51 protein-coding genes, 5 tRNA genes and 1 pseudogene (2 of these 57 only partly in view) are annotated in these 57,671 nt (G+C 58.7%); 36 read left to right on the top strand and 21 right to left on the bottom strand.

The window, feature by feature from the left end; genetic code table 11:
- The 3 genes from ACZ5D1_RS06630 to dksA form a co-directional block, all read right to left on the bottom strand.
- Positions 1-208: the start of an EAL and HDOD domain-containing protein gene (locus ACZ5D1_RS06630; RefSeq protein ID WP_464556315.1), read on the bottom strand. The gene continues 1,088 nt to the left of window position 1, outside the view; the window shows 208 of its 1,296 coding nt (coding positions 1-208); it begins with the start codon at positions 206-208; its stop codon lies off the left edge, out of view.
- Positions 209-359: 151 nt separating this feature from the next.
- Positions 360-1,907, bottom strand: coding sequence for an NFACT RNA binding domain-containing protein (locus ACZ5D1_RS06625; protein ID WP_464556313.1), 1,548 nt, complete (start codon positions 1,905-1,907; stop codon positions 360-362).
- 27 nt (positions 1,908-1,934) lie between these two features.
- Positions 1,935-2,297: an RNA polymerase-binding protein DksA gene (dksA, locus tag ACZ5D1_RS06620; RefSeq protein WP_027181214.1), complete on the bottom strand. Its 363-nt coding sequence runs from the start codon at positions 2,295-2,297 to the stop codon at positions 1,935-1,937.
- Between the two features lie 398 nt (positions 2,298-2,695).
- On the opposite strand from dksA, the gene ACZ5D1_RS06615 reads away from it, so the two are divergent.
- From ACZ5D1_RS06615 to ACZ5D1_RS06575, 9 genes are all read left to right on the top strand, one after another.
- A tRNA-Gly gene (locus tag ACZ5D1_RS06615) sits at positions 2,696-2,770 on the top strand.
- A gap of 22 nt (positions 2,771-2,792) precedes the next feature.
- Positions 2,793-2,867, top strand: a tRNA-Cys gene (locus ACZ5D1_RS06610).
- Between the two features lie 7 nt (positions 2,868-2,874).
- Positions 2,875-2,949 (top strand) — tRNA-Gly (locus ACZ5D1_RS06605).
- A 71-nt stretch (positions 2,950-3,020) separates the two neighbouring features.
- A tRNA-Gly gene (locus tag ACZ5D1_RS06600) sits at positions 3,021-3,096 on the top strand.
- 43 nt (positions 3,097-3,139) lie between these two features.
- Positions 3,140-3,214: transfer RNA gene (locus tag ACZ5D1_RS06595), tRNA-Gly, on the top strand.
- A 523-nt stretch (positions 3,215-3,737) separates the two neighbouring features.
- Positions 3,738-5,486 carry a YcaO-like family protein gene (locus tag ACZ5D1_RS06590; RefSeq protein ID WP_464556310.1) on the top strand — a complete coding sequence of 583 codons (1,749 nt, stop codon included), beginning with the start codon at positions 3,738-3,740 and terminating at the stop codon, positions 5,484-5,486.
- A gap of 242 nt (positions 5,487-5,728) precedes the next feature.
- Positions 5,729-5,869: a hypothetical protein gene (locus ACZ5D1_RS06585; protein ID WP_011368222.1), complete on the top strand. Its 141-nt coding sequence runs from the start codon at positions 5,729-5,731 to the stop codon at positions 5,867-5,869.
- 275 nt (positions 5,870-6,144) lie between these two features.
- Complete coding sequence (locus tag ACZ5D1_RS06580; RefSeq protein ID WP_464556308.1) at positions 6,145-6,711, top strand: TetR/AcrR family transcriptional regulator; 567 nt, start codon at positions 6,145-6,147, stop codon at positions 6,709-6,711.
- Complete coding sequence (locus ACZ5D1_RS06575; protein ID WP_011368224.1) at positions 6,708-7,052, top strand: SMR family transporter; 345 nt, start codon at positions 6,708-6,710, stop codon at positions 7,050-7,052. Before ACZ5D1_RS06580 ends, ACZ5D1_RS06575 begins: the two co-directional genes overlap by 4 nt.
- On the opposite strand, the gene ACZ5D1_RS06570 is transcribed toward ACZ5D1_RS06575, so the two are convergent.
- Entirely contained in the window at positions 7,005-9,857 is a 2,853-nt protein-coding gene (locus ACZ5D1_RS06570) for a tetratricopeptide repeat protein (protein ID WP_464556306.1), read from the bottom strand. The genes ACZ5D1_RS06575 and ACZ5D1_RS06570 overlap by 48 nt on opposite strands.
- 37 nt (positions 9,858-9,894) lie before the next feature.
- Here ACZ5D1_RS06570 and ACZ5D1_RS06565 point away from each other — a divergent pair, with 37 nt between their 5' ends.
- Positions 9,895-10,257, top strand: a complete 363-nt coding sequence (locus ACZ5D1_RS06565; protein WP_011368226.1) for a molybdenum cofactor biosynthesis protein MoaE — start codon at positions 9,895-9,897, stop codon at positions 10,255-10,257.
- A gap of 96 nt (positions 10,258-10,353) precedes the next feature.
- Here ACZ5D1_RS06565 and treS read toward each other — a convergent pair whose 3' ends face one another.
- Complete coding sequence (treS, locus tag ACZ5D1_RS06560; RefSeq protein ID WP_464556304.1) at positions 10,354-13,686, bottom strand: maltose alpha-D-glucosyltransferase; 3,333 nt, start codon at positions 13,684-13,686, stop codon at positions 10,354-10,356.
- 282 nt (positions 13,687-13,968) lie between these two features.
- Between treS and ACZ5D1_RS06555 the strand changes: the two genes are divergently transcribed.
- From ACZ5D1_RS06555 to ACZ5D1_RS06475, 17 genes are all read left to right on the top strand, one after another.
- Complete coding sequence (locus ACZ5D1_RS06555; RefSeq protein WP_162147935.1) at positions 13,969-14,358, top strand: thermonuclease family protein; 390 nt, start codon at positions 13,969-13,971, stop codon at positions 14,356-14,358.
- A 116-nt stretch (positions 14,359-14,474) separates the two neighbouring features.
- A complete protein-coding gene (locus ACZ5D1_RS06550) occupies positions 14,475-15,872 on the top strand; it encodes a sigma-54-dependent transcriptional regulator (protein WP_011368229.1) in 1,398 nt (465 codons plus the stop codon).
- Positions 15,873-16,302: 430 nt separating this feature from the next.
- Complete coding sequence (locus ACZ5D1_RS06545) at positions 16,303-16,479, top strand: Flp family type IVb pilin (protein ID WP_464556301.1); 177 nt, start codon at positions 16,303-16,305, stop codon at positions 16,477-16,479.
- Between the two features lie 200 nt (positions 16,480-16,679).
- Complete coding sequence (locus ACZ5D1_RS06540; protein WP_464556299.1) at positions 16,680-17,237, top strand: A24 family peptidase; 558 nt, start codon at positions 16,680-16,682, stop codon at positions 17,235-17,237.
- Positions 17,238-17,249: 12 nt separating this feature from the next.
- Positions 17,250-18,068, top strand: coding sequence for a Flp pilus assembly protein CpaB (cpaB, locus tag ACZ5D1_RS06535; RefSeq protein ID WP_464556298.1), 819 nt, complete (start codon positions 17,250-17,252; stop codon positions 18,066-18,068).
- Complete coding sequence (locus ACZ5D1_RS06530; protein WP_011368233.1) at positions 18,065-19,513, top strand: type II and III secretion system protein family protein; 1,449 nt, start codon at positions 18,065-18,067, stop codon at positions 19,511-19,513. The genes cpaB and ACZ5D1_RS06530 overlap by 4 nt, the downstream gene beginning before the upstream one ends.
- A 15-nt stretch (positions 19,514-19,528) precedes the next feature.
- Complete coding sequence (locus ACZ5D1_RS06525) at positions 19,529-19,816, top strand: hypothetical protein (RefSeq protein ID WP_011368234.1); 288 nt, start codon at positions 19,529-19,531, stop codon at positions 19,814-19,816.
- Positions 19,817-19,828: 12 nt separating this feature from the next.
- On the top strand, positions 19,829-21,070 hold the full coding sequence (locus ACZ5D1_RS06520) for an AAA family ATPase (RefSeq protein WP_464556296.1): 1,242 nt from the start codon (positions 19,829-19,831) through the stop codon (positions 21,068-21,070).
- Between the two features lie 2 nt (positions 21,071-21,072).
- Positions 21,073-22,755: a CpaF family protein gene (locus tag ACZ5D1_RS06515; protein ID WP_464556294.1), complete on the top strand. Its 1,683-nt coding sequence runs from the start codon at positions 21,073-21,075 to the stop codon at positions 22,753-22,755.
- Positions 22,756-22,779: 24 nt separating this feature from the next.
- Entirely contained in the window at positions 22,780-22,941 is a 162-nt protein-coding gene (locus ACZ5D1_RS06510; protein ID WP_464556293.1) for a hypothetical protein, read from the top strand.
- Between the two features lie 14 nt (positions 22,942-22,955).
- Complete coding sequence (locus ACZ5D1_RS06505; protein ID WP_273237884.1) at positions 22,956-23,744, top strand: type II secretion system F family protein; 789 nt, start codon at positions 22,956-22,958, stop codon at positions 23,742-23,744.
- 9 nt (positions 23,745-23,753) lie between these two features.
- Positions 23,754-24,728 (top strand): type II secretion system F family protein, encoded by a 975-nt coding sequence (locus ACZ5D1_RS06500; RefSeq protein WP_464556291.1) that lies wholly within the window; start codon positions 23,754-23,756, stop codon positions 24,726-24,728.
- A gap of 11 nt (positions 24,729-24,739) precedes the next feature.
- Positions 24,740-26,179: an SPOR domain-containing protein gene (locus ACZ5D1_RS06495; protein WP_051363811.1), complete on the top strand. Its 1,440-nt coding sequence runs from the start codon at positions 24,740-24,742 to the stop codon at positions 26,177-26,179.
- A gap of 24 nt (positions 26,180-26,203) precedes the next feature.
- Positions 26,204-26,596, top strand: coding sequence for a TadE/TadG family type IV pilus assembly protein (locus ACZ5D1_RS06490; RefSeq protein ID WP_011368240.1), 393 nt, complete (start codon positions 26,204-26,206; stop codon positions 26,594-26,596).
- A complete protein-coding gene (locus ACZ5D1_RS06485; RefSeq protein ID WP_420538365.1) occupies positions 26,547-27,854 on the top strand; it encodes a vWA domain-containing protein in 1,308 nt (435 codons plus the stop codon). Before ACZ5D1_RS06490 ends, ACZ5D1_RS06485 begins: the two co-directional genes overlap by 50 nt.
- Positions 27,855-27,875: 21 nt before the next feature.
- Positions 27,876-28,367 carry a TadE/TadG family type IV pilus assembly protein gene (locus ACZ5D1_RS06480; RefSeq protein ID WP_011368242.1) on the top strand — a complete coding sequence of 164 codons (492 nt, stop codon included), beginning with the start codon at positions 27,876-27,878 and terminating at the stop codon, positions 28,365-28,367.
- A 110-nt stretch (positions 28,368-28,477) separates the two neighbouring features.
- Positions 28,478-30,775, top strand: coding sequence for a hybrid sensor histidine kinase/response regulator (locus tag ACZ5D1_RS06475; RefSeq protein WP_464556289.1), 2,298 nt, complete (start codon positions 28,478-28,480; stop codon positions 30,773-30,775).
- 60 nt (positions 30,776-30,835) lie between these two features.
- On the opposite strand, the gene ACZ5D1_RS06470 is transcribed toward ACZ5D1_RS06475, so the two are convergent.
- Both ACZ5D1_RS06470 and ACZ5D1_RS06465 read right to left on the bottom strand, forming a co-directional pair.
- Entirely contained in the window at positions 30,836-32,197 is a 1,362-nt protein-coding gene (locus ACZ5D1_RS06470; RefSeq protein WP_011368244.1) for a sodium-dependent transporter, read from the bottom strand.
- 151 nt (positions 32,198-32,348) lie between these two features.
- The gene (locus tag ACZ5D1_RS06465; RefSeq protein ID WP_011368245.1) at positions 32,349-33,422 is read right to left on the bottom strand and encodes a DUF814 domain-containing protein; all 1,074 of its coding nucleotides are present in this window, start codon (positions 33,420-33,422) and stop codon (positions 32,349-32,351) included.
- A gap of 162 nt (positions 33,423-33,584) precedes the next feature.
- Between ACZ5D1_RS06465 and recA the strand changes: the two genes are divergently transcribed.
- Positions 33,585-34,640, top strand: coding sequence for a recombinase RecA (gene recA, locus ACZ5D1_RS06460; RefSeq protein WP_011368246.1), 1,056 nt, complete (start codon positions 33,585-33,587; stop codon positions 34,638-34,640).
- Positions 34,641-34,782: 142 nt separating this feature from the next.
- Positions 34,783-37,425 carry an alanine--tRNA ligase gene (gene alaS, locus ACZ5D1_RS06455; RefSeq protein WP_464556287.1) on the top strand — a complete coding sequence of 881 codons (2,643 nt, stop codon included), beginning with the start codon at positions 34,783-34,785 and terminating at the stop codon, positions 37,423-37,425.
- A gap of 327 nt (positions 37,426-37,752) precedes the next feature.
- Here the strand turns inward: alaS and ACZ5D1_RS06450 are convergent, their stop codons facing one another.
- Positions 37,753-37,956, bottom strand: a complete 204-nt coding sequence (locus ACZ5D1_RS06450) for a heavy-metal-associated domain-containing protein (RefSeq protein WP_011368248.1) — start codon at positions 37,954-37,956, stop codon at positions 37,753-37,755.
- Positions 37,957-38,207: 251 nt separating this feature from the next.
- Here ACZ5D1_RS06450 and ACZ5D1_RS06445 point away from each other — a divergent pair, with 251 nt between their 5' ends.
- The 7 genes and pseudogenes from ACZ5D1_RS06445 to ACZ5D1_RS06415 all read left to right on the top strand — a co-directional run bounded on the left by ACZ5D1_RS06445 (position 38,208) and on the right by ACZ5D1_RS06415 (position 46,718).
- The gene (locus ACZ5D1_RS06445) at positions 38,208-38,498 is read left to right on the top strand and encodes a hypothetical protein (RefSeq protein ID WP_011368249.1); all 291 of its coding nucleotides are present in this window, start codon (positions 38,208-38,210) and stop codon (positions 38,496-38,498) included.
- Positions 38,499-38,590: 92 nt separating this feature from the next.
- Positions 38,591-39,985: a tRNA (N6-isopentenyl adenosine(37)-C2)-methylthiotransferase MiaB gene (gene miaB / locus ACZ5D1_RS06440; protein WP_464556286.1), complete on the top strand. Its 1,395-nt coding sequence runs from the start codon at positions 38,591-38,593 to the stop codon at positions 39,983-39,985.
- On the top strand, positions 39,979-40,530 hold the full coding sequence (locus ACZ5D1_RS06435) for a bifunctional nuclease family protein (protein ID WP_464556285.1): 552 nt from the start codon (positions 39,979-39,981) through the stop codon (positions 40,528-40,530). Before miaB ends, ACZ5D1_RS06435 begins: the two co-directional genes overlap by 7 nt.
- 45 nt (positions 40,531-40,575) lie before the next feature.
- Complete coding sequence (locus ACZ5D1_RS06430; RefSeq protein ID WP_464556283.1) at positions 40,576-41,229, top strand: histidinol phosphate phosphatase domain-containing protein; 654 nt, start codon at positions 40,576-40,578, stop codon at positions 41,227-41,229.
- 373 nt (positions 41,230-41,602) lie between these two features.
- Positions 41,603-44,714 (top strand): annotated as a pseudogene (locus ACZ5D1_RS06425) (efflux RND transporter permease subunit).
- Positions 44,715-44,839: 125 nt separating this feature from the next.
- Complete coding sequence (locus tag ACZ5D1_RS06420) at positions 44,840-45,256, top strand: hypothetical protein (RefSeq protein ID WP_011368254.1); 417 nt, start codon at positions 44,840-44,842, stop codon at positions 45,254-45,256.
- Positions 45,257-45,530: 274 nt separating this feature from the next.
- Positions 45,531-46,718, top strand: a complete 1,188-nt coding sequence (locus tag ACZ5D1_RS06415) for a response regulator (protein WP_464556282.1) — start codon at positions 45,531-45,533, stop codon at positions 46,716-46,718.
- A 99-nt stretch (positions 46,719-46,817) separates the two neighbouring features.
- On the opposite strand, the gene phoU is transcribed toward ACZ5D1_RS06415, so the two are convergent.
- The 13 genes from phoU to ACZ5D1_RS06350 form a co-directional block, all read right to left on the bottom strand.
- Positions 46,818-47,483 (bottom strand): phosphate signaling complex protein PhoU, encoded by a 666-nt coding sequence (phoU, locus tag ACZ5D1_RS06410; protein WP_027181231.1) that lies wholly within the window; start codon positions 47,481-47,483, stop codon positions 46,818-46,820.
- 12 nt (positions 47,484-47,495) lie between these two features.
- Entirely contained in the window at positions 47,496-48,257 is a 762-nt protein-coding gene (gene pstB / locus ACZ5D1_RS06405) for a phosphate ABC transporter ATP-binding protein PstB (protein ID WP_011368257.1), read from the bottom strand.
- 19 nt (positions 48,258-48,276) lie between these two features.
- The gene (locus ACZ5D1_RS06400) at positions 48,277-48,966 is read right to left on the bottom strand and encodes a response regulator (RefSeq protein WP_464556280.1); all 690 of its coding nucleotides are present in this window, start codon (positions 48,964-48,966) and stop codon (positions 48,277-48,279) included.
- Positions 48,967-49,217: 251 nt separating this feature from the next.
- Complete coding sequence (locus tag ACZ5D1_RS06395) at positions 49,218-49,823, bottom strand: 3'-5' exonuclease (RefSeq protein ID WP_011368259.1); 606 nt, start codon at positions 49,821-49,823, stop codon at positions 49,218-49,220.
- Positions 49,824-49,921: 98 nt separating this feature from the next.
- Positions 49,922-51,280 carry a 4Fe-4S binding protein gene (locus tag ACZ5D1_RS06390; protein WP_464556278.1) on the bottom strand — a complete coding sequence of 453 codons (1,359 nt, stop codon included), beginning with the start codon at positions 51,278-51,280 and terminating at the stop codon, positions 49,922-49,924.
- Positions 51,261-51,908: a 4Fe-4S binding protein gene (locus tag ACZ5D1_RS06385; RefSeq protein ID WP_464556277.1), complete on the bottom strand. Its 648-nt coding sequence runs from the start codon at positions 51,906-51,908 to the stop codon at positions 51,261-51,263. The genes ACZ5D1_RS06390 and ACZ5D1_RS06385 overlap by 20 nt, the downstream gene beginning before the upstream one ends.
- Before the next feature lie 136 nt (positions 51,909-52,044).
- Complete coding sequence (gene mnmE / locus ACZ5D1_RS06380; protein ID WP_027181233.1) at positions 52,045-53,451, bottom strand: tRNA uridine-5-carboxymethylaminomethyl(34) synthesis GTPase MnmE; 1,407 nt, start codon at positions 53,449-53,451, stop codon at positions 52,045-52,047.
- A 151-nt stretch (positions 53,452-53,602) separates the two neighbouring features.
- On the bottom strand, positions 53,603-54,916 hold the full coding sequence (locus tag ACZ5D1_RS06375) for a Jag family protein (RefSeq protein WP_464556275.1): 1,314 nt from the start codon (positions 54,914-54,916) through the stop codon (positions 53,603-53,605).
- Between the two features lie 39 nt (positions 54,917-54,955).
- Complete coding sequence (gene yidC / locus ACZ5D1_RS06370) at positions 54,956-56,566, bottom strand: membrane protein insertase YidC (protein ID WP_011368264.1); 1,611 nt, start codon at positions 56,564-56,566, stop codon at positions 54,956-54,958.
- 6 nt (positions 56,567-56,572) lie between these two features.
- On the bottom strand, positions 56,573-56,833 hold the full coding sequence (gene yidD, locus ACZ5D1_RS06365; RefSeq protein WP_011368265.1) for a membrane protein insertion efficiency factor YidD: 261 nt from the start codon (positions 56,831-56,833) through the stop codon (positions 56,573-56,575).
- Positions 56,830-57,207 carry a ribonuclease P protein component gene (gene rnpA / locus ACZ5D1_RS06360; RefSeq protein ID WP_027181235.1) on the bottom strand — a complete coding sequence of 126 codons (378 nt, stop codon included), beginning with the start codon at positions 57,205-57,207 and terminating at the stop codon, positions 56,830-56,832. The genes yidD and rnpA overlap by 4 nt, the downstream gene beginning before the upstream one ends.
- Positions 57,207-57,341, bottom strand: coding sequence for a 50S ribosomal protein L34 (rpmH, locus tag ACZ5D1_RS06355; protein WP_081428123.1), 135 nt, complete (start codon positions 57,339-57,341; stop codon positions 57,207-57,209). Before rpmH ends, rnpA begins: the two co-directional genes overlap by 1 nt.
- A gap of 323 nt (positions 57,342-57,664) precedes the next feature.
- On the bottom strand, positions 57,665-57,671 hold the final stretch of the coding sequence (locus ACZ5D1_RS06350; protein WP_148204146.1) for a FlgO family outer membrane protein. It continues 773 nt past the right edge of the window; the window shows 7 of its 780 coding nt (coding positions 774-780); its start codon lies beyond the right edge, outside the window — the gene reads right to left on this strand; the stop codon is at positions 57,665-57,667.

Genomic DNA, 57,671 nt, shown 5'->3' with positions numbered 1-57,671 from the left:
CCACATACGCATCCTCCGCCGGTCTGCAGACATTTTCGGGACACACCCGCGAAAGCAGTTCATACCCCCATATGCCGCCCTGAGCCGTAAAAACAGGCTGCCGCGCCACCCATACGGGTACCCCCGAAACCGTGGTGATGACGCCGTCATCCTGCACCACAGCCCCCTGCGACTTTGAAAGCAGGCTGCGCAAATGCTTCAGCAACATGACCCTCTCCGGAAAAACAGAATATCAGCGGAACACCGGCATGCCTGAACAGCCGTGTCTCCGGCGGCACAGTGGCCAGATGAGGTATTACTATAACAGGCAGGCAGAAAAAAGACAGTATAATGAGGACCGGATACGCAGCGGCTCTTCGTCAGATACGCAGCGACTCTTCAAGAGACGAATCAGGAGCAACCACAAGGCTGCGCAGCACAGCATCAACCCTTACGGCACCGGCCGCAGCCCCTTTGACCTTACGCACGTCGCGCAGCAGGGCGCACATTATCCTCACGGCCGCGTCGTCGCGCTGCCAGCTGCGCGCAGCAGCCAGCGAAGCGGCCTCGATCATGGTCTGCTCCGGCACATGCTGGCCGGGATGATCCAGCCGCACCACCACATGCGCTCCGGGTCCGTCCTGCGCATGAAACCACAGATCAAACGCAGACCCGCCTTTGACCACGGCATCATTTCCCGCAGCATTGCGGCCCCGCAGCATCAGAAAACCGTCGCTGCTGCGAAAACGCAGCACCGGACCGGCGCTCTTTGCGGCGGCAGGACGCCCGGTGCGAACCTTGCCGCCATGGCGCTGCACGGGGGCCTCACGGATGCCTTCGGGGCGCTCCCCCTGACGCACCCGTACAAGATCATTCTCAAGCACGGCTCTGCGCTGCGCCAGATTTTCAAGCCCGCGTTTACCCTTGGCCGCACGGCGGAACATGGCCTCCATGTTTTCGCGCACGGTAAGCAGCGGAGCCAGCGCAATTTTTACCGGTGCGCCGTCTCGCCCTTCCACACGCACATCAGCCCGCCGCTCGTCAGAAGCAAACCGGTACAGACACCGCTGCAACAACACGGCATCCTGCTGTTGCGCCACATACCCCCTCATCCGCTCTTCTTCCTGCTGCAGACGGGCAAGGGCACGCTGCACACGCTTTACCGCAGCGCCGGTTTCCTTGTCGGCATGGGCACGGCTGCGGCGGGCCATGTCGGTGTACAGCACAGCTTCCCCCGCAAGGCGCGCGCCCTCCATGGCCGATGCCGCCACAGCCTCTGTCCAGCCGCTGCATTCCTGCGGGGCAAGAGGCCACGCGCTGACCGCCACGGCAGTGTGCCGCGCATCGTAGTAGACAAAAGTATCCCCGCCTGCGGGATTTTCCAGATCAAGCATCAGCGCGTGGGCGTCGGCAGGGTCCATATGCACAAGAGTACGGCGCAGAGCCGGAGTAAGCAGCGGCACCCCCGCGGGCCTGACTCCCTGCGCCACCTGACGCAGCAGCTCCGGCCAGTGCGGCGGTGCGGGCCAGTGCACATCGTCGCCGAAGCCTGCAGGCAATGACTCGGACAGGCTCAGGCCATAATGCAGGTCGGCAATAAGCCAGCGGCAGCTGCAGCCGGCAAACTCCAGTGCAAAACGCCTGTTGATCCAGTCAGAAACAACATTGGTTATTTTTTTGTTTTTCAGATACTTGCGCAGGCGCATAGTGGCCGCAGGCGGAGAAGGCGGGTTATCCGGCCTGAGCGATGAAGGAAACAATAAAGGACAGGAGCGGCCGGAACGCAGCACAAGATTGAGCTTTGTTCCGGCCGCAAACAAGACAAGGGTATCGGTGGCATCAGCGGGGTGAAAAATTTTCTCCACCCTTGCGCCAGCCAGCAGCGGTGTCAGTTCCAGCACCAGACGGCGCAGAAAATGGGCATCCATAATGCGCCCTTCTGCAGAAAGCCGGACCTAGTCGCCCCGCAGGCTTTCGTCCTCTTCCTGCTTGCTTTTGCAGTTAATGCACAGCTTGGTCACGGGGCGGGCTTTCAGGCGGGGAACACCAATCTGTTCACCGCAGTCTTCGCACACGCCGAACGAGCCGTCTTCAATACGATCCAGCGCCTGCCGGATTTTTTTGATCAGACGGCGTTCACGGTCACGGATGCGCAGCGTAAATGCGCGGTCGGATTCCATGGTTGCCCTGTCAGCAGGGTCCGCGCACACCTCGTTATTATCAGTCAGATCTTCCAGTGTCGCGTCACCTTTCTCCTGCGCTTCTTCCAGCATGGAGTTCAAAAGATCACGGAAGTATTCAATATCTTTCTGATTCATGTAGCCCTCCTCGGCACGACGGGGAAGATAAACCACAGGCGTACAGTCCCGAATAACCTGCCTGTGATCATTACAAGCTCACTGCCATAAATCATGGGGGTCGGAAAAGTAAAGAGCCATTCACAATATTTCTCGGCCCCGCATGTGCTGCCATGCAGGCGTAATCAGCTTGCACCCGCCCTTTTAACACGACAGAGGCGCGGACAACAGTAGTGCATGTGCTTTTTTTTCCGCCTGCTACCACTGGCAGCCCGCTATAAACATAAAGAATTTACCGTAATCTCTAGAAAAAATCTAAAAAAACACTCTTTACACTTTTTTTCTACTTTTCCGCTTGACCACCCTGCGGGCTTTTGCTTATAAGGCTCTCCTCGTTGGGGCGAACAGCTCCACTAAGAGCGGGAATAACTCAGTGGTAGAGTGCAACCTTGCCAAGGTTGAAGTCGCGGGTTCAAATCCCGTTTCCCGCTCCAAACTGTTCTTTGATTTTTCTGAGGCGGCATAGCCAAGCGGTAAGGCAGAGGTCTGCAAAACCTCCATTCTCCAGTTCAAATCTGGATGCCGCCTCCAAACTCTCGCGGGAATAACTCAGTGGTAGAGTGCAACCTTGCCAAGGTTGAAGTCGCGGGTTCAAATCCCGTTTCCCGCTCCAAGAGTATACCCGCCTGCGGTGTGAAAACACCGCAGGTTTATTTCCTGCTTCCGCAGCGCGGAAGAGGCCGTGCGGGAATAACTCAGTTGGTAGAGTGTCAGCTTCCCAAGCTGAAGGTCGCGGGTTCGAGTCCCGTTTCCCGCTCCATGATCAAATGAGACCGCAGGGTCACAGCATATATATTTCCTTTGCGGGAATAACTCAGTGGTAGAGTGCAACCTTGCCAAGGTTGAAGTCGCGGGTTCAAATCCCGTTTCCCGCTCCATTTTCAAGGCCGGTATCCGTACCGGTCTTTTTTTATGCCCGCGTGCCAGTGGCCGGTACCGGCTGCCCGCACCTGACAAGTCAGAACGGATTCGCCTTTGCAGACGGACATCGCGCATGTTGCGGCCTTTCACTGCACGTAATACGGCACCATCCCGACATCTGTCCTTACCTCCGGTAAAAAGCCATCTTCACAGCTTTTACAAGACCGCCGCCCTTTCGCCCTGCGCAGTCCCGCATGTCTTTGCGCGGCATCCGCCGCTGCAGCTTCCGGCATACTCCGCGCAGCGGGCACGCTGCGAATATAAGGCGGCATCGGGTACACCGCCGCAGATACAGCCTTGCCTTTATATTTACGACATGTTCATAATACCTGCCGATACTCCCGTGACGCGGCAGAAAAAACCTATGCCTTCCGTCTACGGGCATGAAAATGCATCACGCCGTAAACCAGCGGCAGTTCAGCTGCCGGACCCGGACAGTCCGCCTGCCGCAGCTGCCTGCTACATTCAGGGTGCACCGCCATGATACAACTCTCCTCATGCCCCAAGGGCTGCTCTCAGGATCTGGATAAAGCCGTTCCCGCGGCAGAAACCGTCAGAATGGCCCGCGGCAGACTGCAAAGCCTGAAGCTTGATCTTCTGGCTGAAACGAGACGTGTAGACACCGGCAGGCTGGGTATTCCTGTTTTTTTAAGCGTGTGCGGGCATGATGCACGCACTGTAATGCCCACGCGTAAACAGATGGGTAAAGGAGCCTCGGCGTCACAGGCCGAAGCCTCGGCTCTGATGGAACTGGTGGAACGCTACAGTTATTTCCGTTTTATGCAGCAGACAGAGACGGTGTTTTCCGGCACCTGGTCAGAGGCAGAGGAGCATTTCCAGGGGCAGATTATGCCTGTGGAGCAACTGCTCCTTTCGGTTGGCGACACCTCGGACGCAGCAGCCGTACGCCCGCTGCTCGACCTTGTCCGCTGGCAGTTCTGTCCGGCTACGCAAATCAGCTCAGGGCAGCGTATCGCCCTGCCGCTGGACTGGTTCCGCACTCTGAATGAGTTCAACGGCTCTTCTGCGGGCAATACCTACGAAGAAGCGGTTCTTCAGGGGCTTTGCGAACTTGTCGAGCGGCATGTGTGCTGCATTGCCGCACGCGACAGGCAACCACAGCCCACAATCATGCCGCAGAGCACGGATGATGCCGTTTTGCTCGGCCTGCTGGACAAATTCACAGCCAACGGCATCGAGGTGCTGCTCAAAGACTTCAGCATGGGACTGCCGGTGCCCACCGTGGCCGCTCTGGCGTACGATCCCTCAACGCTCGGCACACGCTCGGAAATAGTGTTCACGGCCGGTACCGCAGCCACTCCGGCCAAGGCCGCCATCCGCGCACTGACAGAGGTGGCCCAGCTGGCAGGCGATTTTGAAACCGGTTCATGCTATGAAGCCTCCGGCCTGCCCAAGTACACCAGTGAGGCAGAAACCGGCTGGCTGAAAACAGGTCCGCAGGTGGCCTTTTCCGACCTTCCCCACATCGGCGACAACGACATATTTGCCGAGCTGACACACCTGACCGCAAAGCTCGGCATGGACGGCTTCCATGCATATTGCATAGACACAACCGCTCCGGAGCTGGACATTCCGGCAGTATACACCATTGTTCCGGGCTTCCGGTTCCGCGAGCGTGACAAAAACGCCTCTCCGGGCCTGTTCATAGGCCGTATTCTGAGCGAGCAGTACCCGCCGGAAGCCGCCGCAGACGGGCTGGAGCAGATACGCAAAGTATACGGAGACCTGCCCTGCCTGCCTTTTTATCAGGGAATCATCGCTCTGCGGCAGCAGCAGTACCGCCAAGCCGCTTCCTGCTTTGCGCAGGCTCAGCCCGTGCAGCCGGAAAAGGATTCGCAGGCCATGGCGGCCTTTTATCACGGCTACAGTCTTACGCTGGCCGATGCATGGGCAGAGGCTTTGCCCCTGCTCGACCGCGCCGTGTCACTATGCCCGCAGATGAAAGAATACATCAACCTGCGCGGAGTGGCCCGCTACCGGTTGCAGCAATACGAAGCTGCAGCGCACGATTTCCGGCACCTGCTGCAGACTCTGGACAGGGAGTCCGCCGTGGATCATGTGAATCTGGGGCTGTGCCATGAAAAGACCGGTAATACAGCCGCCGCTCTGCAGTGCTACCGCGATGCGCTTGCCATAGACCCTGCCCTGCAACGGGCCCGCCAACGCCTGCAGGCTCTGGAAAGTGCCGTATTGTCCGCGTCTGCCTGAGCGCCGCAGCTCCTGCCTGAGCGCCGCAGCCCCTGCCTGAACGCCGCAGCTCCTGCCGCTCAGTTTTGCACAGCTCTGCAGCATATTTTGCTTTACCGCGGCAATAGCCTGTGGAATAAAAAATAACACATACGCATACACACATTTCCGTGCATGGAGTATGTTGGGCGCACCGGACCGTTGCGGTCCGGGAATCCCCCCTGCGGGTCTGCAAAGAACCTTAACTATTATCGGAGAACACCATGGAAAACAGAACTCTTACTTCCGGTCCCGGCAAAGATTCCTGCAAAATGGCCACCCTGCCCCCCGCAACTCTGGCCTCCGGCCCCGGTAAAGACAGCTGCAAGATGGCCTCGCTTCCTTCGCACTCTGCCTGCGAATAATCCCCCCGCACCAATTATCAGGCGGCCTTCGGGCCGCCCTTTTTTATGCCCCTCAAAATCAACCACTGTCCGCAAAAGACCGCACTTTTCCCCCCTGTTGCGCACGGCATCTGCAACGGGTCTTTCCGTCTCCGGCACCCGTGCCTGCCTCCGGTATTGTACCGCGTCTCCCGCGGTTGTTGTGTACTGCACTTGCGCAACATGACAGCCTTACGGCGGCATGATTTGCGCGCTGCCGTTATTGACAAAAAACATACCAGATGGTATGTTTTGCCATGGCAATAGCTCACCGCAAAAAAAAAGAGCCAGAAAAAGTCCGGCGCGCACTGCTGGACTGCGCTGCCGCCATTGTTGTTTCCAAGGGATTTTCAGGACTTACAGTACAAGCTGTGGCAGATGGAGCCGGAGTGACCAAGGGCGGCTTTTTTCATCACTTTCCCAGCAAGCAGGCCCTGATGGATGAAGTATGCGCGGAACTCCTGCGCTCCATTGATGCCCTTGTGGACGAATATATGGCGCAGGAACCGCAAGGGTACGGTGCATTCACCCGCGCGTATGTACAGGCCATACTCACGCCGGCAGAAAAAAGCAGCCCGTGGGTTTCACTTTCCGTGGCGCTGGTGGCCGACCCGCAGCTGCGGTCGCTGTGGACAGGCTGGCTGCAACAGCGGCTGAACAGACACCGCCAGACAGACAACCATGCCGCGCTGGCCTTTGCCCGCTACGCGGCAGACGGCATCTGGCTGGAAGACCTGATGCTGGGCAAAAAGCGTTCAGCCGGTGAAACAGCCAGACTGCAGAAACAGCTGCTGGCGCTCATAGACAGGAAACAGGAAGCATGAATCCTACAGTAACATCATACGCGGCACTGGCTCTGGCCATCGTGGTTGAGGTCATCGCCACGTCTGTGCTGCCGCACACAAGAGAATTCACCCGCCCGTGGCCCACGCTACTGGTGGCAGTGCTGTACGCCACGGCGTTCTATCTGCTGACCATTGTCACCCGTGCCGTGCCCATAGGCATTGCCTATGCTCTCTGGAGCGGCTTCGGCATCGTACTCATTGCCGCGGTCAACTGGCTCATATTCCGGCAGCGTCTCGACACGCCTGCCATCATAGGACTGGGACTGCTCATATCAGGCATCGTGGTCATCAACGTTTTTTCTAAAACCGTCTCTCACTGACAACGCGCGCCAGACAGCCGGCCGGTGCTCCCAAAGGCACTCCGCACTGCTACACTCCATCCATCCGGCACAAGGCGTCCCCCCGGCACCGGCATCTGCTGCAGCGCACGCCAAAAACCCCCTCCGCAGACATCTGCGGAGGGGGTTCACTTGTTTTTGCGGCGCCGTGTCAGCGTTTCTTTTTTTCGCACCGCTGCTGCTTTTCTTGCCTTGTTCAAGTAACTTGTTACGTTTTTTATCAAAAACAAGAGTTGTACGCAGCGCGGCAAAGCCCAGAGCGGCAGTGCTCAGTATAAGAATAAGCCCTTTCTGTATCTGCCATTTTTCCTTAACAAGCAGACCGGTAGCCCATTCCGCCCCGGCCCTTTCGCCGTAGTAGACAGAAAGAGGCAGCCCCACCAGAACCAGCAGCAGCCCCACCAGCTCCAGCCAGAAAAATGTTTTGCCAAGGATGAGCATGAACAGAGTGGAATCGCGGACAATACGCAGAAAGCGCAGTTTGCCTTCCAGCCCCTTAAGCCGCTCTTCTTCCGTTTCTCCGACTTTCTGCGCCTTTTTAAACGTCTCGGCCACGCCGAACTGTGTCTGCAACGCCCAGTTAAGATTAGCGGCACAAAGGTTGTAATCTTTGTTAAAATCTACCAGAACACGCGGAAACGGAAACCATGCGGCCTCGTCGCGGATATAGGCCAGCCGGTCCATGTTCCGGCGGAAACGGGCTTTCAGTTCCTTCGTTTCCAGATTCACTCTGGCGTGCAGATCACGTTCCAGACGTTCGCGACCGCGTGACAGCGTGATGAAGGACACATAGTTATTCACCTCGCCCAATGCTCCCAGCTTTTCAGCACGTTCCAGAGCCGCCTTGGCAAAATCGTGTTCTTCGGGAAACCATTCATAAATTTCAGTGCGCAGGCGCTGCAAGGCGGCGGACTCGTCGCCTGCCCTGCTTTCCGCCTCCAGCCACGGTCCGTTGAGAGCCGAAAGCAACTGGATATGTCCACGCTCCAGTTCCGGATCCAGCAGCACGCGATTGAAAAAATGCGGATCGCGCTCGATGAGCGAATTCAGAAACCCCACAGCCTGCTCGGCAAAGCCCATTTTTACCTGACACACCCCCTGCCGGTAGGCGGCGTCGGTCCAGCCCGGCGTCAGCCGCACCAGCTGCCGGTACAGAGTGTTGGCATTCTGGTATCTGCCCTGCGACTCCATCAGGCGCCCCTGCAAAAACTGATGATACGCCTGCAGCAAAGGCGAGGGTGACAGTCCTTCCGCCTCCCTCCACAAACTGAGAGCCCGTGCGTGGTCTCCGCGCTCCAGCGCCACAAAGCCGTTCAGGGTGCGCACCCTGAAATCCCGCGGAGCCTTGACGGCCTGCTGACCAAGCTCTTTGTCCACCGCTATATGGTCGCCGGAAATAAACATCTCAAGCAACGACCACACAGGACTTTCATCCTTGGGAGCCAGTTCATCCAGACCGGCCGGATAATCTTTGCCGCGGGTCAGCCACATGACGCGCATCATGCGCAGCTGCATGGCGCTGTTGATGCTGAATATGGCACGGGTGAGAATGCCGGGAATGCCATCCTGCCGCAGCGCCCCCGAAAGTGCTTCCAGACCGCCTTCGGCAAGCATGGAATCGATGCTTTTGAAACCCTTGTTCATGGTTTCAAAATCCAGAAGCGCCACTTCGCGCCATATCCCCCTGTCCAGCGTTGTCAGCTGGCGCGACGGGCATTCGGTAAGCACGTGGTTTCGCAACCCGCAGTAAAAACAATGCGGGCTGTTACCAGTGACCAGCCGGTTGGAAACCTCCACCGGCAGCAGACCGGCGCCTGCATCGCCGTCTGCCGAAAGACTGACGTTGCACCAGTCGTCCATGCTGCTGTGATCAATGCTGAACCGCACGTCATGCACCACAAAGCCTTCTCCCAGCAGATAGGCGTTGCGGAAGCTCATATGCGGAAAATCAGGAACCAGCTGGTCCCAGTCAAGCCGCATTTTCTTAGGAAGATCTTCGTTTATATTCAGCCCCTTGCGGTCTGCAACAGCAACCACACAAGGCCAGTATGCTTCGGGGTCTTCCTCTTTCAGGCGGGCCACCAGCTGCAGCAGTTCCTTGCACCACGTGCGCAGCTGCCTCAGGTTGTCCACCGGAAACATCACAAAAAAATCGTGGATGATAAACTTGCACTTCAGACGCGAAAGCAGCTGTTCCAGATGGGTGAAATATTCGCGCCAACCGGCCTGAAAAGCTTTTTCCACCGGATTGCCCAACGGCTTCAGCACCACATTCCAGCCCAGTGAAGACTGATAGGGCAGGCGGGGGTCTGCCGTCATGGTAAACCATTCCGCGGCTGCCAGCCCTGTCTGGGTACGCACGCTCTCAAACCGCAGTCCCGGCGTTCCCGTGCCCATATCCTTGGCACGCGAATGCACCCATATTTCAAATTCCTGCGGTGCTATGGCATTCTGCGCACGCAGCGTCTGATCTATTGCAACCGAAAGCTCGCGCTTGTATCCAAAAAGCAGCTTGGCGGGAATAACCTGACAAAATACGGCCAATGTGTTGAACTTGGCCCATATGGCAAGGCGGGCAAGCGCCAGAAAGGCGTCGGCGGAAAAAAAGAACCACAGAGCCTGATCGCGCTCGGAGGCAAGATGCATTCCGCCGTAATCCTGCAGGGTCTGCACCACGGCGGGGTTCAGGTCGCCACGCCACGAAAGCCACAGTCCCAGCCCGTTGGAAACCATGCGGCTTTCCTTAAACTCTGGCAGATGCCCGATAAGTGAAGCTAATTGCGGCATAATACAGTACTATCCGGAAATCGAAGGAGCATGAAAAATGGATATCAACAAAGCCATCGCCGACCTGAAAAAAGAACCCGGTTTTGCCGATAACGTCGGCATGATTATGGTGCACAACGGCATTGTACGCGGCTGGTCGCGCAAAGACCACAGCAATGTGACCGCCATACGTATTACTCCCGACTATGCCCGCATGGAAGAAATCCGCGCGGAAATGGAGCAGCGTCCCGGTATTTTCCGCATACTTGCCCATGCCATCGAAGGCGAACTGAAGCCCGGTGACGACGTGCTGTATCTGGTAGTGGCCGGCGACATACGCGAAAACGTCAAAGCAGTGTTTGCCGAACTGCTGGACCGCATCAAGGCTGAAGCTGTAACCAAACAGGAAATTTTCGGCTGACAGCTATGCAGACGGCTGTCCGCGGCGTCCGGTCACAGACGCCGCGGCAGCCTTTTCCGCACTGATTTATCATGCAAGCATCATACCTTGCGCTTTTCAGCCATCTGCTCCCAGCAGGGTGATAATGGCAGCCAGCGGCAGTCCCACCATGCCTGAAGGCGCTTTCAGTTCTGCATCAAGCTCCATAAACGCTTTTTCCAGCAAAAACGCTTCCAGCAGCACCTGAACGCCTTGTTCATTTTCGGGCACCAGCCTGCTGCCGCCCACGGCTTCAAGATATGTGGTCATGAAAGCCCCTGAGGCTTCTATGCGCCACAAATCGGCCCAGGGTTCAAGAAACGCGCGGTCTTCGGGCCGGAGAACCGATTCATGCATCAGCACCGTGAGCACGGTGTAATGCACCGACCGTACCAGATCTGCCACATCGCGCAGGGGTGAACGCTTCAGCCTCCGTTCGGAAAGAGACTTGTCCGGCCTGCCCTCAAAGTTCACGATCACATACTCTCTGCCGCTGCGCAGCACATTGCCCAGATGCAGGTTGCCATGCACCCTGATTTTCAGACAATCAAGTTTGCGCGTAAGAAAACCGCGCATGCGCCGCAAAGCTTCTTCGCGCAGTTCCAGCACCCGCGCAGCATCGTCTCTGGCCGATTCCGGCAGCAAAACAAGCGAACGTTCCAGACGGGTCAGGACCTGCTTTACCCGGCTTTGCATACCCTGATACACAGACCGTTGATACAGGGTGGAAAACGGCTCCGGAGCAAAAGCAGAGTCTTCAGAGCTGAACGCCAGCGCGCGGTGCAGTTCGCCCACACGCCTGCCCAGCAGCTGCATGCCGGCAAAATCCATATCGCCCATAAGTTCACGGTATTCCTGCGGCAAAGGTCTTCCGGCGGCTTCCACGGGAGAACGGGCATACAGCCGGGGACGGATGTCCATCTCGCCCCGTGCGGCCAGCACCCTGTCAAAGAACCTGCGTACCATATCGCGGCACATTTCCTGTGCATCGCCCTGCGCCTGCACATATTCATGCAGCATGGCCACAGCCATGGACGATGTGCGCGACCGTCTGTACTCCACAACGCCCATATACGCGGGCACATGAGGATACCCCGCCTCTTCGGTAAGAAAGCGCAGCAGTTCCACATCCGGATTCACACCTTCGTCCATGCGGCGGTACACCTTGAAAAGCACACTTTCACCGCAGACAACGCTGGTGGCGTGGATATGGGGCTTCCACAGGGCAGGAGCATCTTCGGCGCAGGCCGCCCGCACTCTGCCGCGGGTACCGCCGGCGGGGGCCACTGCCAGCTCGCCGTGCCTGCCCTTCACTGTCTGCGTGCGCGAGACAAGCTGCAGCAACGCGCCGCAACGGCAGCTGGCATCAAAGGATTCCACAAGTACGGCTTCCGGCGCGTCTTCACCAAAAGTGCACATGAGATGCACAGGCGCTTCACGCACCGTCTGCCGGGCAGGTTCACCAGCCAGCAACGATACAAGCATGCCGAACCATTCCGGCTGGCGCTCCTGATACCGCGCTTCCACAATCAGCAACCAGCTGGGGGCACCCTTGCCGCCCACGGGCACCGCTTCCAGAATGACAGCCTCGCGCAGCTGCACGGCGCTTGTACCCAGCAATCCGCGACGTGTCAGATAGCCGGGCAGAACTCTGCGCTGCAGCGCCTCGCGTACTTCCACATCAAGAAAACGCGCTCCGGACACCGGCATGAGCATAGGCGGCGAAAATAATCCGGTAAGCGCTTCCGCCGCCTCCTCTCTGCGCATGTGGAAAATATAGTAGCCGTAAGGATTGAGCGTAATTGTATACGCCGGTTGCCTGACAGCGGGAAAGCGCGTGTTGCTGAAGACTTCCACCGGCCGGTAGCCTTCCCAGCCGCTTAAATCCAGCGAAGCTGCCTGTGCGTGCCGCGACAGGTTAGTCACCACCAGCACATGTTCTTCACCAGAGCTGCGCATGTAGGCAAGCACACGGGAGTTTTCCGGCCGGAGAAACGAAATGCCGCCCCGGCTGAAAGCCGTATATCTTCTGCGCATGGCGATGATGCGCTTCATCCACCACAGCAGCGAACTTTTGTTGGACTGCTGCGTTTCCACATTCACAGCCTCGTAGTGGTATTCCGGATCGATGACCACCGGCAGAAAAAGACGCTGCGGATTGGAGCGTGAAAAACCGGCGTTTCTGTCCGCACTCCATTGCATGGGGGTACGCACACCGTCGCGGTCGCCCAGATAGTAGTTGTCCCCCATGCCTATCTCGTCACCATAATAAAGCACCGGTGTCCCCGGCATGGTGAAAAGCAGCACGTTAAGCAGCTCCACCCTGCGGCGGTCGTTGCCCAGCAGCGGGGCAAGGCGGCGGCGGATGCCGAGATTTATCCGCGCACGCGGATCACGGGCATACATGCGGTACATGTAGTCGCGCTCTTCGTCCGTCACCATCTCCAGCGTCAGTTCGTCGTGGTTACGCAGAAAAATAGCCCACTGGCAACCGTCCGGCAGTTCCGGAGTCTGCTCCATTATATCAATGACCGGATGACGGTCTTCCATTTCAATGGCCATAAACATGCGCGGCATAAGCGGAAAATGAAATGCCATATGACACGAATCACCGTCGCCGAAATAACGGGCCGCGTCTTCCGGCCACTGGTTCGCCTCGGCCAGCAGCATGCGGCCCTGAAATCTGCTGTCTATGTGGCTGCGCAACGCTTTAAGAAAATCATGGGTCCGCGGCAGATTTTCGCAGTTTGTGCCTTCTTCCTCGTACAGATAGGGCACAGCATCCAGCCGCACTCCGTCCACACCCATGTCCAGCCAGAAGTCGATGACCCGGAACATGGCTTTGTGCACGGCCGGATTTTCATAATTGAGATCAGGCTGGTGATGATAGAAACGATGCCAGTAATATGCCCGTGCCACAGGGTCCCATGACCAGTTTGAAGGCTCGAAGTCTTTGAAGATGATGCGGGCGTCCTTGTACCTGTCCGAGGTATCGCTCCACACGTAAAAATCGCGCTCTTCCGAACCGGCAGGGGCCCGCCGCGCCCGCCGGAACCAGGCATGCTGGTCGGAGGTGTGGTTGAGCACCAGTTCTGTAATGACGCGCAACCCGCGGGAATGAGCCTCGCGCAGCAGCTTGCGGAAGTCAGCCATGCTGCCGTAGTCGGGGTTGATGCTCATGTAGTCGGCAATATCGTAGCCGTCATCACGCAGCGGAGAGGGGTAAAAGGGCAGCAGCCACAGCGCCGTGACCCCGAGATCCTGCAGATAGTCCAGTTTTTCAATCAGCCCCGCCATATCGCCCATGCCGTCGCCGTCGGAATCATGAAACGATTTGATGTGCAATTCGTATATGATGGCATCCCTGTACCACTGCGGATCAAGGCCCGCCGGCTCAATCATAATGCTCATGCAGCCTCCGGTATGCGCCCGGCGTCATACCGCCGGACGATGCAAAGAGTTGTTTCATCATACCTCAACCATGCGGAATCGCAACCGGCGCATACAGCGGCAGTTAACCGGCCTGTCCCGCCTGTGTGTACCGGAGCAAAACCTTGAGCAATATGCGTCCATATATTATATATAGGCATGTCTATTTCTATGCGCGTTCTGCATATTGCCGCACAGCTATGCCTGTGGTGTCTTGCCGCTGCGGCACATGCCGGCCCCCTGCAATCTCCCGCGGCGGCTGTAATGCCCTACGCGCCGGCTGCGGCACGGGTCGTCCGCGTGGTGGACGGCGATACTCTGATAGTAGACATAGACACCTATCCTCCGGTTTTCGGGCAGGCCATTCCCGTGCGGCTGGCGGGATGCGACACGCCGGAACTCAACGACCCGGACCCGCGTCTGCGGGCTCTTGCAGTGGCTGCCCGGGAATTTGTCCGGCAGGTGCTGGGCGATGCCCCAGTGGAACTGCACGACATCGGTCGGGGGAAGTATTTCCGCATCATCGCCCGTGTGCGGGTGGCAGGGCAGGACCTGAGCACGCTCCTGCTGCAGGCCGGTCTTGCCGTACCCTATGCGGGCGGCAAACGTCCGGACCACAGCGTGCTGCTTACTGCCGCAACGGCCGCCCCCTAAGCGTCTCTCCGTCACAACGACTCGTTTTTATTTGACTTTTAAAAAGAAACCATCTAATAGAACTGCACGGCGTGTCATGGTATGACCGGAGTGCAACCCCAACCCCCCCATGCGGCATGAGCGAACACATCCTGCTTATCGAAGATGACAACGCCTTTCAGGAGATGCTTTCCGAGGCGTTACGAAGCCGCGGGTACGCCGTGAGCTCGGCCTCCAGAGCGGAGGAAGGCATCAGCATGGCGCGTCAGCATGATTTCGATCTTATCCTGACCGATGTCATGCTGCCCGGCATGTCGGGTGTGGAGGCCATTCCTCAGCTGCGTGAAGCCGCCCCCGGTTCCGATATCATCGTCATGACCGCCTACTCCACCAGAGAACTGGCGCTTGAAGCCATCCGTCTGGGAGCCTACGATTTTTTTTCAAAACCATTCAGCCTGAAAGAACTGGACATCGTGGTGCGCAGGGCGCTGGAAAAACGCCGTCTGCAAAAAGAGGTGACCACTCTGCGCGAAACGCTGCGCCATGACAGCCCGGTACAACGCATCATCGGCGACAGCGCCCCCATGCGCGCCGTAAAAACGCTGGTCGAAAAAGTAGCCCCGCTCGATTCGACAGTGCTTATCACCGGCGAATCCGGCACCGGCAAAGAACTGGTCTCCGACACCCTGCGCGCGCTTTCCGGCCGGGCAGGAGCACCTTTTGTCAAGGTAAACTGCGCCGCCATTCCTGAACATCTGTTTGAAAACGAACTGTTCGGTCACGAGAAAGGTGCCTTTACCGGTGCCACATCTGCACAGCCCGGCAAATTTGAGCTGGCGCACGGCGGCACCCTGCTGCTGGACGAAATTGGCGACATGCCCGCAGCCATTCAGCCCAAACTGCTGCGGGCCGTGGAAGAAAAACAGATCGAACGGCTGGGCGGGCGCAGACCGGTTGCAGTCAACGTACGCATTATCGCCGCCACCAACCAGAACCTGCGTGAACTTGTGGCCCGCAAAGCGTTTCGCGAAGACCTGTATTACAGGCTGGGCGTAGCCGTAATCATGCTGCCTCCCCTGCGCGACCGCAAAGAAGACATACCCCGGCTGGCGGAGCATATTCTCCGCAAACTGGGGCTGACGCTGGGCATACCGGTGCACGGCATCACTGCCGCAGCCGTACAGGCGCTTATGAACCACCACTGGCCCGGCAATGTCCGGCAGCTGGCCAACCTGCTGGAAAGAGCGGCCATCAGCGCACAGGGACGCATTACAGCGCAGGACATAGCCGCTGCACTTGCCGTGCAGAACGGTACATCGCCGCAGCCCTGCACCGCACAGTCTCCGCATGACGCCCCCGCGGCAGAAGACTGCCTGCGTATGCCCCTGCGCGAAACCCTGCACCAGATGGAACGCAACCTGCTGCTGGAAGCGCTGCGCAGGGCGGAAGGCAGCCAGAAAAACGCTGCGGCCCTGCTGGGCCTTACTCCCAAAAACATGTGGGCAAAACTGCAGAAGCATCAGATACGCATCTGAGTGCCGTCGCGTATCTAATTTTTTTAGACCCGACGGAACATCTCACCCCGCCGGCAAGCTGCTGTTCATCCATCATTCCCGACGACATCCCCCGCAGGACATCAGTGCTCCTGCTCTGCGCGTACCCTGTACACGCCTTATCATCTATTTTTTTTAGACTCACTTAGACCCCGCGGCACAAGCCGTCTGCCTGTCTGCGTTCTGCCCCGACGGTCTATAAATTTTAGATACGCACTGCCGCACCCCCCTTTCTCTTCGCCGGTCATCCGATGGGGCCGGACATCTGCCAACAAACATAATGTTATTTTTTACATATAGTTATCGAAAAAAATAAACCGCGCGGCGCGGCTTGGCACAGTGGTTGCCTATAGGAATGCACAACCGCGGCTTGTCCGCAGCAAACGCTTTTCCGCAAAAAGGAGAAAGAACCATGAAAAAGATCATCATGAACCTGCTCAAGGGTGAAGAAGGCGCCACCGCTCTGGAATACGGACTTATCGCAGCCCTCATTGCCGCTGTCATCGTGGCAGCCGTCACCGCGCTGGGTACCAAGGTGAGCGACACCTTCACCTACATCGACTCCAAGATGCCCACCCCCGGTACCTAACAGGGACACAGCAGAATCATCCGCCGACAGACCCTTCAGAGACGGAGCCGGCCTGCAGCCCCCGCTTACCGACAGGCCGTCCTGCAGTATCCGCAACCTGCTCCGCTTATCCGTCCGGCACGGAAGGGATTATCCGCAGACAGCAAAAAGGGCCGGAGCGCATCTCCGGCCCTTTTAGCCACAAAACAGAGGAACACACCATGCAGACCGTCATGCCCATCCTGCTTGTCAGCATTCTGATGACAGCCGTCGTCACCGACATACGGGCCATGCGCATTCCCAACTGGCTCACTTTTCCGGCCATGTTCGCCGGACTGGCGGGGCACGGTGCCGCCGGCGGCGCTGACGGGCTGCTTTTTTCCCTTGCCGGACTGGGACTGGGCGCAGCTCTGATGCTGCTGCCTTTTCTGGCGGGTGTGATGGGCGCGGGCGATGTGAAGCTGATGGGTGCGGCGGGTGCCTTTCTGGGAGCGCAGGGAGTGTTCGGTGCGTTCATATGGACCAGCTTTGCCGGCGGCGCCTACGCTCTGGGCGTTCTGCTGTTTCACCTGCCTCAGCTCCGGGCCGTGGGCCGCGCGCTGCACACATCATTTACCACCATGCTGGTTACCGGCGAGATGGCCTACACCCCCGCAACAGGCGGAAAGGCACTGCCCCGACTGTGCTACGGCGTGGCCATAGCAGCCGGTACCGTAACCTCCATGTACTTTTCAGGCGCATTGGATGCTGTCTTTTCCGGCATCATGGCAATCCGCTGACGGAGAACCGGCATGAAAAAATCATCACTCATCCAGATTGCTGTAGCGCTGGTGCTGGCACTTGGGGCCGGAGCACTCGTCTTCCGCATGATGCAGGCCCCCGCCCGCACGGCACAGCCCCCCAAAGTCGCCAGCGTCATGCTGGCCGTGGCGGCAGCTGATATGACCAAAGGCACAAGAATACGTGCCGAACAGATCACCATGGCCGAATTTCTGCAGCAGACCGCCCCCGCGGGGGCCTTTTCCTCCGCAGATGAGCTTACGGGCAGAGTGCTCGCTTCCGCCGTGACAGCCGGCGAACCCATCACTCCCGCGCGGCTGGTGGAAGACACCGTCCGTTACGGCGGCGTCAGCACCATGATCAGCCCCGGCAAACGGGCGGTGGCGGTAAAGGGCAACAATGTTCTGGGTATGGCCGGATTCATCCGCCCCGGAAACCATGTGGACGTACTGGTGACCATAGATGACAACAGGCGCCCCCAAGACAAGGCCGTGACCAAAACCGTACTGGAGAACATCCGCGTACTGGCCACCGGCACCGAACTGGAACAGCAGGGCGACGACACCGCCACATCACCGGTGGACATCTATACGCTGGAAATGCTGCCCCGCGAGGTGGAAGTGCTCTCTCTGGCTGCTTCCCGCGGAGAGGTACACTTTTCCCTGCGCAATCCGGCAGATACTGATTCCGTCAAAACAGCCGGCACGGACGTCCCCCATGCGCTTTCCATGCTGCGTCCTGCAGCCGCGCCCGCCCGCAAAGCGCGTGCCGCCGCTTCTGTGGAAGTCATCAGCGGAACACAGCGCTCAACACTGAGGTTCAGGCAATGACTGCTTTCAACAAAGCCACAACGCTTCTGGTATGTTTCCGCCATTTTCCGGTACTGGCTGCGGTGCTGCTGAGCGCCGTATGCGCGCAGGCTGCCATAGTGCCCGCCGCAGTGCAGCTGGCCGCCGGCAAATCGGTCGTTCTTGAAACCGCATCCCCTGTCCGGCGGGTTTCAGTGGCTGCGCCGGAGGTGGCACAAGTGCTGGTGCTCTCTCCCACACAGGTCTACGTAACCGGCGTAAAGCCGGGCGGCACCACACTGACGCTGTGGAACGCTGCCGGTGCGGTGTCCCATGTATTCGACATTCAGGTTTCACCGGATATCGCCCGCCTGAAGGAAATGCTGCACAAGCTGCTGCCGTCGGAAAAAGACATAATGGTCATGACGGTAGGTGAATCCATAACTCTGGCAGGCACGGTAAGCAGCCCCGCGCATATTGCCACAGCCATGGACATGGCCCGTATGTACGCCCCCGACAAAGTGACCAACCTCATGAAAGTCGGCGGAATGCATCAGATAATGCTTGAAGTGAAAGTCGCTGAAATGCGCCGCTCCGTCATGCAGCGTCTGGGCATTGATCTGGCTGCCGCGTGGGGCAACAGTTTTGCCTTTACCATGCTCAACCAGCTGTTCACACTTGACAATCAGGACGGAACCATAGGTGTGGGCCGCACCGCCGCTGTGCTGAGCCCTAACAATACCGGCGTGTTTCAGGCACCGGTAGGCGGCATGACACTGACCGGCTTTCTGGATGTGCTCAAGGAAAACGGCCTTGTAAAAGTACTGGCCGAGCCCACGCTGGTCTGCCGGAGCGGTGAGCATGCCAGTTTTCTTGCCGGCGGCGAGATACCCATACCTGTACCGCAGGGGCTGGGCACCGTGGCCATCGAATTCAAGGAATACGGCGTAACGCTGGATTTCACGCCCACGGTACTTTCGCCGCGCCAGATAAGCCTCAAGGTTGAGCCGGAAGTCTCCGAGCTTGATTATGCCAACGTCATCCAGATCAACGGTTTCTCCATTCCCGGCATCAGCAGCAGGCGGGCCTCCACCACGGTGGAGCTGGGCGACGGTCAGAGCTTTGCCATTGCCGGTCTGCTGCGCGATGAAGTCCGCGAAACCATAAAAAAATACCCCGGACTGGGCGACATTCCCGTACTGGGAACCCTGTTCCGTTCTTCCAGCTGGCAGAAAAATGAAACCGAGCTCGTGATCATCATAACCCCGCGGCTGGCCAAACCGCTGGATATGACCGCACAGACCCTGCCCACAGACGGCTTTCGCGAACCCACGGAATATGAATTTTTCATTCAGGGAAAAATGGAAGGCGATGCTCCTGCCGCGGCCCCTGCCGCCATGCGGGGCTCCGGCGATGTTCAGTCCTCAGACGGCAATCCGCCGTCCGGCATGGAAGGCGAGTTCGGCCACGTGCTCAGACTGCGGTAACTGCGGAGAAACAACATGAGCAGATACATCATTGCCACCTTAATACTGGCAGCGCTGGCCGGATGCACCAATGCAGGCGCCCCGGGCACGCAGCGGCCCATACCCGAGTGGGTGCAACAGACCGGTTCTTCATTCCGCCAGCAGCAGCAGGCACAGCGGGCCTGCCCCGCGCCGGAAACAGGCTATGCACCGGCCGCCATGGACGGCGTGCTGGCAGAAGAAACCATCGGCCTGTACCGCACCCCCGAACAGCCCGCGCAAAAGGCGTCCGGCATCAACCTTAATCTGAACGGTCCCAAATAGCCGGAGGAAATCATGGCTTCCACCTATCCGGTCTGTCTGCTGACCAGAAACCTGCATACCGAAGAAGAGCTTTCGCGCCTCATTGCGCACCAGAAGCACTTTCATCTTGCCACTCCGGGCGTATCCGAAGACATGGGGCTGGTCATAGTGGAACTGGGCGGCACCCCGCAGGATGACTTTGACGCCATTGTGGCGCTGGCGGCCGACCCGCGTGTGGGCGAAGTGTTCATCACCGCTCCGCGCAAAGACCCCGATGTCATCATCCGCGCCATGCGCGCCGGTGTCACCGGCTTTCTGGAACAACCTTTCAGCAGCGACAACATTGCCGCGGCGCTGGAAGGATACGCCGCGCGCATGCGTGAAACCGAAACCGCACCGCAGCCTGCTGTACAGCGTCAGGGACGCATCATCCATGTGCTGGGCGCAAAAAGCGGCAGCGGTGCCACGACGGTTACGGTCAATCTGGGCGTGAACAGCGCACGGAACGGCCGCAGCACCGCGGTGATGGATATGCGCCTGCCGCAGGGCGAGGTTCCGCTTTTTCTGGACATGCAATACGCGCGCACATGGGCAGATGCGGCGCGTGAACTGCACAGACTGGATCATATGTATCTGCAGAGTCTTATGGAACGGCACGAAAGCGGGCTGGAAATACTGTCCGCGCCGGATGAAAACGATGCGCCCGAAACACTGAGCGAGCGCAGCGTAAGAAGTATTCTGCGCCTGCTGCGCACCCGCCATGACGCCGTGCTTATCGACGGCGGTCCGTATGCCGATGAACTGGCTCTCGTATCCATGCACGAAGCGGACGAGGTGCTTCTGGTTTCAGAACTGTCACTGCCGGCGCTGGCCGGAGCCCGCAGGCTGCTCAACAGCATTGCACAGACGGCTCCGGATCTGGACGGTAAAATCCGTCTGGTTATCAACAGGCATGCAGCAGGAAGCGGACTGTCGCAGGAAGAAGCCGAAACCCTGCTGGAACGCAAAGCCTGCTGCCTTATTGAAAATGACTACGAAGCGGCCGTCTCCGCGGTCAATCAGGGTGTGGCCCTGTGCGATGCGCACCCGCGTTCGCCCGCGGCAAAATCGCTGACCGCACTGGCAGACATACTCATGCCTCAGGCCTCTCCGGCTGATACCGGTTCCATGCGCCCCAGAAGCCTGCTGGCCAGATTCATGCCGCGTCGTCCTTCCCGCGTGCGGACAACACAGGACGCGCCTATGTCCGGCAACCTTCAGACCGCGGAGAGCTGACCATGAAACTGGCAGAACGACTCATGCGCTCCACCCGGCGCACGCCGGCGCCTTTGTCCGGAGTCCCCGTCCGCAGCGAAGACGACGCGCTGGAACAGGCTTTCCGCCGCAGTCCGCAACCTGCCACGCCCCGGACACCGCATACGGATTCCGCTCACGCTGAAACAACCGGAACGGTCTCTGCGCCCGCCGGAACGCATCCGCCGGACATGCGGCACGCATCCGCACCGGCACATGCACGGCAGCCGGCGGCACCGGCAGAGCACACCGGAGCTTTGCAGTCTCCGCCGGACGCAGACGTACCGGCTCCCGCCTCTTCCGGTGCTGCACGTACTGCCATGCGCCAGCAGGCTTTCCGGCCTGCGCGGTCCGGCAACAGCACTGTGTCCTGCGCCGCCCCGCAGGAAGAAGGCTATTACGAAGCCAAAGCCCGTGTGCATGCCCGCGTGCTGGAGCTTATGGACATCAGTGCGGCCGAACACCTCAATCCGGAGGTACTGGGTACTGAAATCCGCCGGCTGGTGGAAAAGGTACTGCATGAAGAATACCGGCAGATTCCGCTCAACAGTCAGGAGCGCCGACGCGTAGCCGAGGAAATACAGCATGAAATACTGGGCCTCGGCCCGTTGGAGCCTCTGCTGGCCGACCCTTCTGTTTCGGATATTCTGGTGAACAATTACCGGCAGGTATATGTGGAGCGCGGGGGCAAGCTGCACAAGGCGGGTGTACGTTTTCACGATGACGAACATCTGCGGCAGATCATCGACCGCATTGTTTCACGCATCGGGCGGCGCGTGGACGAATCATCGCCCATGGTGGACGCCCGTCTTGCTGACGGCTCACGAGTCAACGCCATAATCCCCCCGCTGGCGCTGGACGGCCCCAGCCTCTCCATACGCCGTTTTTCCAAGGACCCGCTGGAACTGGACGACCTGATACGCTTCAAGGCACTGACCCCGGAAATGGGCGAAGTGCTGCGCGGTATAGTTAAAGCCCGGCTGAACATCATTGTCTCCGGCGGCACCGGATCGGGCAAAACAACCATGCTCAACTGCCTGTCGCGCTTTGTGCCCCACGACGAACGCATTGTGACCATTGAAGACGCTGCGGAACTGCAGCTGAAACAGGAGCACGTGGTCAGGCTGGAAACAAGACCGGCAAACATAGAAGGCCACGGCGAAATAACGGCCCGTGATCTGGTGAAAAACTGCCTGCGGATGCGTCCGGACAGAATCATCGTGGGCGAAGTGCGTTCCGCCGAAGTGCTGGACATGCTGCAGGCCATGAACACCGGTCATGACGGTTCACTGACCACAATCCACGCCAACAGCCCGCGTGACTGCCTGATGCGTCTTGAAACCATGGTGGCCATGTCGGGGCTGAACATCAGCACGCTGTCCCTTAAACGCTATATCACTTCCGCCGTTGACGTCATTGTGCAGGTTTCGCGGCTTTCCGACGGTTCGCGCAAACTGACCAGTCTGACAGAAATAACCGGTATGGAAGGAGAGGCCGTGACCATGCAGGAAATATTCTCCTTCCGGCAGACCGGTGTGGGGCAGGACGGCAAGGTCACAGGCAGCTTTGCCGGTGCCGGTATCAGACCAAGATTCGCCTCGCGGCTTGCCGCGGCGGGCATTCCGCTGGACGGAGCCCTGTTTGAAAAAGGCATGGAACAGGCGTGACACCGCCTGAACAGGAGAAACCGCATGATTCTCATAGCCACGCTGCTGGCGGTAGCCGCCTGCTTTATTCTGGTGCTGGGTACCGGAAACCTGCTGTCCGCGCGCAGACACGAGGCAAAAGCGCGTGTGAGCCGCCGTCTGACAGCGCTGGCAGTCCGGCACGAAACAGCCCCCCCGCAGACATAGAACGCCGCAGAGCCATGTCGGGCATGCAGTGGCTGGACAAAGTTCTGTCAGGACGTTCTGTCATGCGCAGGCTCGATCTTATTCTCGAACAGGGCAAGACCGATATAAACGTGGGGGTCATCATTCTGGCAGCCGTCACTCTGGCAGCTGCGGGTTTCGCCTTCATACGTCTGCTCACTGACAATTTCTGGCTTTGTGCCGTCACCCCGTTTGCCGCCGGTTATCTGCCCTTTGCGTGGATTCTTTCCCGCCGCACACGACGCATGAACAGATTTCACAGGCAGCTGCCTGATGCGCTGGACCTTATTGCCCGCGCATTGAAAGCCGGCCATGCCTTTCCGCAGGGCATGCGCATGGTGGCCGATGAATTCGCCGATCCGGTAGGACCGGAATTTCAGATCACGCTTGATGAAATCAACTTCGGAGTGTCTCCGGATGCCGCGCTGCACGCCATGACCCGGCGCGTGGACTGCGCCGACCTGCGGTTCTTTGTGGTTTCTGTAAACATCCAGCGCGAAACCGGAGGCAATCTGGCGGAAATCGTTTCCGGCATCGCCCTGCTGCTGCGCGAACGCTTCAAACTGCACGGCAGAGTAAAGGTGCTTTCGGCAGAAGGCAGGCTGACCGCATGGATACTGTTTGCCCTGCCTTTCGGCATAGGGTTCATCATCCACCTGCTCAACCCCGATTTCATGAGCGCGCTGTACACCACACCGGAAGGCAACATGCTGTTGAACGGTTCGCTCTTTCTTATGACTGCGGGCGCGCTGGCGCTGAAAAAACTGACCACCATACGGGTATAGGAGGCAGCCATGAACATACAGAACATGCTTCCGCTGCTTGTGGCGGCTCTCGCTTCCGCCTCTGTCATGCTGGCCTTTTTCGGCCTGCGCGGGCTGCTGAACGGCAGACAGCGGGCAAAAAAGCTGCAGCGCCGCGTCCGGCATCACATCAGTCCGACCCGCATCTCCGGCATGCAGTCTGCGGCGGACACACAGCAGGGACGGCGGCAGCTGACCGCAAAGCTGAACGACCTCATGAGCACCATAGGTGAACGCCTTGCCCCCAGAAATGAAGAACAGATGGGACAGACCAACCTCGCCCTCGTGCGGGCAGGATACCGCAGCCGCAAAGCCCCGCTGATACTCTGGGGCGCCAAGGCGGGATGCATGCTGCTGGGACTGACATGCGGACTGCTGATACGGCTTGCCGCCGGTGAAACCATTCCCGCCGGCATGCTGGCGCTGCTCTTTATCTGCCCTGCTGTTCTGGGACTGTATCTGCCGGATGCATGGGTATCATCCAAAGTACGCACCCGCCGCCGCCAGATGGAAGACAGTCTGCCCGATGCGCTTGACCTCCTTGTGGTCTGCGTCGAAGCGGGCATGGGGCTTGATCAGGCCATAGGGCGTGTCGCCCGTGAGCTGTCGCTCTCCAGCCCTGTGCTGGGTGAAGAGCTTTCCATGCTGGTCAGTGAGCTGCGGGCCGGAAAAACCAGATCGGAATCACTGAAGAATCTGGCGCACCGCGTAGGTCTGGAAGATGTGAACAGTCTGGTTACCCTGATTATTCAGGCCGATGCATTCGGCACCAGCATCGCACACACGCTGCGCGTCTATTCCGACACCATGCGCACCACGCGCTTTCAAAGAGCCGAGGAAATCGCCGCCAAGATGCCTGTCAAACTGCTTTTCCCTCTCGTATTCTGCATACTTCCGGCTCTTTTTGTCGCCATCATGGGGCCTGCGGGCATCCGTCTGATGCAGGTCTTTTCACAAATGGAATAGGAGAGGACACCATGAACCGCCTTGCATACATATTTTCAATTGCCGCGGCTGCCATACTGCTGGGCGGCTGCGCTCAGGGAAAAGAAAACAACTCCGGCCGTTTTTCGCTCATGCAGCGTTATCACAGCGGACAGCCCCTGCTGGCAGAAGAAACCGGGCAGGACACGCGGAACAACCATGACAACAGCGCTGAAGCACGTGAGCATCTGGCACGCGGACTCCGCTTTCTGCAGCAGGAAAGAGACGAGCTGGCTTTTGAACAGTTCAGTCGCGCCGCGTCGCTTGACCCCGCGCTGACTCAGGCCCGTTATCAGCGCGGTCTGCTGCTGCACAGCCGGGGCATGCAGCAGGAAGCCATGCAGGAAATGGAAGCGGTACTGGCACTGGAGCCTGACCATGCAAAGGCGCATGAAGCCAGCGGAGCCATTTTTTTCACCGCAGGGCTGATGGAAGAAGCACTGGATATGTTCACCAAAGCGGTGAGTCTGGATGCCGGACTGGAAAACAGTCATGCGTTCATAGCCGCCATCAGAAACTACCGGGGAGAACATACACAGGCGCTGCAAGCGCTGCAGGCAGCGCTTGCGCTCTACCCCGCATCCGCCGCGCTGCACAATAACGCTGGCATGACCCTTTCCATGCTGCACCGCGATGCCGAAGCCGTCCCCCACTTCCGTCAGGCCATCAGTCTTGGCGCACCCGCGGCGAAAACGTGGAACAACATGGGACTGGCCCTGTGCAGAATGAACCGTCTGGACGAAGCGCTCATAGCATTCCGCAATGCAGGCACCGAGGCTGCCGCATACAATAACCTGGGCTACTATCTTTTTCTGCAGAACCGCCACCGCGAGGCCGTCGTGTATCTGGAAAAAGCCATGGAGCTTGAACCGCGCTACTACGCCCGTGCAGCTGAAAACCTGAAACGCGCCCGACTGGCAGCCCGTTTTGACGCGGCCCCCGCCGCTCCTGCCGCCATACGGCAGATACCGGCGCCCCCCGTCGTACAGCCCGCAGCAACACCGCATAACCGGACACAATCCACCGCGTTGCCCTTGGCTGTGCCGGCGGTTGCGGCAGATACCGCAAACATGCCCCCCGCAGCCGGTGCCGTTTCCGTCGCAGACTCTCCCGCCGCCGTTGTGACAAACGCCGCACCGCAGTCTGAGGACAAGGTATGGGCCGTGCATGAAAGTTCGTGGAAAGACGCTCACAAGGCACAACAACGTGCCGGCGAACTGCGCAGCATGGGTTTCGATGCCAGAGTGGCCACATTTGCCATCAGACAACACGGCACATGGCACAGGGTGGTGCTGGGCAGCCATCAGACCATGGAAGAAGCCGACGCCCGCTGTGCAGCGCTTGTACGGCAGGCGGCATTCGAAAACCTGCGTTCGGTACGTGTTCCTGCAACGCTGATACCTGCCGGCACCCCCGCCGCGCAGCAACTGTAGCCGGTGCCCGCACAGGAGGCCACCATGCCGATATCTTTCACACGCGATGAACGCGGCCTTGCCGCCATCGAGGTAGCCCTGCTTGTACCGGTGCTGGCAGCACTGCTGTACGTGCTCGTCGAAGGCGGCAACACCATACGCACCTATTCCGCACTTACAGAAGCCAGCCGTTCTGCGGCAAGGCATGTGGTGCTGACGGGCGAAACCGACAATCTGGACGCTTTTGTCCGTTCGCTTGTCACCTCGCTTGACCCGCAGGCCCTGAGTACAAATGTCAGCGCCGCGGAACAGGGCGCCATGGTCACCGTACAGGTGCGCTACGGGTACAAGTCTGTTTTTACCAGCAACATTATTACGGGAGAAGCCAATGAACCGCTTTACACACTTACTGCGCAGACCAGCATGCCTCTGCCGTAGACTGGGCGGGCAGCTTGCGGCAGGAGCAGAAGGAGCCTCCGCCGCGCTCATGGCTGTCCTGTTGCCGGTCATACTGGGCATCATGGGGCTGGGGCTGGATTCGGGCATGCTGTATCTTTCGCACAGCCGACTTCAGGCCGCGGTAGATGCCGCCGCTCTGGCCGGCAGTCTTCAGCTGCCCTACGACCCCGCCATGGACAAGGGACTGGTACGTGCGGCTGTGGACGAATACATGCACGCCAATTTTCCTCAGGCCGTGGTGCAGTCCGTGCTGCCCGGGGCGGAGGAACGCAGCGTCACGGTAAACGCCGAGGCAACCGTAGGCACCATATTCATGGGCGCGCTGGGCATCGGCTCTTCCACGGTGCGCGCGCAGGCTTCAGCGGGGTACAACAACCTCGAAGTCGTCTTCGTCATCGATAATTCCGGCTCCATGAAGGGTTCGCCCATCAATGAAACCAATGCCGCGGCTACCCGTCTGGTGGATCTCATCATGCCCGAAGGCATGGCCACATCGGTTAAAATCGGCCTTGTCCCCTTCCGCGGCAAAGTGCGCATTCCAGCCGATGTCGACGGGCTGCCCTCCGGCTGCCGCAATGCCGACGGCTCACTGAACGAGGACGGCCTGCTGGATGAATACAAAAAGCCCGAATACCGTTACCCGTACAACGACAGGCTGAGAGTGACTCCGTACTCCTGCTCCAGCATCCCCCTTACCCAGGGTCTGACAGCCGACCGCGCCACCATAACACAGGCCATAGGACGTCAGGATGCACGGGGTGATTCTTCCGGCACCGTCATATCAGAAGGCCTGAAATGGGCACGCCACGTGCTGACCCCCGAGGCGCCTTTCACCGAAGGCTCCTCCGCCAAAGACATGCGCAAGGTGATCATCCTGCTGACAGACGGAGATACCGAAGACGGAAACTGCGGCGGCAACTATTCCGTGTATTACCGGCCCAACAACTACTGGACCAACGCCTACTACGGCATGATGGACATGGACTCGCACTGCGAAGACGGCGGCGTGCTGAACAACGCCATGCTCAGTGAAGCGGCTCTGGCCAAAGATGCCGGCATAGAAATATTCGCCATCCGGTACGGCTCTTCAGACGCTGTGGACCGCAATCTGATGCGGGCTGTCGCGTCCAGCAAGGAAGGCACCGATGACCACTATTTCGATGCGCCTTCACCGTACGACATTGACGATGTGTTCAAACTGATCGGCCGTCAGCTCGGCTGGAGACTGCTGCGCTGACGCGCAGCAAGGAGACTGTCCATGCACGCATTCCGACTTGTCACAGGCAGGCTGCGGCACGACACGAGCGGACTCAGCTCGCTGGAGCTGGCCCTTACTCTGCCTGTGCTGCTGATGATGGTTTTCGGGCTCATTGAATTCGGCTATAACCTGTTTGCCAGAACCACGGTGGACAAAGCCGCACTTATCGGAGCACGCTACGCCGTGACCGGTCAGGGCTTTGACGACGGCACACGCCATGCACGCATTGTGCAGGAGGCCCGGAGACTGACGGGAGTTCTGGCCGGCAGTTCGCCGCAAAGCGTCACCGTCACCATTGGCAGCATTGCCGCCGGTGCGGGAGATGACGCCCTGATAGAAGGCGATGCAGGCCTGCCCTGCGACAGGGTTCAGGTACGGGTGGAATACCGTTACACTCCGGTAACCCCCGTAGTGGGCAGTCTGCTGGGACCGGAAATAACGGTGCAGGGCATCGAACGCATGATCAACGAACCATGGGTGGCATGCCGGTGAGCGTTCCCGTTCTGGCCTGCATGCCGGTAAACACCTGTATGCGGCCTGAAACGGCCGGAATTATCCGCCGGTTGCGCCCGCGCGCTTGCCCGGTGACAAAGGACGCCACCATGCACCATTCGCTCAGCCTGCTTTTTGTCACCTGTTCGGAAGAACTGGCGGACGGCATAGTGCACAGCGCTTCGGAATGCGGTCTGCACCCCGCCTATTCTCTTGTGGGGTCGGCTCAGGAGCTTTCCCGCGCGCTTGCCGAAGAATCCTGGGACATCATTCTGGCCGAACCCCATGTGGCGGGCATGCCGTGGCAGCAGATACTTGCGGCCGCGCGCCGTGTGCACGAAGGGATTCCTTTTGTCCTTGTCATGCCTGCCCCCGACCCGCAGGCCGCGGCGCAGGCCGTCCACGACGGTGCCGATGAAGTGCTGCTGCCTGCGGACTGGCATACCGGCGCCGCCCTGCAGCGGCTGCGCAGTCAGGCAGTGCTGAGCCGCAGACAAGGTGCCCGCCGCCGTTCACGCGCAGATGATGAAAAAGAATGGCGCGCGCTGGTCGAAAACACCATGGTCGGCATGTTCCGCTGCCGCCCGTGGGGCGAGCTGGTACAGGTGAATCCTGCTTTTGCCGCCATATTCGGCTACCGTTCCCCCCAAGAGCTGCTGAATGCCCATGCCGGAAAAAAGGGGCCCCATGTTCCGGCCGCAGAAATAAAAGAACTGCTGCCGGCACTGAGGAATGAAGGCCTGCTGACAGAATACGAGATGCACGCAGCACGGCCCGACGGTTCCGGCGTATGGCTTTCCGTCAATGCCAGAACCATACGGGGGGCCGCCGGAGAAATTTCGGGCATAGAAGGCACGGTGGAAGACATCGGCAACCGCAAGTCGGTCGAAAACATGATTGTCCGGGCAAAGCAGGAGTGGGAAAAAACATTCGACAGTGTACCCGACATAATCGTCCTGCTGGACAGCGACCTGCACATAAGGCGATGCAACATGGCGCTGGGAACGCTGCTGGGCCGCCATCCGCGCGAACTGGTGGGACAGGACAGCCGCAAAACACTTTTCGACGACGGCACACACGGCCCTGTGCTTGACTCGCTGCCTGCGCTGAGCCGCGGACAAAGCCATACCGAAGAACTGCACCTGCCCGCGCTGGGCGGACATTTTCTGATAACCTTTTCGCCGCTGTTCACCGGCACCGGATCAGATGCTGAACCGGAAGGCACCGTACTGGTGGCACGCGACATAAGCAGCCGCAAACAGCTGGAAGCACAGTTGCGCCAGGCTCAGAAAATGGAGGCCATAGGCACGCTGGCAGGCGGAATCGCTCACGATTTCAACAACATCCTCGGCGTGATGATGGGCTATACTGAAATGAGCATGGATGAAACCACGGAAGGTTCGGCCATGCAGCGGCGGCTGGACGCCGTACTCTCTGCCGGAAGGCGCGCCCGCGACCTCATCCATCAGATACTTACTTTCAGCAGACACGAAGAGCCTTCGCGTCATCCGCTCAACCTTGTTTCCCCCGTCAAGGAAACGGTCAAACTGCTGCGGGCTTCGCTGCCGGCCAACATTGCCATCGACCTGCGTACAGACACTGTGCCTCCCGTCAACGCAAACCTGAGCCAGATTCAGCAGGTGGTCATGAACCTGTGCGCCAACGCAGCCCACGCCATGCGCGGCCCGGGCGGCAACCTGCTGCTTGCGCTGGACAGCACCCTGCTCACCGCCGAAGAAGCGCGCCCTCTTTCCGTCCCTGCGGGCACGTATGTCCGCCTGCGTGTGTCCGACACGGGGCACGGTATCGACCCGCAGATACTGCACAGCATTTTTGACCCGTTTTTCACCACAAAAAAACCCGACGAAGGAACGGGCATGGGGCTGGCGCTGGTGCACGGCATCATCACCGCGCACGGCGGTACGGTATCTGTCTCGTCCGTACCCGGGCAGGGAACAGACTTCACCATACTGCTGCCCGCCACCGACGGACAGAATGTATCGGAACCGGGCGGGTCACTGCGCCACGCGGGCAGCGGCATTGTGCTGGTGGTGGATGATGAAAAAGCGCTGGCAGGCGTCATGGCCGATATGCTGCAAAGCATGGGATACACCCCGCGCATAGCCGATTCGCCGGCTCAGGCGCTGCACATGGTAAGCCGCGCCCCGCAGGAATTTGCCCTTGTGCTTACAGACCAGACCATGCCGGACATGACCGGAACAGAGCTGGCGGCACGCCTGCATGCGGTGCGCCCCGACCTGCCGGTCATTCTGTGCACGGGCTTCAGCGAGGGGCTTACGCGTGAAGCCGCACGCAAGGCCGGAATCAGCGAACTGCTGCTCAAACCCGTATTACGCGGCGATCTGGCAAAGGCGCTGGCATGTCTTGAATTTGACTGCGGGCTGTGACCGCAAAAAACCCCTGCCTCAAAAACGGCAGGGGTCAGGAACTGCAGCGCAGCAGAACAATCAGCCCAGCTTGATAACACCCAGACCGTTGAGCATGACCAGCAGCACCAACACGGGGGTCACCCAGCGCACCAGCCGGAACACCACGGACACCACAGAGGTGTTGTGCAGTTCTCCGCTGTTGGAAAGCTCGTCCTGCATATTCTTTCTGCCCCACACCCAGCCGATGAAAACACAGATAAGCAGCCCGCCGGCGGGCAGCAGAATATTGGACGACAGGTAATCGTAAAAATCAAAAAAATTCATGCCGAACACGGTTACATCGGCCATGGTGCTGAACGACAGCGTGGCAGGTGCGCCCGTAACCGCCAGCAGCAGCGCGGTAAGCACCGTAGCCGTCTTGCGCGACCAGCCGAGGGCTTCTGTCAGAAAAGCCACCGGCACTTCCATAAGCGACAACATGGCCCCGATGGTCGCAATGCCCGTAAGCACAAAAAAAGCAACCATGAACAGCTGCCCCGCAGGCATGGCACTGAATACCGCAGGTATGGTCATGAACAGCAGTCCCGGCCCGGCCGCCGGTTCAAAGCCGAAGTTGAACACAGCGGGAAAAATGGCAATGCCCGCCAGCATGGAAACCATGAGGTCTGCCAGCATGACACGCGTTGTGGTGACGGGAATGTTGGCGTCGGCGCGGAAGTAGCTGCCGTAAGTCATCATGGTGCCCATGCCGATGGACAGCTTGAAAAATGCAAGCCCCATGGCCATCAGCACCACATTGCCGGTAATCTTGCTGAAATCGGGATTGAACAGAAAGGCAAGCCCTTCCGCCGCCTTGGGCAGCGTAAGCGAGCGCGCGCAGACAAGCAGCAGCATGACAAAAAGAATGGGCAGCAGTGTTTTGGTCGTTTTTTCTATACCTTTGCTCACCCCGCCGATGATGATGTAGCTGATGAGCACCAGAACCCCCCACTGCCACATCAGCGAAGACCACGGCGCGCTGACCATGGCCCCGAAAACCGCTTCGCCTGTTTTAGGGTCTGTGGCGTTCAGCACACCGGTGACAGACTTGACGATGTAAAAAAACACCCAGCCCACCACATTGGTATAAAAGGAAAGAATGACAAACGCGGCGATGCATCCGGAAAGCCCCACCAGCCACCACGGCGTGCCCGGGGCCAGCTTGCGGAATGTGCCCACGGCGTTGCTGCGCGCCCTGCGGCCCATCATTATCTCCGCAATCATGATAGGAAGCCCCACAACCAGTGTGGCTATGATGTAAAGCAGAAGAAACGAAGCGCCCCCGTTTTCTCCTGTCATATAGGGAAATTTCCAGATGTTCCCCAGCCCGACCGCAGACCCCAGAGTCGCAGCCAGCACCCCCAGCTTTGATGAAAAGCCGTCGCGTTGATTTGTTGCCATATTCCTTCACTCTCCTCGTAAAGATACCCCCGGACATACCGGCGGGTGAATTTTCCTAGTCGCAGACGCTGTACGTTTCAACTAATTTTTCCATAATCTTCCAAAAAACAAAAGCGGCACTCTCATCAAGTGCCGCATAAAACGTTCTTATTTATTCATCATATAGCTTTCTCGCGTCGGCTTTAATCTCTTCGCGCACTGCCAGCCACTGGTTTTCAGCCCATTCGGGGCCGGGCTGTCTGCTGGGCATGACAGTAAGCTGTCCCGAGCTGCCCGCGCACGAAAGTTCCACCTGCACCAGTTCACCGCTGCGCACCGCCCTGGGCGAAAAAGAAGCGACAAAAGAAGCGGCATGAGCCACTTCTTCCGGCGTCCACGGGTCATCGTCTATCTGCCGGCCCACAGCTACCGGACCGGGAAAACCGCAGACCTTGAACACAAGATCGCCCTTTCTGGCCAGTTTGCGCAGGCCCTCGTTATCCGCCTTGTTTCTGCCCACTGTCAGCCAGCGGTTTGCCGCCCAGTACTGCCGCCCCACGTTGGCCAGTTTAAAATCGCGGGCCTGCGGGTCGGGCAGACGGCTGAGCACAGGCCAGTAACGGCGTGCATTTTCCTTTTCCGCCAGCTTGCAGCCCCCGGCCGGAGTCGGTATTTCGGGCAACCGGTAGTGTTCCGCCAGCGCCATCTGTTCCTTGCGTCCCCTGCCCGATATGGACAGCAGGCGTGAACGGTCTATCCAGCCCCGTTCTTCCGCCTCGGTGGGGTCGAGACGCAGGGCGCATAAAGGCCGTACAAGAATATCGCGGACTTCCGCATCTCTGCGGATTACATTGAGGGTGTCCCGCCGCTGCGACATGGGCCGCTGGCCCACCACTTCGCCGGATATGATGAATCTGGCACCGTATTCCTGCAGCAGCGCGCGGGTACGGCGCATCATCAGTATCTTGCAGTCCACGCAGGGGTTCAGCACCTTGCCGTAACCATGAGCGGGCCGCCCGCGCATCATGGAGACAAAGTCATCACTCACGTCCACCACGGCTATGTCCAGCCCGTACATGGATTCCCAGCGGTTCACCTCTCTGGGTTTGCCGAAAAAAGGCGTTACAAAATGCAGGCATTTGACACGCAGTCCCTGTTCCTGCACAACCTTGACCGCAAGTATGGAGTCGAGCCCGCCCGACAGCAGGGCAAGGGCATCGTACTGTTGCTGTATATCGTCGCTCATCCCCTCCTCATAAAGACAGGGGGCGTTGTTGGCAACTGCTCACTTTTTCGCGCGCGGAATTCTGACCCTGATGCCGGACCGCCTGCGGACGTTGCCCAGCCGTCCGGCTTCTGGTATTGCCTTTGAGCCAGAAACACTTTTTCCGTTCACGGAGTCCCACTCATGTCGAAAAAAACCAGCCTCACTCCTGAGGAAATGCGCCGCGAGGCGCTGAACACCGCGCTGAGCACCATAGAACGCAAGTATGGCTCCGGCTCGGTAATGAAACTGTCAGACGACGCGCATACCAATGTGGCTGTCATTCCTTCCGGCTCCATAGGGCTTGACCTTGCTCTGGGAGTGGGCGGAATCCCACGCGGACGCGTTACCGAAATATATGGTCCCGAATCATCGGGTAAAACCACCCTTGCCCTGCACATGATCGCCGAATGCCAGAAACAGGGCGGCACGGCCGCGTTCATCGACGCAGAGCACGCGCTGGATATCAATTATGCCCGGCGGCTGGGCGTAAAAACCGACGAGATGCTCATCTCGCAGCCGGACTACGGCGAGCAGGCACTTGATATCGCCGACATGCTTGTGCGCTCCAACGCCGTGGACGTGGTGGTCATCGACTCCGTGGCGGCGCTTATTCCCCAGTCGGAACTTGAAGGCAACATGGGTGAAACGCAGGTGGGCTCGCAGGCGCGGCTTATGTCGCATGCCATGCGCAAACTCACCGGCACCATTCACAAATCACGCACATCTGTCATATTCATCAACCAGATCCGCATGAAAATCGGCACCATGGGGTATGGCAGCCCGGAAACGACCACCGGCGGCAATGCACTCAAATTCTACTGCTCGGTGCGTATAGACGTGCGCAAGATACAGACCCTGAAAGACAAGGAAGAAGTGTACGGCAACCGCGTGCGCGTAAAGATTGTCAAAAACAAGGTTGCACCGCCGTTCCGCGAAGCTCAGTTCGATATTCTGTACGGTCAGGGTGTTTCGCGCACAGGCGAGCTGATCGATCTGGGCGTGGAAACGGGCATTGTGGAAAAAAGCGGCGCGTGGTACGCATTCGGCTCGGAGCGTCTGGGACAGGGCAAAGAAAACGTCCGCCAGATGCTGCAGGAAAACACCACCCTGCGCGAGGCTATCGAACAGAAGCTCCTTGAGCATCTGGGCATGCGTGAGCCCGTGCAGAGCGCGGACGAGGCCGAAAAACAGGACTGATGACAGCATCGCACCACGCCACGGCGCAGGTGCTGTGCTTTTCTGTTTGTGTTGTATAAAGTCTCTGCCGCCCCGAAAGGGGCGGCTTTTTTGAACACACGGACTGTCGCGCACGATACCATACTGGACAGGAGAGGAAACTGTGATCACTGCCAACGAAATCAGGCACCGCTTTCTTGAATTTTTCCGGAAGAACGGCCACGAGGTCGTGGATTCTTCGTCGCTTGTGCCCAACGACGACCCCACACTGCTGTTCACCAATGCGGGCATGGTGCAGTTCAAAAAGATTTTTCTGGGGCAGGAAAAACGCGCATACAGCCGCGCGACCACATCGCAGAAGTGTCTGCGTGTGGGCGGCAAGCACAACGACCTTGAAAACGTGGGCCGCACCGCGCGCCACCACACGTTCTTTGAAATGCTGGGCAACTTTTCCTTCGGCGACTACTTCAAGGAAGACGCCATACGCTTCGCATGGTCGTTCATTACCGAAGAACTGAAGCTGCCCAAGGAAAAGCTGTACATCACCATATACCGGGACGACGACGAAGCCGAAAAACTGTGGCAGAGCGTTGCCGGTGTGCCGTCCGAACGCATCTACCGGCTGGGCGAAAAAGACAACTTCTGGTCCATGGGCGACACGGGTCCCTGCGGGCCCTGCTCCGAAATTCATATTGATCAGGGTGCCGACATGGCCTGCGGGCCGGACTGCGGCATAGGCAAATGCGACTGTGACCGTTTTCTTGAAATATGGAACCTGGTGTTCATGCAGTACGATCAGGCCCCTGACGGCACCCGCACACCGCTGCCCAACCCCTGCATCGATACCGGCATGGGACTGGAACGCATAGCGGCTGTCTGCCAGAATGTGCGCTCCAACTTCGACTGCGATCTCTTTCAGGCGTTCATCAATTACACGGCCGAACTGGCAGGTGTATCCTACCGCAAAGATTCGGAAGACACCGACACGGCTCTGCGCGTCATCGCCGACCACAGCCGCGCCATCGCCTTTATGATTGCCGACGGCATTCTGCCGTCCAACGAGGGCCGCGGCTATGTGCTGCGCCGTCTTATCCGGCGTGCCTACCGTTTCGGCAGACTTATCGGGCTGGAAGGTTCGTATCTGTACAAAACGGCGCTCAAGGTTGTGGAGGAAATGGGCGGAGCCTTCCCCGAACTGCTTGAAAACAAAGACTTCATGGCCCGCGTGGTGCGTGAAGAAGAAGAACGCTTCAACAAAACGCTGGATAAAGGCCTGCTGCTGCTTGAGGACGAACTGTCTGCACTGACTGCCCGCAACAGCACCTGCGTTGCCGGCGATGTGGCGTTCAAGCTGTACGACACCTTCGGATTCCCGCTTGATATCGTTAATGATATCGCTGAAAAACGCGGTTTCTCCGTTGACGAGGACGGCTTTAAGAAACTGATGCAGGAGCAGAAAAGCCGGGCCAAGGCCGCATGGAAAGGCGGCGGCGAGCAGACTCTGGCAGCCCGTTTTCAGGCCCTGCTGGAAGAAGGCATCGCATCGGAATTTGTGGGCTATGACCATCTGTCAGCCGAAAGCCGCATCATCGCGCTGCTCGGCGAAGACATGGAGTCCGTCGAAGCCCTGCCTGCAGGTGCCGCAGGCTATCTGGTATCCACCCGCACGCCCTTCTACGGAGAATCGGGCGGCCAGCTGGGTGATACCGGCGACGCAGTTTCCGAAACCGGATCGGCTGAAGTGACTGACACTCTGAAGCCCTCTGCCAAACTGCTGGTGCACGTGGTCAAAGTATCTCAGGGCCAACTGCTGCGCGATCAGGCCGTTACCCTTACCGTACGCGAAGGGCAGCGCTTTGCCTCTGCGCGCAACCACACCTGCACCCACATCCTGCACGCCGCCCTGCGCAAGGTGCTGGGCGACCACGTCAAACAGGCCGGTTCGCTGGTCGGCCCGGAAAGACTGCGTTTCGACTTTACGCATATCAGTGCCATGACGCCTGAAGAAATTCTTGCCGTGGAAAACGAAGTCAACCGCGTCATTCTGTCCGATATAGCTCTCAACTCCGAACACATGGCCTATGACGACGCCGTACAGAAAGGCGCCATGGCCCTCTTCGGCGAAAAATACGAATCGGAAGTGCGTGTGGTTTCCATTCCCGGTGAATCTGTGGAACTGTGCGGCGGAACGCATCTGCGCGCCACCGGACAGGCAGGGTCTTTCTACATCACCTCCGAATCAGGAGTGGCCGCCGGTGTACGTCGCATCGAAGCCGTCACCGGATGGGATGCCGTACGGCTGTTCATGCGGCAGCGCGCTGAACTGCACGAAGTGGCAGGTCTGGTGAAAGGAAAGCCCGGCGACATTGCAGGACGTGTAAAAACACTGCAAAAAGAAGTACGTACCCTGAAAAAGGATATGGAAAAGCTGGCTGCGCAGGCTGCTTCGGGCAAGGGCCGCAATCTGATGGACAGCGTGGAGGAAGTGAACGGCGTAAAACTGCTGGCTGCCTCGCTGCCGGGTGCCAACGTGAAAGCCCTGCGCGAAGTCATGGACGATGTCCGTTCAAAAATGACCTCCGGCGTGGCATGTCTTGTGGCCGTAGATGGCGATAAGGTGCACATGCTCATTGCCGTAAGCAAAGACCTGCACGACCGGTTCACCGCACCGGCGCTTATCAAGGACGTGGCAGCCAGAATAGGCGGTTCCGGCGGCGGGCGCCCCGATATGGCTCAGGCCGGCGGCACCGACCCTCAGGGGGTTGAAGACGCATTTGCCTGCCTCAGGCAGATCATGGGAGCCTGATCTCTGCGGCGTCCACTGCTGCCCGCCGGCAACAGAGGATGAATGAAAAGCAAGGCCCGCCGCAAGGCGGGCCTTTTTACTGCGCAGGTCCAGACAGCATCGCAGTCCCCGCATAAGCCGCAAAACAGGCTTTTGTTCCGGCAGATGCAGCGTGGTGTGAAAACCCGTCTCCGGCTCATGCGCCCTCCGGCATTCCGGCACAGCCGCTGATGCCGCGTCCGCATCCTGCGCCGCATGTGCCGCATGTGCCGGGAACCGGTGCCGGCGCACAAAAAAAGAGCCTCCGCACGGGCAGAGGCTCCTGTAGTCGGTCTGCCGACAGCGGGGCTAGTCTTCTTCCACTTCGTAACCGGCCTTGCGCACCTGCTCTTTTACAAGTGACATGTCCACGCACTCTGCGGGGCCGTAAGTGATTTCACCGGTGGCAAGGTTGATGTGAACATCTTCCACGCCGTCCACAGTTTCAATGGACTTGGTCAGGGTAGCAGCGCAGTCGGGTGTCTGCATGCCGCGGACTTTCATTTTTTTCATTGCCAACCTCCGGAATTATTCAAAACCATACCGCGCAAGTATGGCATAGCCTGCAGGTGCCCACAAGAACAAAACAAACAGCGCGGACACCGCTTCCGGGTCCGCCCTGTGCAGACTGCCGGTGCAGACTGCCGCCGCAGCCTTCCTTGCGCACCTGTCCGTTATGACTTATCTGTGTGCCAGACACGGCAGCAGCGGCACCGGCCCTGCCGCCCCCGGACAAACAACAACATCAGGTGACATCATACCTCATGATTCATTTTTCCTTTACCGATTTAGGCTATGTCTACATGCTGCTTATCTGGCTTATCGCCCCGGCCATCGGCATATACCATGCCCGCAAAAAAAATCTGAATCCCTATTTCTGGGGTTTCATGTGCTTTATCATCCCGCTGTGCGTCTTTGCGGTGGTGGGCATACGGGCAGCCGGCGAACCGGTGCCCGCCATGTTCCGGGAAGAAGACCCCGCGGCGCAGGAAGACGGACAGCAGGCAGAGCCTCCCTCCGTCCCTGAAAAAAACGGAACCGCTTCCCGCAGCTGAGTCTGCTCCTTCCGTGTTGCCCTGTTTTTCCACGGTGCGCCCGCTGTTGCCGCGCGCACTGTTTTTTATGAATCTATCGTACCCCGAATGCCATGCATGAAAGAACTTTCCATATAATGACCTTTGGCTGCCAGATGAACGTCAACGATTCCGACTGGCTGGCGCGTGCCCTGGAAGCCCGCGGCTTTACACAGGTTCCGGAACATGAGGCCGCCATATACATCATCAACACCTGTTCAGTCCGCGACAAACCGGAACAGAAAGTCTATTCACTGCTCGGACGCATACGCAGAGAAACAAAAAACAGACGGAATGTGACCGTATGTGTGGGCGGCTGCGTGGCGCAGCAGATAGGCAAAGGCTTTTTCAAGCGGTTCAGTCAGGTCCGGCTGGTATTCGGCACCGACGGGGCAGCCAGCGCGCCGCAGGCCATCGAACGGCTGGTGCAGGAACCGCACGCCCGCATCAGCCTGCTGGATTTTTCCGAAGAATTTCCCGAACGCGATGCAGGGTGGGAAAACGGCGAAGTACCTGTCTCCGCGTATGTCAATATTATGCAGGGGTGCAACAACTTCTGCGCATACTGCATTGTGCCCTACACCCGCGGCAGGCAGAAATCGCGCAGTTCGGCCGCCGTGCTGGACGAATGCAGAACGCTGGTCGGCAACGGAGCGCGGGAAATCACCCTGCTGGGGCAGAACGTTAATTCCTACGGGCTTGATCCGCACGGCGACGGGACAACGTTTGCCCGGCTGCTGCATGACGTGGCTGCCATACCCGGTCTTGAAAGGCTGCGTTTCATGACTCCGCATCCCAAAGACATAGCCGGTGAAGTCATTGAAGCCTTCGGAGCGCTGAAAAATCTCTGCCCCAGAGTACACCTGCCGCTGCAGTCCGGTTCTGACAGAGTGCTCAAAGCCATGGGCCGCAAATACGACATGGCCCGCTACATGGACATTGTTACCCGTCTGAAAGCGGTCCGCCCCGACATTCAGATAACCAGCGACCTCATAGTCGGTTTTCCGGGCGAAACGGAAGCAGATTTTGAACAGACGCTGGATGCCATGCGCACCGTGCCCTTTGTTCAGAGCTTTTCATTCATCTATTCCGACAGGCCCGGCACACGGGCTGAGATGCTGCCCGGCAAGCTTTCGCGCGAAGAAAAAACCGCACGGCTTGTCAGGCTGCAGGAAGTGCAGAATGAATACAGTGAAGCAGCGCTGCAGGCTATGGTCGGCAAAACAGTCATGGTGCTGTTTGAAAGCCCCAGCCCCAAAAGTGCAGCCGGTTCCGGTACGGACGCACAGAATGCAGCGGAAGAATCGGGCCGGACGGCATCCTCATGGCAGGGACGGGACGAGCACGGCTTTATACTGAACGTACACCTGCCCGCACCCGCAGACCTGTACGGCAAAATAATGCCCGTCACAGTGACCGCCGCACGCAAACACTCGCTGACGGGCGAACCCGCGGGGGAATCATGCTGATTGAAATGAAAGTTCTGGGCCTGTCGCTGGACGAGACCAGCAAAGCCCCCATACTCATCCTGCAGCAGAAGGACGGCAAGGATGTCCTGCCCATCTGGGTGGGCGCCATGGAGGCCATGGCCATATCCATAGCCCTCAACGAGGAGGAAACGCCCCGTCCGCTCACACACGATCTCATGCTGTCCACGCTGTCTTCGCTGGGTGCCCGCCTTGTTTCCGTCAATGTGACCGGACTGCGGGAAGGAACCTACTACGCGGAACTGGAGATCACCTGCGGCAGCACCCTTTCCAGAGTGGACTCGCGCCCGTCCGATGCGGTGGCGCTGGCTCTGCGCGCCGGAGCCCCCATCCGCGTAAGTGATGAAGTGCTGCGGCTGGCCGAAGAGTCGCGCCTTAAACCGTCTCAGGGCGATCCCGCCCTGCTGCGCAGACCCGCTGACGCCGCTGCTTCTTTTCTCCGCCCCGAAGAAGCGGAAAAACAGTCCGACGAAGAACTGGAAGAGCTGCTGCGCAAACTGGACCCCGTCACAAGATATAAAATGTGACCGGAGACCTTCCGGCACCGCCGGTATTCACCACAAGGACGTACGATGATAGAACTGCGAGTCTGCTCTTCTCTGAGCCGGGGAAGCATGTCTCCGGCACAGGCCGCACGCATGGGGCGCTTGGCCGGACTGCGCGCCATGGTACTGACCGAACAGGTGGATTCCGTCACCATGACGGCCACTCTGGCACAGCTGGTGCCCGCAGTACGCCGGCTGTCTCTTTTCGGCGGCATAGAAGTTATCGCCGGTTGCGAAATAGCCCACATGCCTCCCGCGCTGATTCCCGACGCGGTGCAGGAGGCCCGCTCGCTGGGCGCACGGTTTGTATCTGTGCTGGGGCAGTACCTCGGGTCGTACGCGGAAGAAGGTACTAATCTGGCAGCCATCGGCGCAGGCTGCGACCTGCTGGCCGCCCCCGGCCTGATAAGTGAGGAAGAAGCCGCCTTTGCGGCCGAACGCGGCACGATGCTGGATATCACCGCCTGCGGTACGCAGGCTCTGGCCAACGGACATGTCGCCGTTGCGGCACGCGCCGCAGGTGCACCCGTTGCCGTCACGGGCGGCGTATGCGAGCCGTCGCAGTTCATCAATGCCGACCTGCGGCGCGCCGTGGCTCTGGGCGCGGGAATGACTCCGCAGGAATATGCAGAGACGCGCAGCCGCACCGGCGCGCTGCTCTCCGGACTGCTGCGTTCATAGCAGCTGACCGGCATTACCCTTCTGCCGGCCGCATACGACATGCGCCACCCAAACCTATTTTCCGGACGGCCTGCAAACCCTGCCCCCTCTGCTCCGGCGTCCGGTCATGCCGCCACAGCCGTCCTCTTGCCTGTCCTTAAACCTTGTCTCCGCATGCCCGCAGGTCCGGCCCGCGGGGGCTCCCGCAGCATCTCACCTGTTATAAATGCCCTCCGCGCGCAATTTGCGCATACTTGCACGCAGCAAAACTGCAACCTGCGCATGTGCCGCCCTCAGGCACAGCACCACCGTTTCCCTTTATTTCACACTGCCATTCATGTATGAATGCCATGTTTTTCACTCTTGCACCCCAACCCTGACCAGCGGACGCACCATGGACTTCTTACAATTTTCCATTCGCAAGCCTGTCTCCATTCTTGTGGGGGTCATTCTCATTGCGCTTTTCGGCACACTCGGACTGCTGGGCATGCCGTACCAGCTCAGCCCCACGGTAACCGAACCCGAAATAACCGTGCGAACCACATGGACAGGCGCCACGCCCTACGAAGTGGAACGTGATGTACTGGAAGAGCAGGAAAAAGCCCTCAAAGGGCTTACGGGGCTGCTGGTCATGGAAAGCACGGCTTCCAACGGACGGGGTGAAATCACGCTGCGCTTTGCTGTGGGAACCAACCTTGACGATGCAGTGCTGCGCGTATCCAACAAACTCGACGAAGTACCTTCATACCCCGACAACGTGGACCGTCCTGTCATCTCTGCCACAGGCGCCTCATCTTCGCCCATCGTCTGGATGGTGCTCAAGGCGCTGCCGGACAATCCGCGCTCGGTGGAAACATACCGCACTTTTTTTGAAGACGAGGTAAGGCAGGATCTGGAACGCGTCAAAGGCGTGGCCGAACTGATGGTTTACGGCGGCACCGAACGTGAAATGCAGGTGATGATAGACCCTTCCCGGCTGGCCGCGCACGGTCTGACCATAAATGACCTGCGCCGCGTACTGGAAGCTGAAAACGTCAACATATCGGCAGGCAATCTGGATGTGGGGCGCCGTGCCTACCGCATCCGCACTGTGGGCAATTTTTCTTCGCCCGACGATATCGAGCAGGTTGTCATCCAGTCCACCGGACAGAACAGGATACGGGTGGGCGACGTGGCCAGAGTCAGCTTCGGGTATGCAAAGCGCACGGTGTCCATCCAGCACAACGGCGATGCCGGTATCGTATGCGGCATCAAGGCCGAGCCGGGCGCAAACGTGCTGGACGTGACCAACGACACCGAAGCTGTCGTAAACGCTCTCAATGACGGTATTCTCAAAGAAAACGGCCTTTTCTTTGAATGGTCTTCCGACCAGCGCCCCTACATCAACGGCGCCATCGATCTGGTGAAACAGAACATCATCATAGGCGGTGTGCTGGCTGTATGCGTGCTGCTGGTGTTCCTGCAATCGGTATCATCCACCGTCATTGTGGCCGTAGCCATACCCATATCTGTTGTCGGCACATTCATTTTCATGAATCTGTTCGGCCGCAACCTCAACGTTGTCAGTCTGGCGGGCATTTCATTCGCGGTGGGCATGCTGGTGGATAACGCCATCGTGGTGCTGGAAAACATCGACAGGCACAGAAGCATGGGCAAGTCTCCCTATAAGGCCGCCTACGAAGGCACACGCGAAGTGTGGGGGGGCGGTACTTGCATCCACGCTGACCACGGTGGCGGTGTTTCTGCCCGTGGTCTTCATAGAACAGGAAGCAGGCCAGCTTTTCAAGGACATCGCCATCGCCGTCACCTGCGCCATCATTCTGTCACTGTTTGTTTCCATATCTGTCATCCCCATGCTGGCAAACCTCTTTTTTTCCTTTGCCCGCAAAAAAGGCCCCAGAAAAGGCATAGCAGCCGTCAATGCCGCAGGCAGAGGTTTTTCCGCTGTCATGATGGGCATTGTGCGCATGGCCCTGCGTAATGCGCTGACCAAATCGGTAACTATTCTGCTGCTTACAACCCTCTCGGTAGGGTCGGCAGTGCTCTTTTTTCCCAAAATGGAATACCTGCCGCAAGGCAACAGAAACCTTGTGCTTTCCATTCTCATACCGCCGCCAGGCCTTTCCATGGAAGAACGGCAGGACATCGGCCAGTACATCTACGCGCAGGCACAGCCCCATGTGCAGCAGGACACGGGAGGCATTCCCGCCATCGACAACCTGTTTTACGTGGGTGCGCCTGATTTCATGATGTTCGGTGCCACCAGCATGTACGAACAACGCGCCGGCGAGCTGGTGCCGTTGTTCAGCCGCATCATGAATTCTATTCCGGGCATGTTCGGCGTCAGCCTGCAGGCGGGTATTTTTCAGACTTCGCTGGGTAAGGGCAGAACCATTGAAGTGGACCTGCGGGCCGCAGACCTTGACCAGCTGGTGGCCGGTGCGGGGGCGCTTTTCGGCACGCTGATGGCCGAAATTCCCGGCGCCCAGATACGCCCGCTGCCTTCGCTGGAGCTGCTGTTTCCCGAAGTGCGCCTGATCCCCGACCGCGAACGGCTGCGTGCCGCTGGCATGAGTGCCGAAGATCTGGGCATTGCCGTAGACGTGCTGATGGACGGCAGAAAAATCAGCGAGTTCAAAGAAGAAGGCAAAAAGAAAATCGATCTTGTGCTCAAAACCGATGATACGGCGCTGAGCACCCCGGAGGCCGTATACAAAGCGCTGGTGGCAACACCGGCCGGCGGTACGGTGCCGGTTTCTTCACTGGCGCTGCTGGAACGTACCTACGGCATAACCCAGATACGGCATCTGGAACGCCAGCGTACCGTCACCCTGCAGGTGACGCCCCCGAAAGACGTACCGTTGCAGCAGGCCATGGAACAGATAGAAAACGACATCATTCCTAAACTGGAAAAAGGCCCCCTTGCCGGAATCAAATCGTCCATATCCGGTGCCGCAGACAAACTGACCCAGACCCGCAACGCCCTGCAATGGAACTTTCTGCTGGCGCTGGTTATCACCTACCTGCTGATGGCGGCTCTTTTCGGCAACTTTGTCTACCCGCTGCTCATCATGTTCACTGTTCCGCTGGCCGCAGCCGGCGGTATCATCGGGCTGCGTCTTGAAAACCTGCTGGTAGCCCCGCAACCCATGGACGTACTGACCATGCTCGGATTCATCATTCTTATCGGGGTGGTGGTCAACAACGCCATTCTCATCGTCCATCAGTCGCTGAACAATATCCGCGAACTGGGCATGGACCCGCAGCAGGCCATACGCGAATCCGTACGCACCCGCCTGCGGCCCATTTTCATGAGCGCGACCACCTCGCTTTTCGGCATGCTGCCGCTGGTGGTTGCGCCCGGTCCCGGGTCCGAACTCTACCGCGGTCTGGGTGCCGTAGTGCTGGGCGGGCTTGCCATTTCCACTCTGTTCACCGTGTTCGTGGTGCCTGCCCTGCTTTCTTTCTTCATCGGCATGGAAAAAACACTACCGAGGTACGAATAGCACGAAAACAGCCTCAACCCGTTTTTCCCGTACAGCAGCTCTAAAGAAAATCTGCCGGCTGCCGATTGCATAGGGTGTGGTAAAGCGCGTAACAGTCCGCACACGGACTACTGCGGAGTACACTCATGCTCGATTATTACCGTTTTAAACAGGTTCATGAACTGTATCTGAAAGGCCGCCCCGAAGAGGCGAAAAGCCTGCTGCAGGAACTGCAGACCAGCTATGTGGCGGCATGTGACGAAAACACGATGCTGAAAGCTCAGGTGCAGGAATACGAAGATATTTTATATATTTCTAAAAATCTCGTATTTGACGGTGCCAGCTACTGGCTGCAGACAGGCAGTATACGGCAGGGGCCGTTCTGCCCGGAATGTTATAACAAGGACGGCCTGCTGGTCAGGCTGGCCGAACAGGGCGGAGAGTGGCGCTGCCACCAGTGCGCATCAAATTTCGGCTACGAACGCACACTGAACCGCCAGCCGGAACGACCCGCCGTTGCGATGAGCCAGCGTATCGCCAAGGTCATTCCGTTGTACAAATAGGCTCGGATTGCGGGAGGGGATGATGACGACCATCAACCCGGGGGATCGCATATGTCATTCGAGCGCCTGTATATCGCCACAGGCTTGTTCTCCATACTGGCACTGGTATCTCTTGCCTGCAAGGTATGGGGATGACCCGAAGTCCCGACCGCCCGCTTTGCGGGCGGTTTTCTTTGTACAAGGCTAAAGCCGCCGCAGCTTCAGCCGATATGATTGTCAGTAACGGCCGCTCTTCTCTCCCCCTTGCGGGCGGCACGGCAACAGGCTGACCATCATGAATGAATCTACGGCGCGTACGGCGCCTGCATTTTCCGCTTCTTCCGGCAACGGGTTTGCGGCACTGGCCGTTTCTGCCAGCACCGGTGTTCTGTCGCTGGACAAAGCCTCGCTGCGCAGCTGCGGCATACGCACAGTGCACACGTTCAGTTCCGGTGTGCAGGCCGCGCAGTGGCTGGATACCGAAAGCACACGGCACAGTCAGACCCACTGGGCCGGTGTGGATGTCATCCTGTGTGACGACACCCTGCAGGATATGTCCGGTCTTGAATTCAACGCCATACTGTCAAGACACCCCCTGCTGCAACGTATCCCTGTCATTCTGCTCAGCGCCTCCGCCACGCGGGCATCGGTTGCCCGGGCACTGCAAAGCGGCTGCTGCGGCATGCTGCTGCGGCCCTATACCATGGAACGCTTTGCAGCCCAGATGCAGCGTGCCCGTACCATCATGCGCAGAAACACCGCCGCCGCCCTGCTGATGCACACAGGCGAACAGACGCTGGACAAAAAACAGTTCGACGAAGCGCTGGCCGCATTTACCAGCGTACTGACGGCGCGCGGCGAACCGGATGATGAGTATTTTGCCAGAGGCATGGAATACCTTTCCGAACAAAGGTACGACGCGGCACTGAAAGCTTTCGGCCATGCCGCCCGCATCAACATGCTGCACGCCGAAGCCCTGAACGGCATGGCCCGCTGCTGGAAAGCCAAGGGTAATACCGACAACTATCTGCGATGTCTCAAACTTGCCGGAGAAGCCCACCTGCGATGTGAACGGTTCCGCGAAGCCCGCGCGGTATTTGCCGAACTGATGCAGGTGAGCGGCACAGAAGCCAACCCTATGCTCCAGAGTGCCGCGGCACTGGTGCGTGAGGGCAGACTGTCAGTGGCCGCGGGGGCGTTTCTGCACGGTTCGCTGCTATCGCCCGAAATCCCGCTGCACGAAAGCGTGGCAAGGGCCTGTCAGTTCACTTCGTGCCCGCAAAGCGCCATGGAACAGATATGCTGCGCCATTGAAACCATTGCAGGACCTTCGCGTGCAGAACCGCTGCGTAAAAGGCTGCTGGCGCCCGCTCCGCAGCGGCACGACTCTGCGCCCCGCAGCGAAAGCCACTTTCCCCGCCTGGAAGAAATTGTGGCAGTGGCACGGCACACCATACGCCTGTACAGGCAGTCCGCGGCCTAGGCCCCATAGCAAAAGACGCCGACCCTCAGGGCCGGCGCCTTCATAACCTCACCGGGCCGTTAGGAATGCGCTCTGCGCATCCCGTCTGTATGGCTGCGATTACTCAAAAAACCGGTGCTTGATGTTCTGGCCGTCCACAATAAACACAACGGCTTCGGCAATATTGGTGGAAAGATCGCCCACGCGTTCCAGCGCACGCGAAACAAGAATGGTATGCACAGCCCGTTCAACCGCGGGGCTTTCTTTCGACATATAATCCATAAGCGCCTTGAGCAGGTCGACCTCCAGCGCGTTGCACTTCAGATCCATCCTGCACACTTCAAAAGCCGTCTCAACGTTGCTGTCACGGAAACACGCCAGCGCATGGGCAAACATGTTTCCCGCCACATCGGCAAGCTCTGTCAGCTTCTCACTGAACGGCAACGGCGGGCGCGATGCCAGAAACATTGCCTTTTCCGCTATATTCACGGCTTCATCGCCTACACGCTCCAGATTGATGCTGACCCGCTGTATACCCACCACAGTCCGCAGGTCCACAGCCATGGGCTGTTCCAGCGCAAGCAGTTTCAGGCTCAGATCATCAATCTCGCATTCCATCATATTGATATCGCGGTCATGATCAATGACATACTGCGCCAGCTCATAATCGCGCTGGTGAAGCGCCTTGACGGCAGTTTCGAGGTTCCGCTGGGTATATGCCGCCATCTCAAGCAGCTTGACGCGCAGAGTGGCCAGTTCCTGATGAAAATGTGTTGCCTTGGGCATAAGGTGCTCCTGCTAGCCGAAGCGCCCGGTTATGTAGTCTTCGGTCTGTTTGTTGCCGGGCCGCGTAAACATCACTTCGGTGTCGCCCGTTTCGATGAGACGGCCCATGTAGAAAAACGCGGTCACATCTGACACGCGCGCTGCCTGCTGCATGCTGTGGGTCACAATAATTATCGTGTACTTCTGCTTGAGCGTGTGAATAAGCTCTTCGATTTTCTGCGTGGCTATGGGATCAAGAGCGGATGCAGGCTCGTCCATAAGCAGCACTTCCGGCTCCACGGCAAGCGCACGGGCAATACACAACCGCTGCTGCTGCCCGCCGGAAAGTCCCAGTGCCGAATCATGCAGCCTGTCTTTCACTTCATCCCATAGCGCCGCATGGCGCAGGCTTTCTTCCACCTTATCTTCAAGACAGTTTTTATCTTTAACCCCGTTCACCCGCAGACCGTAGGCCACATTTTCGTAAATGGACTTGGGAAAGGGGTTGGGTTTCTGAAACACCATGCCCACACGCCGACGCAATTCCACCACATCAACCTGCGGATCATAAATATTGTCATTATCGAGGCATATCTCACCCTCGACCCGCGAAATGGGAATAAGATCATTCATCCTGTTAAGACAGCGCAGGAACGTGCTTTTGCCACAACCGGAAGGCCCTATGAGCGCCGTCACCTGATTGTTGCTGAATTCCAGACTGATGTCGTGCAGGGCCTGAAAATCTCCGTAAAAGAAGTCCAGTCCCTTTGAATGCATCTTTGTCAAGCTTGCCATGTGCTTACCGTCACTCCGGTTATTCTCTGAAGCGATACCCAACGCCGCGTATGGTTTCGATATACCCGGCATAGTCGCCTATTTTCTGGCGCAGCCTGCGCACGTGGGTATCCACAGTGCGGGCATAACCTTCAAATTCATATCCCCAGACCGTGTTCAGCAGCTGGTCGCGGGTCCGCACGCGTCCCCTGTTGCGTACCAGCTCGAAAAGCAGCTTGAACTCGGTGGCGGTCAGGGTCACCTCATCGCCGTCAATCTCCACCCGGTGGGCTTCGGTATCCAGACTCAGCCCGTTCACCCGCCAGCGGGTCCGTTCTTCCTGCTCGGTAAACGGCGCCCCGCGCTTAAGCACCGCCTTGATGCGCAGCACAAGCTCGCGGGGACTGAACGGCTTGACGACATAATCATCAGCGCCCAGCTCCAGCCCTACGATGCGGTCTACCTCTTCGCCCCGCGCCGTCAGCATAATAACGGGCGTTTCCTGCGTTTCAGGCATTCTTTTCAGATCCTTGCAGACATCAAGTCCGTTCATGCCGGGCAACATCAGGTCCAGCACCACAAGATCCGGTTTCTCACGCATCGCCAGCTCCAGTCCGGTTTTTCCGTCCATGGCGGAAAACACCTCGAAGCCTGCGGACTCCAGCGTAAATGTGAGCAGCTGGAGGATATCCCCGTCGTCCTCGACGACGAGCAAGCGATCCTTCGCCATATCGTTCAAGCCTCCGGTTAGTTACGGAATGCCTTACAACATCCCAGAGTGACAACTTGATGGGCACATGGTTACAATCACGTTACGCCGGAGCAGCATACTGCAATGATTGTATAAAAATATTTTATTCTTGCACGACGGTAACATGTTGTAACAAACAACCGGCCCTGCCCGCCATGAAAAACGACAGCCGCTCCGGAGTACCCGAAGCGGCTGTCGTTTTTCGTGCGCAGTACGAAAACAGAATATCGTTAAAATGAAACAAGTCCCAGTTCGCGCATCCGCAGGTGGATTTCGCGGCTTACCCAGGCATCTGTGGCGGCGTAACTTATCTGTTGCCTGGACAGTTCCAGATTACTCCAGTTTGAACACTGGGCAGCTTTGGAAATGCGAAATTCAAGCAGATTTGCCGCAAGGTTACGCAATCCGTGAGTTTCCATGCCCAGTTCACGCGCCACCTCGCCCAGATCGACCACTGCGGCGTCTTCAAAACAGGCCAGTTTTTTCAAATCCTTGATGTCGTCACGCACCGCAACACCGGTCTTCACGATATGCGGAGACGACAATACGTCCTGTATGCCTTCACTGAAGGCCACCCAACCAAGATGGATAAGATAGACCATATCCCGCGCCGCAAACTGGATAAGCGAAGGCAGATTCATCTTGCCCTTGCGGAACGTGGGACGGGTCTCTGTGTCAAATCCGATCAATTCTTCAGAATGCAGCGCCCGCAGCGCCGCTTCCAGCTCGTCTTCTGTACGCACAAGCGTAACAGGACCGGTATACCGCCGGAGAGGCAGTGAATTGATCTCATCCTTACTGAATTTTTTTGTATACTTTTCTGGAATATTCTTCATTGAGCAGGGTCCGGTAAGTCGTGGCCGGAAGAAGCCGGCGGCGTTCTAATACATGAAGCGCCCCCCTTCCGTAAACCCCCGGATGCCACAAACTGCGGCTACATACGCGCCACAACCAAAAAAACAGCATGCAAAGAAGCTGCAACCGCGGAAAAAACAGCCCGTGCCGTGTCTGGCCGCATGCCTGCCAAAGTCAGCTGCATTGCTGCGGGACGGCACACTGCCGTACAGTCGCGGCACAGTGTGCACGAAATTTCCGGCCGGCCTCTTTGCAGCGCTGCAGGAGTAATGGCGGAATAGCGGCACACCCGCATGCATGCGCCGCACTGCGTGCACCCCTGCCCCACGCGCATGCGCCACGGCGAAATCCGGCCCGCCAGAGCCGCCACCATACCAAGCGGACACCACACCGAGCAGTGCACCACACGCCCGGCCCGGCGGCTGAAATAAACCATCACCCCCACGCTACACAGTCCGAAAAAAACCGCCGCCGTCGCTGCAGTAAAAGAAGAAGCCCCTGCCATGCGCAGCAGCACCGCACCGCCGAACACAACACCGGCAAGCATCCCGCGGTACAGCACACGGGCCCTGCGCGATACCGGCGCCTGAGCCCCCTGTGCCAAACGGCTGCACCGGTCATCCCACGCCCCCACATAGCAAAGATGGCTGCACCACGCAGGCCCCAGCAGCAATACCGAAACACCGAACAACCCCAGCATGAAAAAGCCGTCGCCTCTGAATAACGGCGCCGCTACAATCAGCGCAGGCACCGGCAGATGCAGATTGCCCGTCATAAGCAGCATGTCGGCCCCCAGCAGCCCCAACGCCAGCTGACCGAAAAACACCGCAGAAAACAACGCCCATATCCGCGGGCGCACAACCCGCGAAGAAGCAGGGGCATACAGCAGACGGGCAACCCATGCGGCATATACCGAAGCCGCCAGCATCTGCACCCATCCGGCCCCCGGCCAGAAACGGTCGGCCAGCAGCGGCATAACCGGGGCGGCCCTGTGCCGTACCGCCCACAGCAGCGCAAAAGCCATCAGGCAGGCCGCAACCTGCAGTCCCGCCGTCTGCCGGTGACGGCTGTACCGGCGGGCCGCGGCCTTGCCCAGCAGAAGCAGCATGGCCCCGCCGGTGAAAGCTATGACCGCACCCATGATGACCGCGGGTCGCACCCAGTCCGCACCGTCTGCAATGCGCCCCTGAACAAGCAGGGAAGCCGTATGCGCCCAGCTGTAGCCCGCGCCGGTCAGCAACACCGCCCCTGCAGCACGCAGCCAGGCACTGCGCAGCCACAGCAGCATGGCGGCAGCGGCCAGCGCTGCGGCCAGCCAGATATGACCGGCGCGCAGCCAGTGAGCGGCAAAAAGCAGTACGGCAAGACAAGGCGCCACAGGCAGCAGCCACAATGTCACGGTGCCGCAGACCGTCAGGTCATCGCGTCCTGCAGACATAGTCTTCAAACTCCTGCCGCCTGCTTTCCACTAATGTGCCGAACCGCAGACCGGCTTCGTAGTGCAGCATGTAAAAATCAAGACTGCGTCTGAGAATTTCAAGAGCAGATGCGCCATCGTAAACACCGGGCAGCGGTGTGGCCAGACGCGGTCTGCGTCCCAGCCGGCCGCCCGCAATCACACGCAGCCCCTGCCGGCGGCAGCTCAGCGCTTTTTCCGGACAGCGCAGCAGACACTGCCCGCAATCAATGCACCGCAACGGGTCAAATGCAGGTACGCCGGAGCCCATGTCTATGGCGTCATCAGGGCATGCCGCGGCACAGCGCCCGCACCCCGTGCACACGTCTTGATGCACGCCGGGCGTGCACACACTGATAAATCCCATATCGGCGACATGCGGGCGCGCGCAGCCGTTAGGACAGCCGGACACCGCCACACGGAAAACATGGTGCCAGCGCAGAGGCCCGCGCAACGAGTTACGCAAAAAAGCATCCCATGGTGATGCCTGAAGCACGCTGTCCACCTGAGCGGTAAATCCTTCGGGCACATGCAGCCCGAAACGGCAGTTTCTACCCTGCGCTCCCCGGCAGGCGGTCACTTCCGCAGTCTGTGTCACTAATTCTGACATGTCAGCTCCATCATGATGTTATACAGGGCAGGCAGGCAGTGTATCGCCCGGCAGAGCCTTGTCTGTGATGCAGGTCACATTGTCTGCACACAAAAAAAAGCCCGTCCTGCACGGACGGGCTTGCACGGCGGCAGAATCACTTGCCGATGCAGAACGAATCAAAAATCCTGTTCAGAATATCATCCGGCGTGGTTTCGCCCGTGATTTCTGAAAGAACCGAGCAGGCAGACTCAAGGCGGACTCCCGCAAGGTCATACGGCACTCCCGAAACGATATCGGCAGCCAGCGCTTCCAGCTCTTCAAGCGCGCGCCGCAGGGCTTCCGTCTGGCGCAGGTTGGGTGCCATATCCGATGCGGCAGCATCTGCGGTCAGCGCGTTGCTGCGGCGCAGCACCATCTCGCGCACGGCTGCGGCCAGAGAATCCATCCCCTTTCCTTCACGGGCAGATACAGCCACATAAGGGCGACCGGCAAGTGACCGGACACACCTATCCAGTTCATCCTCGGTCGCGGCATCGGTCTTGTTCAGCACAACAAGTACAGATCCGGCTTCCATGGCGGCCATAAGTTCCTGCTCATGCGGGCCGGTGCCCAGACGTGAATCCACCACCAGCAGCACCAGATCAGCCTGAGCGGCAAGGTCGCGGCTCATGCGCACACCTTCCTGCTCCACGATGTCGCCTGTCTCGCGCAGACCGGCGGTATCAACCAGACGCACGGCCAGCCCGTCCAGCGTAATGCTTTCTTCCAGAAAATCACGTGTGGTGCCGGGAACGTCCGTCACTATGGCCCGCTTTCTGCCCAGCAGGGCATTAAGCAGACTTGATTTGCCGGCATTCACCTGTCCGGCCAGCACCACCTGAGCTCCTTCACGCCAGCAGCGGGCCCGCTCGTAGTTACCGATAAGCTTGCGGATAGCATCCGCAGTTTCTTCAACTGCGTGCATAAAATCGGCCGGGGCAAGACATTCCACTTCATCCTCTGGAAAATCGACCGCCACACACAACTGCACACGTACCAGTTCAAGCCGTTCGCGCAGGGCGTTTATGTGTCTGCCAAGCATGCCGTCAAGACGGGCCTGCGCCAGCCGGACGCCTTCCGCCGCCGGGGCCGCTATCATCTCGGCCACAGCCTCAGCCTGCGTCAGGTCCATGCGACCGTTAAGAAAAGCCCGTCGGGTAAATTCGCCGTGCGCCGCGGGCCGTGCGCCCTGCCGCAACACCGCATCCAGCACCGCGGCAAGAATGGCAGGCCCGCCATGGCAGTTGATTTCCACCACATCTTCACCGGTAAACGTACGCGGTGCAGGCATGTGCACCGCCAGCACATCGTCCAGAATCCTGCGCTGCGGCGTACCGTCATGAATGCGCCCATGATGCAGCACCCGCGGTCGGAAACCGCTGAAACCGGGCGATGTGGAGTCGAACAGGGCTGTAAGTATGGCATGGCTGCGCGGACCGCTCAGCCGGATGATGCCCACCCCGCCCTGCCCCAGCGGGGTGGCGACGGCGGCTATGGTGTCTGTTCCGTGATGCTGTGACATGATGCTGTGTTCCTGAAAAAAATGAACCGGCGTTGAATGGACGCCGGAAACAAACCGTTGCGGCACGGCACGGGCGTACCGGCTGACTATACATAAAAAGCGGAGGAAAATCCTGTGGACTTTCCTCCGCATATCTTCGGCTGGCGGCGGGTTAGCCTTTGCGCCGGCGCAGGATGACCACCCTTTTCATGGGGCCTTCACCTTTGCTTCGGGTCTGGATTTCTCCATCTTCCTGCAGTGCAAGGTGCACTATGCGCCGGTGATAGGAACTGAGCGGACGCGTGGACTGGGGTTTGCCCAGCGTCTTTGCCCTGTCGGCAAGATGCAGTGCAAGATCGCGCAGCTTGTCGTCCTGACGTTCGCGGTAGTCACCGGTATCCAGCTGGATACGCACCGGGGTTCCCAGTTCTTTGGCCACAATGCGGTTTACCAGATACTGGAACGAAGCCAGCGTCTGACCTTCGCGCCCGATGAGCAGCCCGGAATTGTCACCGCAGTCTACAGAAACCTTGACGCGGTTGTCGTCGATGCGTGCGGCAAGCTGCACCTCTCCGATGACAGGCAGAATAAGTTTTTCAACGGTTGTCTGCACCAGCGAAAGAACTTTTTCCTGATCCAGATCGGCCAGATTGACGTTGACGGCAGAATCGCCGTTGTCTTCGTCACCGTTCTGACTGTCATCAAAATCGTCGCTCTGCAGCCCTTCGGGCAGCAAGTCTTCCGGCGCAGCGTCCGAGGCGGCGTTTTCATCCTGACCGCGGGAAGCGTCGTCGCCTCTGCTCCCTGACTTGCGGCGCGGACGCGGACGCCGTCTGCGCGAACGGCTGCGGCCGTTTTCATCTTTTTCCGCCGGTTCTGCAGCAGACTGTTCTGCTGTTTCTTCCGCCTGCGGGGCTGCCGCAGCAAAAGCTGCACCTGCAGCGGCTTCTTCAGCTTCACCGCTTCCGGAAACAGGCCCCTTGCGGACGTTACCGGCTTTAGGTGCGCCGCCGGAAGCGCCCTGCTCTTTTCTGCCCCTGCTGCCGCGCCGCGAACGCGATGAACGGGGTCTGGACTCCTGTCCTTCTTCCGTTTCCGGACGTGCGGTGTTTTCCGGCTGCGCCTGTTCGGCGTCTTTTTCAGCCTTTGCGGGGGCGGAATCCTGACGGGGCTTTTTATCCGTCTGCTTACCTGCGGTATCTCTGGTGTCGCGCTCCTTTCTGGCGGATTCATCCTTTCTGGACTGTGAATCCTCCCGCGACATAAAGCCCGTCGAACGGCCGCGCTTGTCGGCCACGGGCTGGTCGAACGACATTCTTCTTGCCCTGATGCGCGCTTTGCGTGCGCCCACAAGCCCGAAAATTCCGGACTTGGCATCATTCAGAATATCAATCTCCAGTTTTTCCCGTTCGGTATCAAAGTGGCGGCATGCCTCCCTGATGGCGTCGTCCAGACTTTTGCCCTGAAACTCCTTGAATTCATCCATTTATTCACCTCGAAGTCAAACGCAGTTGTCAGGCGAAGCCTAGGACTTGCGGAGCATCCACCACTGCTGTCCGATGGAAAGCACGTTGTTGACGAGCCAGTACACCACAAGCCCTGCGGGGAAGTTGAGGAACATGAAAGTAAAGACAACGGGCATGAACATCATGATCTTCGCCTGAGTGGGGTCGGCGGGCGCAGGAGTGAGCCGCTGCTGCAACAGCATGGTGGCACCCATCACAACGGGGGTGATGTAGAAGGGGTCCTTGGCCGACAGGTCGGCCAGCCACACGATGTCGGTAAAAGGCAGATGCGCGATGAAAGGCGCATGACGCAGCTCGATGGCGTTGAGCAGGCCCTGATACAGACCCAGAAAAACCGGAATCTGAAGCAGCATGGGCAGACACCCGCCCGCGGGGTTGACCTTGTAGGTCTTGTACAGCTCCATGACTTCCTGATTCATGCGCTGACGGTCGTCCCCGTATTTTTCTTTGATTTTCTGCACCATGGGCTGCAGCTTTTTCATCTGCTCCATGGACTTGTAGCTTTTCTGCGACAGAGGCCAGAAAAGCAGCTTGACCAGAATGGTCAGGATGATGATGGCCACACCGTAGTTGCCGGCATAAGAGTAGAAGAACTTCAGGCCGGAAACCAGCGGTTTAGCAAGGAAGGTGAACCAGCCGTAGTTGAGAGCCTCATCAAGATGATAAGGCATGGCGGCCAGTCTGTCGCTTTCCTTGGGACCAATGTAGTAGCCGATGCCGAACTCGGCAGAGGAACCGGACGCTATGGAAAGAGAGCTGTTTTCCACCACGGAACGGTACACACCGCCTTCCAGCACGCCCTTGAAAGGCAGCGCGCCTTCGGCGGGGGCCATGACAGCCATGAAATAGTTGCACATCACGCCGCCCCAGTTCACGCCCTCGTCAACCTTGACACCGGTTTCGCGCAGATCATCGGCAGATGTTTCCTGATGAAAACCGTCCTGATACCACGCCATGCGGGTCAGGTTGTAAGCGCCGCCCTCGGGGCTCAGGCTGGTCGTGCTCAGCGTCATGCCCAGACGCACGTCGCGCGAAACACCGGCAGTATCGGTCAGACGCACCTTTTCGCTGATGAGGTAGGTTTCCGGATCAAAGCTGAGGGTTCTTTCAAACCGCACACCGTCCATTTCACCTACAAAGACCAGCTCGCCTTTGCCGGAACCGTCCAGCTTCAGGTCATCGCCTTCAAACTGCCATGCGGCCAGCTTCCACGTGGGCTGACCGTTCAGCAGCAGCCCCATGGGGGCCTTTCCGGCGGCTTCCGGCGTGACAAGCTCCACCAGCGGAGCACCTTCTTCGATGCTTTCGGTATACTTTTTCAGCCGGAAATGCTTAAGCACGCCACCCTGACTCTGAAACACCGCGGTGTACAGCGGGGTGTCCACTTTTACCTCGCGCCCTTCGGTGGGGGCAAAAGAGGATGCGGCAGGGGCGGAAGCGGTCTGCACCGGCTGCGCTACAGGCTCGGAAGCCTTCTGCTGTACGGCGGTGGCGTTTTGTTCCACAGGGGCGGGAGCAGGTGTCCAGCCCATGAACTCTGAAAGATAAGACCAGCCAATGAGAACAAAAAGGCTGAGCACAACGGCAATGATCGGACGCTTGTTTTCCATGAGACGTCAACAGCTCCTGACGCGTTTCGCGTCTTGATGTCGGGATTCTGGTACGGGGTCATAGCCACCGGCGCACAAAGGATTGCACCGGAGAATGCGCCGGAGGGCAAGAAATCCGCCTTTGATGATGCCGTGCCGCAGCACGGCTTCCGCGGCGTATGCGGAACAGGTGGGAACAAAACGGCACGACGGCGGGAATAGCGGCGAGATGAAACGCTGATAAAACCTGATGGGAAGGATCGCGATTTTGCGCAGTTCGATGGTCATGGCGTTCCGTCATTAGCCTCGCGGCACAGGCTGTCGCGGATCTCACGCATCAGGGGCAGCAGCTCCTGCACGGCAAGATCAAGCGTTACACGCCTTGGATCGAGGCGGCGCTTGGGCACAACAACTAAGTCCATGCCCCCCGGCATATCATCCTGATAAAGGCGGAAAAATTCTCTGAGAACACGCTTTGTCCTGTTGCGGCGGACAGCGTTTCCCACCTTGCGGCTCACGGCGAGCCCGTAGCGCCACACCGGCGCGGCACCCTCTCGTTCAAGGGCAAATACGATGAAATGCTTAGAAAAGTAACGGCGGCCTGTATTGTAGCAGGCTACGTAATCAGGCCGCCGTGTCAAACGACTTGGACGAGCCAGCACTATGCAGACAGCTTAGCTCTGCCCTTGGCTCTTCTGCGGCGCAGAATAGCGCGGCCACTGGGGCTGCTGGAACGAGCACGAAAACCGTGAGTTCTTTTCCGGCGGATCTTGCTCGGCTGATACGTTCTTTTCATGGGACACTCCTTACAAAAAAATGAACGGACCTTCTTAGGAAAAAGGCTGGGCCCGCGTCAAGGATTACTTTCAAGAGAAGCCAAAGGGGTATAATGCCCGACAGCCGCACAAAAAGCAAGCAGCCGGCAACCGGTCCGGAACCGCCTCGGCCTCGCGATTGCAGGCGGTGAAGCCCGCATCCGGAGCGAAGCCTTGCAACGGGGCGGCGCATCTTCTTAGGCTGTTTTGCGCAGCAATTCAAGCAGAAAGAACGCAAAACACAACCCGCCCGCCCGCCGGCGGACACAGCCGCTGCAAAGCAGCCTGAACAGGCGCAGAAAAGCTACTTG

It is taken from the genome of Oleidesulfovibrio vietnamensis (assembly GCF_055388115.1).
Note: the sequence above shows the minus strand (reverse complement) of the source record. Positions and strands in the feature narration are given on the sequence as shown.

Coding starts and splice junctions, on each gene's coding strand:
- ACZ5D1_RS06545 (WP_464556301.1), top strand. CDS start 16,303: ATGAAAAAGATCATCATGAACCTGCTCAAGGGTGAAGAAGGCGCCACC.
- ACZ5D1_RS06375 (WP_464556275.1), bottom strand. CDS start 54,916: ATGGATGAATTCAAGGAGTTTCAGGGCAAAAGTCTGGACGACGCCATC.
- ACZ5D1_RS06520 (WP_464556296.1), top strand. CDS start 19,829: ATGGCTTCCACCTATCCGGTCTGTCTGCTGACCAGAAACCTGCATACC.
- ACZ5D1_RS06580 (WP_464556308.1), top strand. CDS start 6,145: ATGGCAATAGCTCACCGCAAAAAAAAAGAGCCAGAAAAAGTCCGGCGC.
- ACZ5D1_RS06500 (WP_464556291.1), top strand. CDS start 23,754: ATGAACATACAGAACATGCTTCCGCTGCTTGTGGCGGCTCTCGCTTCC.
- mnmE (WP_027181233.1), bottom strand. CDS start 53,451: ATGTCACAGCATCACGGAACAGACACCATAGCCGCCGTCGCCACCCCG.
- ACZ5D1_RS06625 (WP_464556313.1), bottom strand. CDS start 1,907: ATGGATGCCCATTTTCTGCGCCGTCTGGTGCTGGAACTGACACCGCTG.
- ACZ5D1_RS06490 (WP_011368240.1), top strand. CDS start 26,204: ATGCCGATATCTTTCACACGCGATGAACGCGGCCTTGCCGCCATCGAG.
- ACZ5D1_RS06550 (WP_011368229.1), top strand. CDS start 14,475: ATGAGCGAACACATCCTGCTTATCGAAGATGACAACGCCTTTCAGGAG.
- ACZ5D1_RS06420 (WP_011368254.1), top strand. CDS start 44,840: ATGCTCGATTATTACCGTTTTAAACAGGTTCATGAACTGTATCTGAAA.
- pstB (WP_011368257.1), bottom strand. CDS start 48,257: ATGGCAAGCTTGACAAAGATGCATTCAAAGGGACTGGACTTCTTTTAC.
- rpmH (WP_081428123.1), bottom strand. CDS start 57,341: ATGAAAAGAACGTATCAGCCGAGCAAGATCCGCCGGAAAAGAACTCAC.
- dksA (WP_027181214.1), bottom strand. CDS start 2,297: ATGAATCAGAAAGATATTGAATACTTCCGTGATCTTTTGAACTCCATG.
- ACZ5D1_RS06445 (WP_011368249.1), top strand. CDS start 38,208: ATGATTCATTTTTCCTTTACCGATTTAGGCTATGTCTACATGCTGCTT.
- yidD (WP_011368265.1), bottom strand. CDS start 56,833: ATGACCATCGAACTGCGCAAAATCGCGATCCTTCCCATCAGGTTTTAT.
- ACZ5D1_RS06390 (WP_464556278.1), bottom strand. CDS start 51,280: ATGTCTGCAGGACGCGATGACCTGACGGTCTGCGGCACCGTGACATTG.
- ACZ5D1_RS06530 (WP_011368233.1), top strand. CDS start 18,065: ATGACTGCTTTCAACAAAGCCACAACGCTTCTGGTATGTTTCCGCCAT.
- recA (WP_011368246.1), top strand. CDS start 33,585: ATGTCGAAAAAAACCAGCCTCACTCCTGAGGAAATGCGCCGCGAGGCG.
- ACZ5D1_RS06480 (WP_011368242.1), top strand. CDS start 27,876: ATGCACGCATTCCGACTTGTCACAGGCAGGCTGCGGCACGACACGAGC.
- ACZ5D1_RS06430 (WP_464556283.1), top strand. CDS start 40,576: ATGATAGAACTGCGAGTCTGCTCTTCTCTGAGCCGGGGAAGCATGTCT.
- yidC (WP_011368264.1), bottom strand. CDS start 56,566: ATGGAAAACAAGCGTCCGATCATTGCCGTTGTGCTCAGCCTTTTTGTT.
- ACZ5D1_RS06470 (WP_011368244.1), bottom strand. CDS start 32,197: ATGGCAACAAATCAACGCGACGGCTTTTCATCAAAGCTGGGGGTGCTG.
- miaB (WP_464556286.1), top strand. CDS start 38,591: ATGCATGAAAGAACTTTCCATATAATGACCTTTGGCTGCCAGATGAAC.
- ACZ5D1_RS06555 (WP_162147935.1), top strand. CDS start 13,969: ATGCCCTACGCGCCGGCTGCGGCACGGGTCGTCCGCGTGGTGGACGGC.
- ACZ5D1_RS06540 (WP_464556299.1), top strand. CDS start 16,680: ATGCAGACCGTCATGCCCATCCTGCTTGTCAGCATTCTGATGACAGCC.
- ACZ5D1_RS06565 (WP_011368226.1), top strand. CDS start 9,895: ATGGATATCAACAAAGCCATCGCCGACCTGAAAAAAGAACCCGGTTTT.
- ACZ5D1_RS06575 (WP_011368224.1), top strand. CDS start 6,708: ATGAATCCTACAGTAACATCATACGCGGCACTGGCTCTGGCCATCGTG.
- ACZ5D1_RS06415 (WP_464556282.1), top strand. CDS start 45,531: ATGAATGAATCTACGGCGCGTACGGCGCCTGCATTTTCCGCTTCTTCC.
- cpaB (WP_464556298.1), top strand. CDS start 17,250: ATGAAAAAATCATCACTCATCCAGATTGCTGTAGCGCTGGTGCTGGCA.
- ACZ5D1_RS06465 (WP_011368245.1), bottom strand. CDS start 33,422: ATGAGCGACGATATACAGCAACAGTACGATGCCCTTGCCCTGCTGTCG.
- ACZ5D1_RS06505 (WP_273237884.1), top strand. CDS start 22,956: ATGTCGGGCATGCAGTGGCTGGACAAAGTTCTGTCAGGACGTTCTGTC.
- ACZ5D1_RS06475 (WP_464556289.1), top strand. CDS start 28,478: ATGCACCATTCGCTCAGCCTGCTTTTTGTCACCTGTTCGGAAGAACTG.
- ACZ5D1_RS06400 (WP_464556280.1), bottom strand. CDS start 48,966: ATGGCGAAGGATCGCTTGCTCGTCGTCGAGGACGACGGGGATATCCTC.
- ACZ5D1_RS06510 (WP_464556293.1), top strand. CDS start 22,780: ATGATTCTCATAGCCACGCTGCTGGCGGTAGCCGCCTGCTTTATTCTG.
- treS (WP_464556304.1), bottom strand. CDS start 13,686: ATGAGCATTATGATTGAGCCGGCGGGCCTTGATCCGCAGTGGTACAGG.
- ACZ5D1_RS06525 (WP_011368234.1), top strand. CDS start 19,529: ATGAGCAGATACATCATTGCCACCTTAATACTGGCAGCGCTGGCCGGA.
- ACZ5D1_RS06395 (WP_011368259.1), bottom strand. CDS start 49,823: ATGAAGAATATTCCAGAAAAGTATACAAAAAAATTCAGTAAGGATGAG.
- ACZ5D1_RS06515 (WP_464556294.1), top strand. CDS start 21,073: ATGAAACTGGCAGAACGACTCATGCGCTCCACCCGGCGCACGCCGGCG.
- ACZ5D1_RS06495 (WP_051363811.1), top strand. CDS start 24,740: ATGAACCGCCTTGCATACATATTTTCAATTGCCGCGGCTGCCATACTG.
- ACZ5D1_RS06585 (WP_011368222.1), top strand. CDS start 5,729: ATGGAAAACAGAACTCTTACTTCCGGTCCCGGCAAAGATTCCTGCAAA.
- ACZ5D1_RS06590 (WP_464556310.1), top strand. CDS start 3,738: ATGATACAACTCTCCTCATGCCCCAAGGGCTGCTCTCAGGATCTGGAT.
- ACZ5D1_RS06570 (WP_464556306.1), bottom strand. CDS start 9,857: ATGCCGCAATTAGCTTCACTTATCGGGCATCTGCCAGAGTTTAAGGAA.
- phoU (WP_027181231.1), bottom strand. CDS start 47,483: ATGCCCAAGGCAACACATTTTCATCAGGAACTGGCCACTCTGCGCGTC.
- ACZ5D1_RS06485 (WP_420538365.1), top strand. CDS start 26,547: ATGAACCGCTTTACACACTTACTGCGCAGACCAGCATGCCTCTGCCGT.
- ACZ5D1_RS06385 (WP_464556277.1), bottom strand. CDS start 51,908: ATGTCAGAATTAGTGACACAGACTGCGGAAGTGACCGCCTGCCGGGGA.
- ACZ5D1_RS06435 (WP_464556285.1), top strand. CDS start 39,979: ATGCTGATTGAAATGAAAGTTCTGGGCCTGTCGCTGGACGAGACCAGC.
- ACZ5D1_RS06450 (WP_011368248.1), bottom strand. CDS start 37,956: ATGAAAAAAATGAAAGTCCGCGGCATGCAGACACCCGACTGCGCTGCT.